We start from the raw sequence: 54,028 nt of genomic DNA on the forward strand, positions 1-54,028 counted from the left end.
CAACGCGCGCGGAGGCGCCCATCCTGATCCGATGCGCGCCGCTGAAATTGCGGCGGCTGCGGGCGCGGACGGCATCACCATCCACCTGCGCGAAGACCGCCGCCACATCCGCGACGGAGACCTCGACGCCATTCGCGCGGCGACCCATTTGCCGATCAATCTGGAAATGGCGGCAACCGATGAGATGACGGAAATCGCCGTCCGCTTCCGCCCCCATGCCGCCTGTATCGTGCCCGAGCGGCGCGAGGAACGCACCACCGAGGGCGGCCTGAATGTCGCCGGGCTGCATAACCAGATCGCCCCGATCGTCAGCCGTCTGAATCAGGCGGGCGCGCGCGTCTCGCTCTTCATTGAGCCCGATCCTGTGCAGATCGCTGTTGCGGAAGTGCTTGGGGCGCCGGTGGTGGAGCTGCACACCGGCCGCTATGCAGAGCTCTGGATCGAAGGCGGGGCAGAGGCCGCCGCGCCGGAGCTGGAGCGTCTGAAGCTCGCCGCCGCCGATGCCCGCCGCCGGGGCATCGAGCCCCATGCCGGCCATGGGCTCACATTTGAAAATGTCGGCCCCGTTGCCGCCATTCCGGAAGTCGCGGAGCTCAATATCGGCCACTTCCTGATTGGCGAGGCGATCTTCATCGGTCTTGATGCGGCCATCCGCGAAATGCGCCGCCTGATGGACGAGGCACGGCGATGATCATCGGCATCGGCAACGATCTCTGCAATATCGAGCGTATCCAGCGCTCGCTCGACCGGTTCGGCGAGCGCTTCGAGCAGCGCGTATTCACGCCCCACGAAATCGCGAAAGCGCGTGGCCGCCGCCGCGTGGCCGAAACCTACGCCAAACGCTTTGCCGCCAAGGAGGCAATGGCCAAGGCGCTGGGCACAGGTGTGCCGCGCGCGGGCGTCCACTGGAAGCATCTCGGCGTCATCAATCTCCCCTCCGGCAAGCCGGGCTTTGAACTGACCGGCGGCGCTGCGGCGCGCCTCGCAAAGCTCACCCCGCCAGGCCACCGCGCCGTCGTGCATCTGACGCTTACGGACGATCATCCCTGGGCCGAAGCGCAGGTGATCATCGAGGCCATCCCGGTCGCGGAGCCGTCATGAAGCCCGCCCGCCCCAAACGCACACGCCAGCGCGCCGCCGTAAAGGCGGTGAAACCGTCTCTGCCGCCCGAAGCGCTGAAGGAAGCCCAGGAGATCATCGGCTTCAAATTCAAGGATGCCGCCATTCTTGAACGGGCGCTGACCCATCCCAGCGCCATCCCGCCGTCCGGCGATACGGTGAAGCTTTCCAACCAGCGCCTCGAATTCCTGGGCGACCGGGTGCTGAACCTGATCATCGCCGAACGCCTGATCGAGCGGCGTCAGTCTGACAGCGAGGGCGATCTTGCCCCGCGCCTCAACCGGCTCGTCAAGAAAGGCGCCTGCGCCGAAGCGATGCGCTTTCTCGGGCTTCAACGGTTCATTCTGCTGTCGGAAAGCGAAGTCGCCGCCGGCGGCCATGACCGCGAGTCGACACTGGGCGACGCCTGCGAAGCAGTCATCGCCGCGATCTATCAGGAAGGCGGGCTCGCCGCTGCGCGCAAGTTCATAGAGCGCGCATGGGCGCCGCAATTTGAAAATGTGCCCGCCGAAACCAAAGACCCCAAGACGCTGCTTCAGGAATGGGCGCAGGGGCAGGGACATCCGCTCCCGGATTATGTGGTTACTGGCCGCTCTGGCCCCGACCATGCCCCCCAATATGAGGTGGAAGTCCGCCTTGCCGTCGGCAAGGCAACGGCCACCGGCCCTTCAAAACGAGAGGCGGAGCGTCATGCGGCCGCCCTGATGCTCAGAACACTGACAGGAACAGAATGACCGAAACAGAAATCCGCCGGGCAGGTTTTTGCGCCGTTATCGGCGCGCCCAACGCTGGCAAATCCACGCTCACCAACCGCCTCGTCGGGGCCAAGGTCGCCATCGTTACCCATAAGGTGCAGACGACCCGCTTCCCCGTGCGCGGCGTGGCGCAGGTGGGCGACGCGCAGATAGTCATCGTCGACACGCCCGGCATCTTCGCCGCCAAACGCCGGCTCGACCGCGCGATGGTGAAAGCTGCCTGGGGCGGCGCCGATGAGGCCGATTGCGTGGTCCACCTTGTCGATGCCTCCGCCTGGGTTGCCGAACAAACCGGCCGGCCCAGCGGCGCCCAACGCCACTCGCTGGAGGACGATCGCCGCGTGATCGAACAGCTCAAGGAAGCGGGCAAACGCGTCTTCCTCGCGCTCAACAAGATTGATCTCTTCCCGCACGATCAGGTGCTGCCCGTCATCGCCGCGCTCAGCGAGGCAGGCGTTTATGAGGAGACCTTCCTGATCTCGGCGGAAAACGGTGAAGGCGTTGACAGGCTTGAGGCAGCCATTGCCGCGCGCATGCCTGAAGGCCCCGCGCTCTATCCGCCCGATCAGATCGCAGACCTTCCCATGCGCCTCTTGGCGGCGGAAGTGACGCGCGAGAAGCTGATGCTCCGTCTCCATCAGGAATTGCCCTACCAGCTGATGGTCGATACCGAATCCTGGGAAGAGCGCGGCGATGGTTCGGTGCGTATTCAGCAGGTCATCATCGTTGGCCGCGACGGCCACAAGGCGATGGTGCTCGGCAAGGGCGGCAGCCTGATCAAGGAAATCGGCCGCCTCGCTCGCCTGGACCTTACGCAGATGCTGGAACGCCCGGTACATCTGTTCCTGTTCGTGAAGGTGGATGAGCGCTGGCAGGAAAAGCGGGAGCGCTATCAGGGCATCGGCCTGGAGTTTGATGTCTGAGGGTGCATGAACTGGTCCGATGACGGAATAGTACTGGGAGGGCGCCGCTTCGGGGAAGGCGGCCTGATCCTCGATGTGCTGACCCGTGAGAAGGGCCGCCGTTCCGGCCTCGTCTATGGCGGCGCCTCCCGCCGCAAGCGGGCCCAGTTTGAAGCGGGCAATACCATCGCGCTCAGCTGGACCGGCCGCCTTGATGACCAGCTCGGCCGCTTCGATGTTGCCGAAGCCAGGAAAGACCGCGCCTCCCGCCTGCTGGATGATCCCGCCGCGCTCGCCGCGCTCTCGGCCATCACATCGCTCCTGCGCGGCGGCCTCAATGAAGGCGATGCTGCCGGCTCCAGCCTCTACGAGGCCACCACCCTGCTGCTCGATCAGCTGACCGAGCCGAACGTCTGGCCCGCGCTTTATGTGCGCTGGGAACTCGGCCTCCTCTCGGCGCTGGGCTTCGGGCTGGATCTCGACGAATGCGCTGTCAGCGGCGCCAATGACGGCCTCACCCATGTGTCCCCGCGCACGGGCCGCGCGGTGCGCGGTTCCGAAGCCGAGCCCTATGTCGACCGGCTGTTCGCCCTGCCAAGCTTCCTGATCGATCCGCGCGCAGACGTTCTGCCAGGTGACATTGCCGCGGGCCTGCGTCTGACGGGGTATTTCATCGAAGGTCGCCTCTTTGGCTCCGTCCATCGCGGCCTGCCGCCGGAGCGGGAACGTCTGCTGAAGCGGATCACCCCGCCTGCCTGAACGGCCTCACCGGCAGATCATCCCCTGGCCCATATCCATGTGAAAATGGTCCGCATGCGCCGCGTTGTATTCGGGGCCCAGTGTCACCGAGAACAGCCCGCACGCCCCGTCATGCACCCGGCGCAGGAACTTCTCTTCCTTGCCGCCTGCATCCCAATGGGCCTCCACATCAATCACCCGCCCATCCTCCAGCCGGAAACCGGAGACATCAATCGCGTTGCCAAAAGCATGCTGCGAAAGGCGCCGCGAGCCGGCAATGTTGCGGCAGGAAAAGCTGCCATACGTCTCAATCCGCGCGACCGGCGAGTCAAAGATTTCCACAGCCGCCGGGCGCACCACATGACGCTCCCACATATAGACGGCCGCGCTCTGGGCGCAGGTCATTTGCAGCGTCCCCGAATAGGGCGTCAGGCTCTGGTCCAGCGTCAGGGCGTCAAACAGGCCACATCCCCGCTCGCCCTGCGGCGCATCTTCCAGCGGCGTATACGCCACGCCCGCCTCGTCCAGCGCGATGAAGCACGCCTCCCGGTTGCCCTTCAGGCGCAGCAGCTGCGCATAGGTGGCGATCCCCGGCTTGTAGGAGAGGTCAATCGGCGCAAACGGGTTGTGCCGCTGGGGCAGCGCATACAGAAGCACGCCCGCAATTGCGGAAATCATGATCGCATAGGCCAGGAAGATACTGATTCCACGCATTTATGCAGCAGATGCCTTCTAGGTTTCTTAACCAAACGCCGGTTTCTGTTAACCTGCGCGCAATTGCGAGTCGGGCTATACCCTGACCCGTAAACCCGCACCAGAATGTGGCGAGACCTGCAACGAGGCCAGAATGTCCAAATCTACCGCCGAGCCCCCTGCGGACCGGATCATAAACGAGCCGATGAGCGAAGCGCTGTCAAAGCGCTATCTCGCCTATGCGCTCTCCACGATCACGTCCCGCGCGCTGCCCGATGTCCGCGATGGCCTCAAGCCCGTCCAGCGCCGCATCCTCTATGGCATGCGCGTCCTGCGCCTTGATCCGGAAGGCGGCTACCGCAAATGCGCCAAGATCGTCGGCGATGTCATGGGTAACTACCACCCCCATGGCGACAGCTCGATCTATGACACGCTCGTCCGCCTCGCCCAGGATTTCAACGTTCGCTATCCCCTCGTCGATGGCCAGGGCAACTTCGGTAATATCGACGGGGACAGCGCCGCCGCCTACCGCTACACCGAAGCGCGCATGACGCGCGGCGCCGAGCTGCTGATGGAAGGCCTCGACGAAAACGCCGTCGATTTCCGCCCCAACTATGCCGAGAATGACGAGGAACCCGTCGTCCTCCCCGCCGGCTTCCCGAACCTTCTGGCCAATGGCGCCACCGGCATCGCAGTCGGCATGGCCACCTCCATTCCGCCCCACAACGTTGCCGAGATCATCGACGCGGCCCGCCACCTGATCGAAAAGCCCAAAGCGACCACAGAAGAACTCATGGAGTTTGTTCAGGGCCCGGACTTTCCAACCGGCGGCGTGATCGTGGAAGACCGCGCCTCGATGCTGGAGGCTTACGAGACGGGGCGGGGCGCCTTCCGTATGCGCGCCCGCTGGCATGTCGAAGATACCGGCCGGGGTACCTACCAGATCATCGTTACCGAGATCCCCTATCAGGTTCAGAAATCACGCCTGCTGGAAAAGCTCTCAGAGCTGCTCGAAGCCAAGAAGGTCCCGCTGCTGGAAGACGTGCGCGACGAGTCCGCCGAGGATGTCCGCCTCGTGCTCGTCCCGCGCGCCAAGACGGTTGAGCCCGACGTGCTGATGGAAAGCCTCTTCCGGACCTGCGATCTGGAAACGCGCTTCAGCTTGAACATGAACGTGCTGCACAAGGGCGCGCCCCAGGTCATGGGCCTGCGCGATGTGCTCCAGGCTTATCTCGACCACCGCCGCGAAGTCGTCGTGCGCCGGGCCGAATTCCGCCTCGACAAGATCGAGAAGCGCCTGCACATCCTGGAAGGCTTCCTGAAAGCCTACCTCAATATTGATGAAGTGATCCGCATCATCCGGACAGAGGACGAGCCCAAGCCCGTCCTGATGAAGCGGTTCAAGATTTCCGACATCCAGGCCGAAGCGATCCTGAACCTCCGCCTGCGCGCCCTGCGCAAGCTGGAAGAGATGGAAATCCAGGGCGAGCATACCAAACTGACTGAGGAGCGCGACGAACTCGTCTTGCTGATCGGCTCGGTCCGCCGCCAATGGACGCGCGTTTCGAAAGAGCTCAAAGCGGCCCGTGACGAATTTGATCCGTCCACCGCGCTCGGCCGCCGCCGCGCCACCTTTGAGCAGGCCCCTACGGTTGACCTTGCCGCCGCACTGGAAGCCACCCGTCCGAAAGAGCCCGTAACGGTCGTCCTCTCGGCGCAGGGCTGGATTCGCGGCATGAAGGGCCACGGCCTTGATCCCGATACGATCAAGTTCAAGGAAGGCGACGGGCCGAGCTTCACCGAAGAAGTGATGAGCACCGACAAGCTCGTCTTCATGTCTTCCGATGGGCGCGCCTTCATGCTGCCCGCCGACAAGCTCCCCGGCGGGCGCGGCCATGGCGAGCCGATCCGCATTTCGATCGAGCTTGAAGACAATGTCGCCATCGTGGGCATGTTCAAGTTTGAGCCTGAGCGCAAACGCGTGATGGCTTCCTCTACGGGGTATGGCTTCGTTGTTCCGGAGGCGGAGCTTGAGTCAAACCGCAAGGCGGGCAAACAGATCGTCAACACCGGCGGGGGCCATCTCAATGTCTGCGTGCCGGTGCTCGGCGACATGATCGCGGTCGTCGGCACCAACCGCAAGATGCTGATCTTCCCGCTGAAGGATCTGCCCGAAATGCCCCGCGGCAAGGGCAACAAGCTCCAGTCCTACAGCGGCGGGGCAGAACTCGCTGACCTCATTACCTTCGACAAACGTGACGGCCTGATCGTCGTCACAGGGGGCCGCTTCCGCGCCTTCGAAGAATGGAAAGAGTGGAAGGGCCAGCGCGCCCAGGCTGGCAAGGTTGTGCCTAAAGGCTTTCCGCGCACAGGCACGTTCAGCGGGTAATCCCGAACACGGGACGTCTGCTGTGAGCAACCCAGCCTCCATCCTCTCCATACCCATGGGGAGGATGGAGGCGGGGCACGGTGAAAGGTGAATGCAACGCATCAGAACATCCCCCGACGCCCGCTCCGTCATCCCGGTTTCGGCGCAGGCGAAGACCGGCCCCCAGAAAGTCCGGCTCCCGGATAACCGCTTCGCTCTTTCCGGGAATCTGGCCGGGAATCTGGCCGGGCATCTGGCCGGGCATCTGGAAAATTCAGAAACGCGGCCCCGCCTAAAGCCGCCCCATGACCGCGCTCATCAACGGCCCGATGTCCGTATTCAGCACAAGATCGGCATAAGGATCCTGCTCCGTCGCCTCGCGATTGATGATGGCGAGATTTGATCCGGCCTTCTTGGCCACAAGGGGCAGGCTGGCGGCCGGATACACGACCAGCGATGAGCCGAGCACCAGAAACAGGTCAGCCAGCAGCGCCTCTTCGGTCGCCCGCGCCATCTCGTCTTCGGGCATCGCCTGGCCAAAGGAAATCGTCGCGGTCTTGATCAGACCGGTGCAGAACATGCAGGTGATGTCTTCGTCCGCTTCCCAGTGATGGCGCAGCGCTTCCAGCTCATACCGCTTCCCGCAGGTCAGGCATTTGGCATAGCTCGCATTGCCGTGCACCTCGATCACCTTGCTGTCGGGCACGCCGGAATCCTGGTGCAGGTTGTCGACATTCTGCGTAATCACGCTGGTCACCTTACCCGCCTCGACCAGCTGCGCCACGGCATAATGCCCGGCGTTCGGAGAGGCCCCGGTCCAGCCGGCGGTGCGGTTGAACACGCGCGTCCAGGCTTCCCGCCTTGCATCGCGCGAGGCGACGAAGTCCTGGAACATGATCGGCTTCATCTTGCTCCACACGCCGCCGGGCGAGCGGAAATCGGGAATGCCGCTTTCGGTCGAAATGCCCGCGCCGGTGAACACCACCACGCGGTGGGCATTGCGGATCAGGTGGGCGAGGTCGTCTGCATCAGTCTCGGTCATGGGGCTGAGGCTACACAGATTTCGCGCGGCCTTCTAGCGGAACATGCCTTCGCGCAGATTAATGCCATGCTCCAGAAACGCCTTCAGGCAGCACAGCATCTGCATCCAGCCGCCCTTGTTGCTGAGCGTGGATTTCAGCCCTTCGGGTGTCTGCCGCCAGCCTTCTTCGGCAATCGAAACCAGAGTGCGCCCGTCCTCCAGTGCTTCAAACCGCATCGTCACCTGCGTCTGGTAATGGCCCGCTTCGCCGCCGCGTTCTGCGGCCGTGTCGCTCGCGTCCCAGTGCAGGATGATGCGCTTGTTCTTTTCCACTTCGGCCACATATACCGGAAAGGCGCCGGGGAAATCCGCGAAGTCCCAGGTCACCGTCGCCCCGGTTTCCAGCCGCCCCCTGGCGCCCCCGGTCGTGAAATAGCCCGACAGCTTTTCCGGGTTCACCACCGCCTCGAACACCTCGTCGATGGGCCGCGCTATTCGCCCGCTCACTTCAAATTTCAAATCCACGATCCTTGCCTCCGGGTCTTGATCTTCGCCCAATCATGTTATAAAAATATAACATGTCAAGCGTGATCACCGAAACCAGCGAAGACCGCGTCTTCAAGGCGCTCGCCGCCCCGGTGCGACGGGCGATCCTCGATGCTTTGAAAGATAACCCTCAGACCACGACCGAGCTGTGCGCCCGCTTCCCGCAGATTGATCGCACCACGGTGATGCAGCATCTCAAAGTGCTGGAGGGCGCAGACCTCGTCATCGCCCACAAGGTCGGCCGGGTCCGCTGGAACCATCTCAACGCCCTGCCGATCAAGGCGATCCATGATCGCTGGATCGGTCCTCACGCGGCAGGCGCGGTGGACAAGCTGGCAAAGCTGAAAGCCGGCCTCGAGCGGGGCTAGACCACTGTCCCGAATGCCGCGCCGATCAGGCCGGTCACGATCATGGCTGCGGCGCCCCAGAACACGATCCGCATCACCGCCCGCCTCTTGCCCGCGCCGCCCGCGCTTGCCGACAGCCAGCCCAGGACTGCCAGGCTGATGAGCGAAACCACCGCCACAACCGGTGTCACGATGTCGTGCGGGGCCAGTGTCGCGGCCATCAGCGGCAGGATGGCCCCGGCTGAGAAACTTGCCGCTGAACTCCACGCCGCCTGAACCGGATTGGCGCTGGCGATTTCCGTCAGCCCGATCTCGTCGCGTGCATGGGCGCTCAGCGCATCATGCTCGGTCAGCTGGGCGGCCACCGCACGCGCCGTTACCGGCGTCACGCCGCGCTCGATATAGATCTGGGTCAGCTCCTCCAGTTCCTCTTCAGGAAACTTCTGCAGCGCCCTGCGTTCGATCTCCAGATCAGCCTTCTCCGTGTCGGCCTGAGAGCTGACTGAGACAAACTCGCCTGCCGCCATCGACATGGCACCCGCCACGAGGCCTGCCATGCCCGCTACAAGTACAGCGGACGCCTCAGCGGATGCCGAGGCGACGCCGATCACCAGGCTGGCAGTCGAAACGATGCCATCATTGGCGCCCAGAACAGCCGCGCGCAGCCATCCCGTGCGATGGCTGAAATGGTGCTCTTTGGGCAGGTATGGGTCGGGCATCGGGCACTCCCACCGGAACAGGGGATGTTGGGGACAGAAAATCAGTGCAAAAACGGGCAGATAGAGTCAAGTCAGCCTGCCCTTGCGCCACGGCGCACACACCGTTACGCCTTGACCGCTGATTCATAGCAATAAGGGGACACCCTATGAATACTGTTCTGATCGTGATTGCCGCCATTGTCGCGGTAATTGGCGCCATCATCCTGATCTATAACGGCCTCGTCATGAAGCGCCAGCGGGTCAATCAGGCCTTCGCGGACGTGGATGTGCAGCTCAAGCAGCGCCAGAACCTGATTCCGAACCTCGTGGAAACCGTGAAAGGCTATGCCGCGCACGAGCAGGCGACCTTCCAGCAGGTCATCGCTGCCCGCAATGCGGCCCAGGCTGCCAACACGGCGGGCGAGATGGCCAGGGCCGAAGGCGTTCTCAGCCAGGCCCTGGGAAAGCTTTTCGCTCTCGCCGAGGCCTATCCGGATCTCAAGGCCAACACCAACTTCCTGCAGCTCCAGCAGCAGCTCTCCTCGATCGAGGACAAGCTCGCCGCCGCCCGCCGGTTCTACAACTCGGCTGTGCAGGATTATAACACCGCCCGCGAACAGTTCCCCGGCTCCATCATCGCCGGCAGCTTCAATTTCGAGGCACGCGAGTTCTTCGATGTCGGCGTCGAAGGCCGCTCCGCGATGGACGAGCCCCCGAAGGTCGCCTTCTAAGCCGCTCGCGCAGCCAGCCGGGCTGCGCTATCCTGGCAGGGTCGCCAAGGGAGGTGCCCCATGTCCATCATCCGTTATCTTCCAGCAGCGGCGGGCCTTGTGCTCGCCGCCTGCGCATCGGGCACAACCTCGCCCACAATGCGCTGGAGCGCTTCGGCCTGGAATGGCCTTGCCGCCCAGACCATCGGCACAGACAATTACAGCTTCTTCGCCGCGCCGCTCGATGGTGAAGGCTTCAAGCTCAAGCTGACCCTTGCCACCGATGGCGCTTTCCGTATCCAGGAGGGCGAGGACACCTTTCCGGAAGAATTGCAGGCTGCCGCCGAGCAGGCCGCGCCTGAAGGCTGCCGTCTCGACACGCTCACGCTCGCCGCAGATGGCAGCGCCGAAGCGGCCTATGATTGCCAAACTTAAATGTTAGCGGGCATGGACACCGGCGCGCAGGATAGATCAGAATGCGGAAGGTCTGTTAGAGGGTGAGGCCCATCATGCGCTATCTGGTCATTGCCGCGTCAGCGCTCCTGGCGGCCTGTTCACCGTCGCCGCCCGCTGAGGAAGGCGAAACGCTGCAGGCAGAACTCACCTCACCGGTCGAGACAGCGGAAGACGCCGCTGAAGGCGCGTCGCCTACGGTCGATCCCACAGCGCTCGACTTTTCACGCATCGCGCTTGCCATGCGCATTCCCGCCGCGTTCGAAGCGGGTGAAGACGGCGCCTATCTCCAGATCAATGTGACCAATCCGCGGCTGTCTGTCGACATCTCCGAAGAGTTCCCCCTGGTCCAGACGCGCGAGGTGACGAGCCCTTTTTTGGAAGCCGAAGCGCGGGAAGGATTCCGGATATGGACCTATGGAACGCACAGCGAGGATGGTCCCCGGTTACAGGCAATCAGCGGCGAACTTGCCCGCCTGAAGCGCGAAGCGCCTGGTGAGAACGAGTTGAGCTTCGGCGCCATCGCGCCCGGCTGCTGGAATGAAGCCTCCCAAACGCCCACCAGCCTCAAGCGCACGCTCTATATCCGCGTCAGCCCCGAGGCAGATTTTGAACTCTTCGTACCGGAGCAGGAAATTGCCCAGGGCGATATACCGGGCACGGAAAGCTTCTGGGCGGCCTGCGGATCGTAGCCGCTTTCAGCGCCGTGGCTGTGCCTTGAACCAGGGCTCCAGACGCGCCAGCGCTTCCTCGATTTCCGGCGTCGACAGCGCAAACGAAAAGCGCATGAAGCGGCCGCCCTCCACGGGGTCAAAGTCCACGCCCGGCGCGGTCGCGACGCCCGTTTCTTCCAGCAGCTTCAGGCAGAAGCCGAGACTGTCATCGGTGAAGCGCGAAACATCCGCATAGATATAAAACGCCCCGTCCGGCGGCGCGATCTTTTCGAGGCCAAGGCCGGGCAGGGCGCCGAGCAGCAATTCCCGGTTACGCCGGTAGACATCCAGATGTCCCTCCAGCTCCTCGCGGCTGTCCATCGCCACGAGGCCCGCATGCTGAGCCAGCGACGGCGCCGTGAGAAAGAGGTTGCCGATATAGGCACCCGTGCGCGCCACGCCGGCTTCGGGCGACACCAGCCAGCCGAGCCGCCAGCCCGCCATCGAGAAGTATTTGGAGAAGCTGTTGACGATGTAGGCGCTGGGCGCAAACTCCAGCATCGAATGGATCTTCGGGCCATAAGTGAGGCCATGATAGATCTCGTCGGAGATGATCTGTATACCCCGCCGCGCGCAAACCTCGGCAATCGCGGCGAGTTCCTCTTTCGGAATGATCGTGCCGGTGGGGTTGGCCGGGCTGGCAATGATCACGCCCATGGGCGCAGGCTCCAGCGCCTCGAGCGCGGCGGCCGACAACTGGAAGCGTACCTCCGCCCCGCAGGCAATCTCCACCGGCTCCATGTTCAGCGCACGCAGAGTATTGCGATAAGCCACATAGCCCGGCCGCGCGATGGCAATGCGGTCGCCCGGACTGAACGCCGTCGCCAGCGCCAGCACGAGGGCAGGGGACGCCCCGCACGTAATCACCAGCCGCCGGGGCGAAAGGGAAACGCCATAGCTGTCCTGATAATGCTGGCAGATACGCTCTTTCAGCGGCAGGCTTTCCCAATAGCCCATCGCCTCGCTGTCGAGCACGCCATGCGCCGCAGCAATTGCGGCCTTGGGCGCGCCCGTCGAGGGCTGGCCAAACTCCATATGCAGAATGCGCTGGCCAGCGGCTTTGAGCTCATGCGCGCGGCGGCTGATCGAGATCGCCTGAAACGGCGCAATATCCTGTCCCATCTGGAACCCTGTTCTTGATTATTTCGCGGCCAGTGCCGGCAACCAAGTTGCCAGCCCCGGAATCGCCGCGATCATTGCCAGCAGAATCAGCTGCAGTCCAATAAACGGCACAGCCCCCCGCCAGATCTGCATCGTGGAAACTTCCGGCGGCGCCGCGCCGCGCAGATAGAATAGCGCAAAGCCAAAGGGCGGCGTCAGGAAGCTCGTCTGCAGGTTGATCGCCATCAGAATGCCGAGCCACACCGGATCAAACCCCAGCATGATCAGCGGCGGGGCCACCAGCGGCACCACCACAAACACGATCTCGATAAAGTCGAGGAAGAAGCCGAGCACGAACATCACGAGCATCGCCATGCCCAGCGCGCCCCATTTTCCGCCGGGTACGGAATGGAGCAGCTCAGCCACCAGATCGTCCCCGTCAAAGCCCCGGAAGACGAGGCTGAAGAGAGACGCGCCGATCAGGATCAGGAACACCATGGAGGTGATATGCGCGGAGCTTTTCAGCGCTGGCGTCAACTCCCTCACGCGGCGCAGCACCAGCAGCCCGGAGATCAGGGCGGCAAAGAAGGCAAAGGCGCCAAGTCCCGTGATCGCCATGCCGATGAAGTCTGCTCCGCTATGGCCGCTGGACGCGGTGCGCAGGTCCAGCGTGTTGCGCAGCACGATGATGAGGATCAGCCCGGCAAGGCCCGCCAGCATCACCGGCATGAGCCGGCTCTGCGCCTCGCGCGCCAGCCGCATCCCCGCCAGCAGGATCGCCCCGCCTGCGCCGATGGCGGCGGCTTCGGTCGGCGGGGCAATGCCGCCCAGGATCGAGCCCAGCACCGCCACGATCAGCGCCAGCGGCGCGCCGAGGCCCAGCGCCACATCGCGCATGGTCAGCGGCGCTGTGCCTTCGATGACCGTCGCCGGCGGGCAGGACGAAGGCCGGAAGATCGCCATCGCAGCGATCCACAGCATGTAGAGCGCCACGAGGATCAGCCCCGGAATCAAGGCTCCGGCAAAGAGGTCGCCGACCGAAACGACCGCCGAGCCCCCGCCCGTGCGCAGCGAAGCCTGGCTCGCCGCATTGGAAATCGCGTCGGCCAGAAGGATGAGCACAATGGAGGGCGGAATGATCTGGCCCAGCGTTCCTGAGGCGGCAATTGTGCCCGTGGCGAGGCGTGGGTCGTATCCCTGGCGGATCATTGAGGGCAGGGCGATCAGCGTCATCGTGATCACCGTCGCACCGACAATCCCGGTCGAGGCCGCCAGCAGCGTGCCCACCAGCACCACCGCAAAGCCGAGCCCGCCGCGCACCTTGCCCAAGAGGCGGCTGGCAATATTGAGAAGGTCTTCAGCCACCCGCGAGCGCTCGAGGATCACCCCCATGATGACAAATAGCGGCACGGCCAGCAGCGTCTGGCTCTGCATGATCGAGCTGCCTTCGATGCGGCTTGGAAACGCTTTCAGGAAGCTCTCGGGAAACACGCCCGTCGCAATGCCGATCAGGGCAAAGATCAGCGCCACCCCGCCCAGGGTCAGCGCAACGGGATAGCCTGCCAGCAGCGCGCCGATGGCAAAAATGAACATCGAGATGGCAAGGATCGCCTCAAGCTCCATGGCCGCCTCCCTCCGCTGCCAGCTGCTGTGGCGTCTCCGGCGGTAGTGCGCCGGTGATGCGCAGGGCGGCCTTGATCGCTTCGGAAAGCCCCTGCGCCATCAGCAGCGCGGCAAACACCGGCACCAGCGTCTTGAAGAGGAAGAAGATCGGCAGGCCATCGGATTCCCGCGAGCCTTCCAGCAGCAGCCAGGCGCGCGCCAGCCCCGCCTCGCTTGTCATCAGGATGCGTACGCAGATCGGGAAAAGGAAGAGGTATATGCCCGTCAGCTCCACCCAGTTTCGCCCCGTCTCGCCAAAGCGCGGGCGCAGGATGTCAACGCGCACATGCGCCCCGTCTCTCAGGGCGGCGGCGGCGCCCAGCATGAACATCGCGGCAAAGCTGTAAGTCGTGATCTCGTTCAGCCAGCTGAAGGAAAGCGAAAACGTGTAGCGCAGGATCACGATGGCCAGCATCGAGAAGACAAGGATCAGGGAGCTCGCAATCGCCGCGCCCAGCGCAATGCCCGTCACCTTGTCAATCAGCCAGCTGAGCTTCAGCGCAAACCCGTCAACAAGGCGCGGCGCGCTCAGCGCAATCAGTGGCACGAGAAACAGCGGCAGGCTGAGAAGGCCCAGCCATTTCAGCCCCGTTCCAATATCAAGAAAAACAGAAGTGTCCATTGCCCGCCCCGGCGCCGCTTACTTGCCGAGCGCGCGGGCGGTGTAATACACCCCGTCCGAAACCCCGGCCCAGCCCCGCATCAGTTTCAGGGATTTCTCGAAGCTCTCATAGATGCGCTTCTCGATGCCGCTGCTGCCTGCGGCAGCGCGCACATCATAGGCGGCTTCCGACATCCGCTTCACCACATCTTCGGGGAAGGACCGCATCTGAACATTATGCTCGTTCACCAGGAGGTCGAGGTGGACCGAATTCTGATAGGTGAACTCGCCCAGCGTTTCATGGTTCACCGCTTCGCAGGACGCCTTGAAGATCGCCTGCTCGCTCACCGTCAGGCTGTCCCACACGCCGCGATTGATGCCCACGGCAAGGCTGGCGCCCGGCTCATGGAAGCCAGGCCCATAATAGAAAGGCGCCTCGCGGTGAAAGCCGAGGGAATAGTCGTTCCACGGGCCCACCCATTCGGCCGCGTCAATCGCGCCGGTCTGGAGAGCCTGATATATCTCGCCGCCCGCCAGCGCGATGGAGGCCCCGCCCAGCGCCCGCAGAACTTCGCCGCCCTGGCCGGGAATGCGCATCCGCAGGCCCGCCATGTCCTGAAGGGAGAGGATTTCCTTGCGGAACCATCCGCCCATCTGGTGGCCGGTATTGGCGCCCTGAATGCATTTGATGCCGAACTGGCCTGAGAGTTCGTCCCAGAGTTCCTGGCCGCCGCCAAAGTCGATCCAGCCCATGATCTCCTGCGCCGTCATGCCAAAGGGCACGGCCGTGAAGAAGGGAAAGCCGGTAGACTTCGCCGTCCAGTAATACTCCGCCCCGTGATACATATCGGCTGAGCCATTGGCGACGGCATCAAACGACTCAAATGGCGGCACCAGCTCACCGGCGGCAAACACCTTCACCTCGATCAGCCCGTCGGTCATGTCGCTGATGCGCTGGGCCACGCGCTCGGCTGCCGTGCCAAGGCCCGGCAGGCCCTTGGGCCAGGTGGTGACCATGTTGAAACGCCGCCGGTTGCGGCTGATCGCCGGGGTCGCCAGCACGGCGCCCGCTTGCGGGGTCGAAAAGGTGGCTGCCGCGCCGGCCACACCCAGTGCGCCCGCGCCGATCAGGTTACGGCGGTTGATCATCCATGCCCTCCCCACACGGCACGGTATCTGCTGGCCAGAATGGCCATCGCTCCGTTTTGCCGGCGAAAAACTACTCGTCGTCTCTCAAGGGCCGCCAGCGGTCGCCGTCAAGCACTTCCAGCGGCTTGTAGCGCCGTTTGTAGTCCATCTTCGGGCTGCCCTTGACCCAATAGCCCAGATAGAGATGCGGCAAGCCCAGATCATGCGCATGCCGGATGTGGTCGAGGATCAGGTAATGGCCGAGGCTCTGACTGGTCTTCGCCGGGTCGAAGAAGGTGTAGACCATCGACAATCCATCGCGCAGCACGTCGGTAATCGCCGCTGCCACCAGCGGCGCGTCCGGTTCCGGCCCGTCACGATACTCGAAAATCAGGCTCTGCACGGGGCTGCCGCCCACCATCGCCACATAATCGCGATAGGTCATGTCAGACATGCCGCCATTGTCATGGCGCGTCACCACATAGGATTTGAGCAGGCGGAACTGCTCGCGCGTTGCCTGCGCTGCCACCGGGCGGCGCACCAGATGGGCGTTCCGGGCGATCACCCGCCGGTCATTCCGGCTGATGTCATACTCCCGCGTCGCCACGCGCACGCTCTTGCACGCATTGCAGCGGGTGCAGGCCGGGCGGTAGGCAATCGACTGGCTGCGGCGGAAACCGGACTGGCTGAGCACATTGTGCAGCGCGTCGGCTTCGGGAATGGCGAGGTTTGTAAACGCCTTCCGCTCTTTCCGGTCAGGCAGATACGGGCAGGGGCTGGGGTTCGTCACGTAGAACCTCAGCGACCGCTCAAGGCCCGCCGGCAGAAGATGGGGATCGGAAAACTTCATTGCTGTAAACGATACACCGCGCGGGAAATCCGCCAAGTGGCCATTTAAGGGCAGGGGCAGCTGCGCGGCAAGAATGGCCCGCTTCTGTGCCCCGGCGGTAACAAATCAGTCGGCCAGATGAACCTGAAGGCTGATCCGGCGGTTGGCAGCCAGGTGGGGCTGTCCGGCATTGAGGGGCCGCGTATCGGCATATCCTGTCACCGCCTTGACCCGATCTGTCCCGAAACCGGCCATCTCGAGCGCCCTGCGGGCCTCATTTGCCCGCTGCGAAGACAGCTCCCAGTTCGAGGACGCCGCGCCTGTCATTGAGAAAGCATCCGTATGGCCTTCAATCGAGAGGGCATAAGGCAGGCCTGAAAGGCTCATCGCTGCCGCCTGGATCAGCGCCGCGCCGTCTGCCGTCAGCGCCCCGCTTCCCGTCTCAAACAGCGGCCGGCCGGCGGTATCCACAAGTTCAATCCGCACGCCGGTTGCATCAGATGAGAGCTGTACACTCTCGCCTGCCGCTTTCAGGCCTTCGGACTGCCGCAGCAAAGCGAGCAGCTCAGCAGCGCCCGAAACGGCCTGATCACTGTGGAAAGCGGTGGAAACCGGCTTGCCGGTAAATTCAGAGGCGATCACCGCGCGGTCTTCTTTCGAGACCCCGCTGACCAGCCACATAAGCATGAAGAACGCGACCAGGGCGGTCAGGAAGTCGGCATAAGCCAGCTTCCAGGTACCCGTTTTCCGGGTAGGCATAACGGGCCTTCTGCCCGTCTGCCGCCGAGAGGTCGTGGCATATGCCATTGCTCTTTTGCGTCCGATCCTTCTGATGGATGACGCAGGGTGTATCAGGTCGTGGTGAAAGCCACGCTTCGGCCAGGGGTGGGATTTCGATGAAATTCGCTCTAATTGGCCTTGAATTCATAAGGAGACTGGCATGGCGCGCACGGCATTTCTCGGCCTTGGGGTAATGGGCTTCCATATGGCGGGCCATCTTGCGCGGGCGGGCCATCAGGTCGCCGTCTGGAACCGCTCCCCGGCCAAATCGGCGGCCTGGACCGGCGTTCACCGCGGCGAAGCGGCCAAAGACCCCGCGTCTGCCGTCTTCGGCGCCGAATATGTTTTGCTGTGCCTCGGCGATGATCCCGATGTCCGCGCCGTGTTCGACGCCTTCGAGCCGAGCCTCGGCGCGGGCATGACCGTCATCGACCACACCACCGCCTCTGCCGCGCTTGCCCGCGAACTGGCCGAGCGCTGCCGCGCCAAGGGCGCCCATTTCATCGACGCGCCGGTTTCGGGCGGCGAGGCCGGCGCCATCAATGGCAAGCTCACCATCATGTGCGGCGGGGAGGAAGCCCCCTTCGCCAAGGCCGAGCCCGTCATGAACGCCTTTGCCCGCGCGATCACCCTGATCGGCCCCAGCGGCGCGGGCCAGCTTGCCAAATCAGTCAACCAGATCTGCATCGCCGGCATCGTCCAGGGCCTCGCCGAAGGGCTCCACTTTGCCGAGAAGGCGGGTCTCGACGCGGAGAAAGTCATCGCCGCCATTTCCGGCGGCGCCGCCCAGAGCTGGCAGATGGAAAACCGCTGGAAGACGATGACCGACGGAAAATTCGATTTCGGCTTCGCGGTTGACTGGATGCGCAAAGATCTCCGCATCACGCTGGATGCCGCCCGCGAAAACGGCGCAAGCCTTCCCCTCACGGCCCAGGTCGATCAATACTATGCCGACGTCCAGGCCATGGGCGGCAACCGCTGGGACACGTCCAGCCTCATCGCCCGCCTGGGCAGAAAGCCGGACTGATGGGTATTTGCCGCGTCGACATCCACATTCCCGCTGATGGCGAGGTGTATGATACTGTAATGAGGATCGTCAAAGCGGCAGACCCGATCGACTACCGGGTGCTTCCGCTGGAGCAGCAGGATCGCCGCCTGATCCACGTGGTGATGCGCGATGGCCCGGTTCAGGCATTGCTCGACAATCTCCAGTCCCTGCTGGAAGACCGTTCCGGCTGGCGCGTCACCGTCGAAGAGCTGGACCTGACGCTTCCCAAACTGCCCGAGCCGAAAAACGAGAAAAAGAGGGCAAGCTCCCAGCATACCCGCGAGGAGCTTTACGTTCAGGTGTCCAGCAATGCGAAGCTGAACTGGGACTATGTCGTCATGGTCATCCTGTCGACCATTGTGGCGGCCGTTGGTCTTGTCTCGGACGGTGTTGCCGCCGTTATCGGCGCCATGGTGATTGCCCCGCTCCTGGGGCCGATCATGGGCTTTGCCATGGGCGCCGCCCTTGGCGAGCTGGCGCTCCTGCGCAAAGGCATCCTCACACTTCTGGCGGGGATTGGTGTCGCGCTGGTGGTCTCCTTCACCCTCGCGCTCATCATGCCGCCCAACTGGGAGAGCCGGGAGCTGATGTCCCGCGCCGAAGTGCGCCTGGATGGGCTCGCCCTCGCTATGGCGGCGGGCGGGGCAGCGGCTCTGTCGGTGACACGGGGAACGGCGTCGGCCCTCGTCGGCGTCATGGTGGCCGCCGCGCTGCTTCCCCCCGGCGCGGCCTTCGGGCTTTTCCTGGGGTATGGCGAATGGGCGCTGGCGCTCCGCGCAGCCCTGCTGCTCTGCCTCAACGTCGCCGCCCTCATCCTTTCCGCGCTGATCGTATTCCGCCTGCGCAAGATCCGTCCACGGACATGGATTGAGCAGAAGCACGCACAGCGGGCCGTCTGGTTGAATGCGGGCATTTCCGCCGTCTTTCTCCTCGTCGCCGTGGCGCTGATCGTGATGCTTGATCTCGGCCAGACGGTGGACCTCGGCGACTGACGCAGAGCCGCGCGCTGGCCAGACTGCCACACATCGGGTTTACATCTCGGTTTGAGCCCCTACCTTGTGGCCGAGCCCTATCCTTTAGGCGACGAGAGCCCCTTGGCGCGCGCGTGATGTGCGTGCCGTTCGATTCCCCAACCTCCGAAATGATTGGAATTCCCATGACCCAGGTCAAACAAGGCGACACCGTACACATCCACTATACCGGCACCCTGAAAGACGGCACGACATTCGACAGCTCGCAGGGCCGCGACCCGCTGGCGTTTGAAGTCGGCACCGGCCAGATCATTCCCGGCCTGGACGCCGCCATTCCCGGCATGGCCGTCGGCGACAAGAAAACCGTCACCGTCCCCTGCGAAGAAGCTTACGGCCCGATGAACCCCGACATGCGCCAGGATGTTCCACGCGCCGATATTCCCGCTGAAGTTCCTGTCGAGGTCGGCACCCGCCTTCAGATGCAGACGCAGTCCGGCCAGCCCGTCCCGGTCGTCGTCGTCGCCTCCGACGACAAGACCGTCACCCTGGACGCCAATCACCCGCTCGCCGGTCAGGACCTGACGTTCGACATTGAACTGGTGGCGATCAAAGAAGCGGCGTAACGAGACCGAATGAAAGCTGGGCTGATTTTCAGCCCAGCTTCTCCGCCGCGCGTTCCGCAAAATACGTGATTACGCCAGCTGCGCCCGCGCGCTTGAAGCTCATCAGCGTTTCCATCATCACGCGGTCGCCGTCGATCCAGCCATTCTGGGCCGCCGCCATGATCTGCGCGTACTCACCGGAAACCTGATAGGCCAGCGTCGGCACGCCGAACGTCGTCGAAACCCGGTGAACAATGTCCAGATACGGAAGACCCGGTTTCACCATCACCATGTCCGCGCCGTCGGCGAGATCGAGCGCGACCTCGCGCAGCGCCTCGTCCGAATTGGCCGGGTCCTGCTGATAGGTTTTCTTGTCGCCTTTGAGCGCGGCGGCCGAGCCAATGGCCTCGCGATACGGCCCATAAAACCCGCTCGCATACTTCGCCGCATAGGCCAGGATCATCGCATTCGTGAAGCCTTCTTCCTCGAAGGCATAGCGGATGGCGCCAATGCGCCCGTCCATCATGTCAGACGGCGCCACGACATCCGCGCCCGCGCCCACATGCACCAGCGCCTGTTCGACAAGCCGCTCAACGGTTGCGTCGTTCGGGATGGTGCCATCCTCGTCCAGCAGCCCGTCATGCCCATGCGACGTATACGCATCAAGTGCCACATCGGTGATCAGGCCCACTTCCGGCGCAGCGTCCTTCATGGCTTTCAGCGCGCGCGGCACGAGGCCATCGGGGGAAAGCGCGCCGCTGCCTTCGTCGTCCTTGCCCTCGGGCCCGATATAGGGAAACAGCGCAATCGCCGGAATGCCGAGCGCCCTGGCGCGCTTGGCGGCCAGCGCGGCCTCTGCCACGCTGAGCCGGTCCACGCCGGGCAGGGAGGCGACCGGAATGCGCCCCTCGCCATCATGCACGAAGACCGCCCAGACAAGGTCTGCCGGGGTCAGAACATGCTCTGCCACAAGGCTGCGCGCCCACGGGGCCTGGCGCAGGCGGCGCATACGGGTTCCGGGAAAGGACTGTGGAAACTGGGTCATACCTTAACTCCTACCGCCAAATCCGGCGCCGTCACAACCAGCCCAATCGCCGCGCCATGAAGCAGCGCTGACGCACATCCAGACCGTTCTCGTCCTGGGCGGCTTCAATCTCGATCATCCACTTTTCCATCTTCTTCCGGGGCAGCTCCCGAAAGCCATGCTTTTTGTAGAACGGCCCGTTCCAGGGCAGGTCGCGGAAAGTCGACAGCACCACGCGTTTCAGCCCCCGGTCCTTTGCCTCGGCCATCACGCGCGCAATCAGCGCCCCGCCCAGCCCCATACGCCCCTGGCCGGGGTCCACGCTGATCTGGTCGAGATAGAGCACGCCGCCCCGCTCGGAGGTCAGCACAAACCCCACCGGAACACCTTTCCGGTCCCGCGCCACATGCAGATGGCCCGTCGGAATGGCCGCGCGAAACACCGTCTCTGGCACATGATCCACAAGCTGCGCTTCGCTGAGCAGGCCCGTGCCCGCAAACAGCTGGCTGGCCGCCAGATCAATCGCGATCAGCGCCGGAATCTCTTCCGTTGCAGCGCCGGTAATCACATACCCGGCAGGAGGGCGTCGGATTGACATGGTGTAAGCCTCAAACGACAAGCGGCCCAAAGACTTAAGCCAATCCGGGAGCCCCGCCAATGAGCCTCATCTTCACGCAAGAACAAGAGATGATCGCCGACATGGCGGCCAAATTCGCCGCCGACAAGCTCGCCCCCCATTCGGAGGCCTGGGACCGTGACAGCCATTTCCCCGTTGATGTCATCCGCTCCACCGCCGAACTCGGCTTTGCCGGCATCTATGTCAAAGAGGACGTTGGCGGCTCGGGCCTCACGCGCACAGACGCGGCCCTGATCTTTGAACAGCTCTCCTATGGCGACGTCTCCACCGCCGCCTTCATCTCCATCCACAATATGGCGAGCTGGATGATCGATACCTTTGGGTCAGAGGAGCAGCGCGCTGCCTGGGTGCCCCGGCTCACCTCGATGGAGCTGATCGCCTCCTACTGCCTGACGGAGCCGGGCTCCGGGTCTGATGCCGCCAGCCTGAAAACCAAAGCCGTGAAAGAGGGCGACGATTACGTCATCACCGGCACCAAACAGTTCATCTCCGGCGCGGGCACATCGGACGTCTACGTCCTCATGGCGCGCACGTCCGATGATGGCGCCAAAGGCGTCTCCGCCTTCATCATCGAGAAAGATACGCCGGGTCTGTCGTTTGGCGCCAATGAGCGCAAGATGGGCTGGAAATCCCAGCCCACCCGGCAGGTCATCCTCGACGGCGTCCGCGTGCCTGCCGCAAACCGCATCGGCGAAGAAGGCCACGGCTTCCGCTTCGCCATGGCGGGTCTTGATGGCGGCCGCCTCAACATCGCCGCCTGCGCCCTGGGCGGCGCGCAGCTCGCCCTCGACAAGGCCGTCGTCTACGCCAAAGAGCGCCGGCAATTCGGCAAGGCCCTCGCCGAGTTCCAGAACACCCAGTTCAAGCTTGCCGATATGGAAACCGAACTGCAGGCGGCCCGCGTCATGCTCTACGAAGCCGCTGGCCGGCTCGACCGCAAAGCCCCCGACGCCACCCGCTGGTGCGCCATGGCCAAACGCTTCGTCACCGACACCGCCTTCAAGGTCGCCAACGACGCCCTGCAGATCCATGGCGGCTACGGCTACCTCGCCGACTACCATGTCGAACGCATCGTCCGTGACTTGAGGGTCCACCAGATCCTCGAAGGCACCAACGAAGTGATGCGGGTGATTATCTCGCGCGATATGCTGAAGGGGTAGGGAGAGGGACTCAGTACCGGGGCACCCGGTCCCGTATCCGGTCAAACCCCTCCTTGATCGCCGCAAACCTCGCCTCAATGTGCGGCTCAAACTGCATGTCGGTGAAAATATGCGGCCAGTCATTCTCGATCGCCTCGCGCACCAGCTCGCCCACATAGAGCGGATCAATCCCGCTCGCGATCGCCTCGGTCACGGCTTTGAGAATTTCCGTCCCCGGTCCTTCGGTCGGAACCGTCTGGATCTGTCCGGCAAAGCGGCTCGGGATATTGCGCCCTGAGTCCACGATATTCGTGCGGATCACGCCGGGGCAGAGCACCGAGACGCCAATCCCGCGCGCGGCCAGCTTCGGTCGCAGATCTTCCGACAGCGCCACCACGCCAAACTTCGTCACATCATAGGCAGGGTTGGTCAGTGCCACCATACCGGCAATCGACGCGGTGGACACAATCTGTCCGCCCTCGCCATGTGCTTCGATCAGCGGCCCGAAAATCTCGATGCCCCAAACCACAGACATCAGATTGACGCCCACCACCCAGTTCCAGCCCGCATCATTCCAGGTGCCATAATCGCCCCCGCCGCCCACGCCGGCATTGTTGACGAGGATATGCACCTTGCCAAACCGCGCGATGGTCTCGTCGGCCGCGCGTTGCAGATTGTCCTTCAGCGACACGTCCGCCACCACGCCGTCCACATCGGCATTGGTCTCGCGCAAGGTGGCAACGGCCTTGTCCAGCGCCGCCTTCTCGATGTCGCACAGCATCACCTTCACGCCCGCCTGCGCCAGCGCCGTGGCAATGCCCAGGCCAATGCCAGACGCCGCGCCGGTCACGAACGCGGTCTTTCCTTCCAGATGTTTCATTGATTTCCTCCCGATTTTTGCGGCCACCCTGCGCCACGAAAATCACCCGCGCAATCGCGGCGGGGGCCTCACCCTGCGTCATCGCCAAAGGCGGCTGCTCGCCGGAAACAATCCAAAACCTGCCCTTATCCCGCCGTCTTCTCCCGCGAAACCGGCGCTCATGGAAACGCGAGGGGCGCGCACATGCTGAAGAAAATCCTGATTGTCCTGGCGGTTCTCGTCGCAGCTCTCTGGCTGCGCAATACCAGCCTCTTCACGCCTCCCAGCTCGGACGGCCCGCCCCAGTTCATCTCCCATCGCGGGGTCCACCAGACCTACCACCGCGAAGACCTTGAGCGGGATACCTGCACCGCCACCCGTATCTATCCGCCTACGCACGATCTCATCGAAAACACGCTACCCTCCATGCAGGTCGCCTTCGACGCCGGGGCAGACGTCGTCGAGATTGACGTCCACCTCACGCCCGACGGCGAGTTCGCCGTCTTTCATGACTGGACACTGGACTGCCGGACTGAGATCGAAGGCGTCACCAACAAGACCCCCATGAGCGTCCTGCGCACCCTCGACGCCGGCTATGGCTACACCGCCGATGGCGGAGAAACTTTCCCCCTGCGCGGCCAGGGCGTCGGCATGATCAAGTCACTTCCCGAAGTTCTGGACGCCTTTCCCGAGGGCCGTTTCCTGATCAACTTCAAGAGCCGCCGCGCGGTCGAGGGCCGGGTGCTCGCAGAAATGCTGGACGCAAATCCGCGCTGGCGCGCGCAGGTTTGGGGTGTTTATGGCGGGCCCATTCCGGTGGACGCATTGGTCGAACGTATTCCGGACATGAAACATTTCACCAAGGGCAGCGCGAAAGACTGCCCGATAGACTATCTGCTGATGGGGTGGTCGGGTTTTGTGCCCGATAGCTGCAAGGACACACTCGTGCTCATGCCTGTCGACTATGCCCCGCTGCTCTGGGGCTGGCCGCGCGCCTTCGAGGCCCGGATGAACGCGGCCGGCAGTCAGGTGATCCTCTTCGGAACGCCCGGCGGGACAGGCAATGACGGCGCGCCCGGCATCGACACACCGGCTCATCTGCGCAAGGTTCCCAAAGGATTCGGCGGCTATGTCTGGACCGACCGGATCGAAGCCCTCGGTGATGTCAATTAGGGGTGCCCCCTATTGTGGCGGTCCCTTAGTCTGGCTTCTGTCGCGTTGATAAAAGCCGGAGAAGACAAACGCATGCCCGACGCCGACATCATCCTCTCGACCTTCGAGCGCGCCGCGCAGGCCTGCGCCGATCCTGCGCCTCTGATCTATGCACGCCTCTTTGAACTGCGGCCGGATTTCAAGCCCCTGTTCGACATGGACACTGATGGCGGCGTGCGCGGTTCCATGCTGGAAACTTGCTTTGAAGCCATTCTCGGCGTGATCGAGGGGGCGAGCAGCCAGCGCGTCATCATCTCCGCGGCGCGCTTTTCCCATGGCGGCTATGGCGTCGTGGACGAGGAATTCGACATCATGTTCGCCAGCATCCGGGATGTGTTCCGCGATCTGCTCGGTGCCCGCTGGACGGGCACGGAGGAAGCCCAATGGGCCATTCTCCTCAAAGAGATTGCAGCCATCTCCTGATGGGCTAGTCTGACCCCTCAATCAGGGGAAATCAGACGATGACGGACCAGACCCGCGCCAGCTATGGCGCTCTCTCACGCCTCAATCACTGGCTCACATTCCTGCTCTTTTCCGGCATGCTGATCGTCGGTTTCACCCTCGCCTATGGCGGGCTGGAGCGGGAAACGCGCGGCCCGCTGATGAACCTGCACAAGGCCACCGGCACGCTGCTGCTCCTCTTCGCGGCCTGGCGCATCAGCTGGCGCCTCACGCAAGGCTTTCCGCCGCCGATGCCCGGCGTGCCCGCCTGGCAGATCACGGCGTCTCGCATCGTCCATTGGGGGCTGCTCGCCGCGATCCTTATCATGCCGCTGTCGGGCGTAGTCATGTCGCTGCTCGGCGGGCGCCCCATCGGCATCTACGGCCTCTTCCTCATTCCGCCGGTTGCCGAGATCGAAGCCGTCGGCAAAGCCGCCCGCCAGGTCCACGGCTACGCTGCGTTCACCTTCGTCGGCCTCATCACGCTTCACATCCTCGCCGCCCTGAAACACGCTCTCATCGACAAGGACGGAACCCTCTCCCGCATGCTCAGCGGAAAAGGCGCGGCAGTTTAGGCAGACCAATTGCCAATACCCGCCCGCCGGGTTTAAGCTCTCCTCAGCAGCCCGCCACAGGAGAGCGGGCAGGGAGGAAGCCATGCAGATCACACCCCTCACAGGCGCCGGCGCTGAAATCACCGGTGTCGACATCCGCGCGCTCACCGCGCCGCAGTTTGACGCCGTCCGCCAGGCCTATGCCGATCACGGCGTCATCTTCTTTCGTGATCAGTCGCTCAGCGAAGAGGATCACATCGCCTTCGCCCGGCGCTTTGGCCCCATCAACATCAACCGCTTCTTTCTCGCGCATGAGCGCTATCCGGAAATCGCGCTGGTGCTGAAGGAAAAGGAACAGAAAACCAATATCGGCGGTGGGTGGCATACGGATCATTCCTATGACGCCGAGCCCGCAATGGGCTCTGTCCTCGTCGCGCGCCAGCTGCCCGATGAAGGCGGCGACACCTGGTTTGCCTCCATGTATACCGCTTATGACACGCTCGACGCCGACACCCGCAATGAGATTGACAGCCTGCGCGCGGTCCATTCGGCCAAACACATCTTCGGCTCACAGACGGATAATTTCTATAAGGCCAACGAAGACACCGGCGGTCGCATCGGTAACACCGCCGCCGCGGACGTTCTGGAAGATGTGGCCCATCCCGTCGTCATCACCCACCCGCTCAGCGGCAAGAAGGCGCTCTATGTGAACCCCGCCTTCACCACGCGCATCGCGGGCTATTCGGATGAAGCCTCAAGCGCGTTGCTTATGCGCCTCTACGCCCACGCCATGAATCCAGATCATGCTCACCGCTTCAAATGGCAGCCGGGCTCGGTTGCCTTCTGGGACAACCGCGCCACCTGGCACTGGGCTATGAATGATTATCACGGGGAGCGCCGCCTGATGCACCGCATCACGATCGAAGGCTGCGCGCTGAATTAGGAAGCGGGCGGAATAGGCCGCCCCGCCATCAGTCCATCCGGAACTCGACACCTACATCGCGCCCGCTTTCCCACCGCTTCATACATGTGCGCGGATATTTGAACTGGGGCAGCGTCATCACGAACTGGTCGGGCAGTTCCACGCCTTCGGGCACGCAAATGCGCGCGCCGCCAGGTGAAATGTCCCGCAGCTCACACTCCAGCCGCTTGAACAGGCCAAGGCGCACATAGGCCTTGCCCTCCACACGGATGCGCTGGCCCCGCCTGTTATATTGCAGGAAGGGCTGATGGTTGATCTCAGGGCGCTGTTGGGTCATGGGGAATGGCCGGGCGTCACGGGTGAATGTTGGGCCATTTAGGGAATGGCATATCCTTATAATGACATACCCAAGTAAAGCCCTGTCCAAAGCCATTGATTTAATTGAACAGATTCCAGTCATCTGGAATTGAGACCTGAGGAACACAGCATGAGTGCAGATGTAAGCATCAAGGTTACTGGCAATATCGGCCGGATCACGCTCACTCGTCCTGCCGCTTTGCATGCCCTCAACACCCCGATGTGCGCTGAAATCCTCGCCGCCCTCCAGGCCTGGAAAGCAGACTCCGCCATCCATCTTGTCTGGATAGATCATCAGGAAGGTACCCGCGGCTTCTGCTCGGGCGGCGACATTCGCATGCTTGCCGAAAGCGGCGCCGGCGATGCCTCGGAGGCGCGCGACTTCTTCCGCACCGAATACCGCATGAACGCCGCCCTGAAGGCGTTCCCCAAGCCTGTCCTCGCCATCCTCGATGGCGTCACCATGGGCGGCGGCGTCGGCCTCTCTGTCCACGGCTCCCACCGCGTGGCCACCGAGCGCACCCTGTTCGCCATGCCCGAAACCGGTATCGGCCTGTTCCCGGATGTCGGCGGGGGCTGGTTCCTGCCGCGCCTGGAAGGCCAGCTCGGCACATGGCTCGCCCTCACCGGCGCCCGCCTCAAGGGCGCCGATGTCGCTGCTGCGGGCGTCGCCACGCATTATCTGCCCTCAGAGCTTGTCCCGGCGCTGGCCAAGCAGCTTGAAGCGGCAGACTTCTCGGCAGGCGCGGCGGACATGCTGGACGAAATCCTCCGCCGTCTGACGCATCCGGTTCCGGCTCCGTCCTATGGCGCCCATAGCGAGACCATCCATCGCTGCTTTGCAAAACAGACCGCTGAAGACATCGTCGCCGCCCTGGAAGGTGACGCCAGCGACTGGGCCAAGGCCGAGGCGGCCACCATCCGCGCCAAATCTCCCGAGACAGTCAAGGTTGCCCTGCGCCAGCTGCGCGAAGGCGCCCGCTGTGAGACCTTTGAAGACAATATGCGCATGGAATTCCGCATCGGCTGGCGCAAGGTTCAAAGCCATGATTTCCAGGAAGGTGTGCGCGCCGTCATTATAGATAAGGACAATGCGCCCGCCTGGTCGCCCGCGCGACTCGAAGAGGTCACCGAGGCAGATGTCGCGCGATACTTTGAAGCGCTGGGTGCGGACGAACTTACCTTCGCCTGATCTTAGGCGTTCAAGTATCAAGAGGAGACCGCCGCATGAACCCGGCCCTGATTACCTATGGCGCGCTCGGCATCGCTATCATGTTCGAGATCATCGGCACAACGCTGCTTCAGCAAAGCCAGCAGTTCACCCGCTGGCTGCCCACGCTCGGCATGGCGCTCTGCTATGGCGCGGCCTTTTACTTCCTCTCCATCGCGCTGAAGACGATTCCCGTGGGCGTCGCTTATGCCATCTGGAGCGGCATGGGCATCGTTCTCATCGCGCTCATTGGCCTGATGCTGTTCGGCCAGAAACTGGACCTTCCAGCGATCATTGGTATGGCAATGATTATCGGCGGCGTCGTGGTAATGAATCTATTCTCTAAAACCGTGTCTCACTGAGCTTAGCCTCAATATTTACATTTGGTTCATCAGTAGAAAGCCGCCCGGATACTTTCCTGGCGGCTTTTTTGTGCGTGTTGTTTCAGAATGAAACGCATTTTGCCGCCAAAACACGTTACGGGGCAGTAACGGTTAATGAATTCTCTGATTTGTTTACCAACATCACTTGAAACCGTGTTGTGCTTATCAATTTATTAGGTTCACCCCAGTAAATATACTCAAACTACAACAAAAGTTGAGTGAAAGTTGAGTGGTGGTGAATATGATGATGATCGACATGCAGGACACTGCAACAGGCACAATCGGCGAATCTTTCCTTAAGTCGCTGTCTCTTCTCGAACAGGCGCATCGCCGTCTGCACGATGTTGTGAAGGATGATCTGGAACGCGCCGGCGAACGTTCGCTGACCGGCGTTCAGGCTCTGCTCCTTTACGAGATTGGTGAGGGTGAAGCCCCCGCTTCGGTGCTCCGCGCTCGCGGCGCCTTTGCCGGCACCAGCCTTTCCTACAATGTGAAGAAGCTTCAGGAAGGCGGCTATCTGATCCAGACGCGTTCGGAAGACGACAAGCGCACGGTTACCCTGCGCCTCACCGATCGCGGCAAGAAAGTCCGTACACGGGTTGAGAAGCTGTTCGAGAAACAGGCAACAGCCCTTGAGCCGACCGCCAGCGTCCGCGCTGACGATCTCTCCCAGCTCAACAAGACCATCTCGCGCCTTGAGCGCTTCTGGTCCGACCAGATCCGCTACCGCCTCTAGGCGCGCGGCAGTTCTCCAAGAGAAGACAAGAAACCCCGGCGCGCGCCCCAAGCGCTCCGGGGTTCTTTTATGTCCGCTGGCTGCAAACCTGGAAGGGGGCCAGAAGGGGGCTGATAGGGAGGGCTTGCTGGCGCCGGCCCAGCGCGTAAGCTTTCCCGATGAAACTCTACGCCGTCTTCACCGGGGGCCATCACCCCCGCGCCAATACCGAAGTCCACGATCTGCGCTTCGTGGTGGGCGAGAGCCTTGAGGCCACCGTGCCCGCCCTGCGCGCCGGCTGGTGGGGGAAACCCTCTTCGCTGCATATCGATGGCTATGCCGAGCTGACCGAGATTGACGGCTGGCAGGTCGAGCTCGTCCCCGGCCGCGCAACGTCTCCGCCCGCCCGCCGCCTCTGGTTCGTAAACCTCGGTGGCTACACACCCGGCCTCTTTGGCGAACAGCACAACTACCTCTTCCTCGCGGGCGATGACAAAGCCGAAGTCTGGACCCGCGCCCGCGCGCTCTCCCCGGAATGGACGGGCCGCCACAAGGACAACTTCGTCTCCATCGACGAGGTGATCGACATAAACGGCCTGCTGGACGCCGACGGCTGGCACATCCGCCTCGACCGCCCCGCAACCGGCGCCGCGCCCGCTCGCATCGTGTCGGATTATATCAAGCTTTGACGGGACCCGTCCCGATCTGTCCTGATCGCACCTCACAGGGGCTCAGCTCAGCCCTTCAAAAAACTCAATTCCCTCAAAATCAACGCTTCACCCTGTGGAAATCTCATCCTAAGGTAGCCCGCAATGCGGGGGCTTATTTCATTCTTTCTTGCGGGCGCAAGTGTGTCCGGCGTCGCCGAAGCGGCTCCTTGGGTGCGCGAGGACGGCGGCTGGTATGGGCGCGCGCTCGGGGCCCATGATAGCCTCAACGGCGTCGATGGCTGGCGGCTCGATCTCTACGGCGAATACGGCGTCACGGAGAAAATCACCGTTACTCTGAAAAACGAAGCCGTGATCTATCCCGATGCCCCCGCCTTTGACCGCGACCTCTGGCGCCTCACCGCCCGGCGCACCCTTGCCACCTACAAGGGCTGGACCGCCGGCGCAGAGCTTGGCGCCTTCCACGGCAGCACCCTCAACGCCAGCTCTGACGACGGCCTTTTCTTCTGCGACGGCACAGGGTTTGAAGCCCGCCTCGGCGGGGGCTGGTCAGGCGTCTACAAGCAACGCCCGCTATACGCCTTCGCCGATGTCGCCCATCTCGCCCAGGGCAGCGGCTGTGGACGTACACGGATAGAGTTTGGCTATGGCCAGGACCTGACGAAACACATCTTCCTCGGCCAGCAGCTCTGGTTCGAGGAAGGCGAATTCAGCGGCCGCTCGGTCAAAACCGAATCCCAGCTTGGCGTCCATCTCGGCCGCGTCGATGTCTCGGTCGGCTACCGCGAAGAAATCGGCGGCACCTTCAATGAAAATGCCGTCCTGATTGCGATCGTCGCCAAGCGCTAGGCGATTTATTCCGCCGGGGCTTCCTCTGCCGGGGCGGCCTCGCCTTCATACCCCGTCTCGACCATCAGATAGGCAATCACGCCCAGCCGGTCGGCTTCCCTGCGCACGCCGGAAAAGCTCATCCGGTTGCCCGGCACAAAGGTGCGGGGATTTTCCAGCCAGTGATCCAGCTGCTCAGGCGTCCACATGAACGTCTCTGCCGACAGCGCGGGCGAATAGGCAAAGCCTTCCACCGTCGCCACCTGGCGGCTGAAAATGCCGTGCAGGTTGGGGCCAACGAGGTTGCCCGCCCCTTCTGCGGTAAGGTGGCAGGACTGGCAGAGCTTCCAGGTCCGCGCGCCCACGGCATAGTTGGCGGTGTTGTAAGGCGCGGGCAGGTTCGCAAATTCCGGGCTCGGCTCGCCGGGCGCCACGGCAGGTGTGGCGGGCACGGGTGCAGGGGTGGCCGGGGCCTCCTGAGCGCTGGGTTCAGCCGGCGCGGCGGGCGCCGGGTCAGCGCCGCCACAGCCCGCCAGGGCGAGCGCAGCAATCAGGGCGAGCGGAGCAGCAGCGGAAAAGCGCATGGGGTATCAACACCTTGTATGGGTCAGGAACTGTCGGCCACCATCTTTGCGCTCCTGCCCGCCAAACTCAACTGCCAGCCTGCCGCAGAGGCAAAATTTATCAAAACCCGCAGAAACAAGGCGCTGGCGCCAGTATCCGCCGGGCCGCAGCGCGCCAGACGACATCCCGCCCCGGATCGGCTAATCTTTGCCCCTCATGGCTGATTCTGCTCCCCCCCGTCCGACGATCCGCAAACTGCCCGCTGATGTGGTCAACCGCATCGCGGCGGGCGAGGTCGTCGAGCGGCCCGCAGCCGCGGTGAAGGAGCTTGTGGAAAACGCCCTCGATGCCGGCGCGCGCAGCATTGCCATCGCCATCGAGGAAGGCGGCCTCAAGCGCATCACCATCGAAGATGATGGCTGCGGCCTCTCCGCCGATGACCTGCTGATCGCGCTGGAGCGTCACGCCACCTCCAAACTCGTGCCGGACACCGAAGGCCGCGTAGACCTCCTCAACATCTACACGATGGGGTTCCGCGGCGAGGCCTTGCCCTCCATTGCCTCGGTCAGCCGCATGCGCATCGTTTCCCGCGCCAGCGGGGAAGACGCCGCCGAAATCTTCTCCGATGCCGGCCGCCTCGACGGTCCCCGTCCCGCCGCCTTTACCGGCCGCAGCGAAACCGGCACCCGCATCGACGTGAACGACCTTTTCCACGCCACGCCCGCCCGCCTCAAATTCATGCGCGGCGAACGCGCCGAAGCGATGGCCGTCACCGACGCGGTCAAGCGCCTCGCCATGGCCAATCCGGAAGTCGCCTTCAGCCTCGAAAGCAATGGCCGCAGCCTCTTCCGCTATCCCGCTGAAGGTCCGGGCGATGCCGGGCGCCTCAAACGCCTCGGCGCGATCATGGGCCGGGACTTTTCAGACAATGCCGTCGCCGTCGACGCCACGCGCGAAGGCGTGCGCCTGTCAGGCTTTGCGGGCCTGCCAACACTCAATCGCGGCAACGCGCAGATGCAGTTCCTGTTCGTCAATGGCCGCCCGGTGAAAGACCGTATGCTGACAGGCGTGGTACGCGCCGCCTATCAGGATTTCCTGGCGCGGGACCGCCACCCGATGGCCGCGCTGTTTGTGGACCTTGATCCCGAAGGCGTGGACGTCAACGTCCACCCCGCCAAAACCGAAGTGCGTTTCCGCGATGCAGGCGGCGTGCGCGGCCTGATGATCTCGGCGCTGCGCCACGCGCTCGCCGCCGCCGGCCACCGCGCCTCCACCACCGTCGCCGGCTTCGCCCTCGGCAAGGCCCGCGCCGAGCCCGCCCCGCAGGCCGGCTTCCTCTGGCAGGCGCCCCAGCCGGGTGGCTATGTCCAGCGCCCCGCCATGCCCCCGCAAGGCTACGCCGCCCGCCAGGTGGAAGAAGACGGCGCCAGCGCCCCCTTCGCCCCACGCGGCTATGTGCCAGACTATGTCCCCGATCAGGGCGCTCCGGGCGCAAAGGTCGAAACCGGCCCCATGCCCGCGCCGGGCATGCTCGGGGAATACCCCCTCGGCGCCGCCCGTGCCCAGGTCCACGAAACCTATATCATCGCTCAGACGGCGGACGGCATCGTCATCGTCGACCAGCATGCCGCCCATGAGCGCCTCGTCTACGAAGCCATGAAACGCCAGATGGCCGAAGGCGGCGTCCGGCGTCAGGCGCTGCTCATCCCGGATATTGTCGAACTCTCCGAAGACGAAGCCCACCGCGTCTGCGCCCGCGCTGAGGAACTCGCCGCCCTTGGCCTCGAAATCGAGCCTTTCGGCCCCGGCGCCATCGCCGTACGCGCCACGCCCGCCCTCTTCGGAGAGATGGACGCCGCCGGCCTCATCCGCGATCTCGCCGATGATTTTGCCGAATATGAAGCGGGCCTCACCCTGTCGGAACGCTTCGAAGAAGTGATGGGCAACATGGCCTGCCGCTCCTCCATCCGCGCCGGGCGCCGTCTGAATGCGGATGAAATGAACGCGCTCCTGCGCCAGATGGAAGCCACACCCCATTCGGGCCAGTGCAATCACGGCCGCCCCACCTATGTCGAGCTGAAACTCGCCGACATCGAACGCCTCTTCGGCCGCCGGGGATGACCGGGATGCGGCTCAGCCGGCGCAGCCTGATGGCAGGGGTCGCAGGCGCGGCCCTCACTGCCTGCGCTCACCGGGCAGACCCCATGCGTATCCCCGCCGCCGCCGCGCGCCGCCGCATCGAAGACCTCGTCTATTCCGCCATGGTCCCCGCCGCCGGCCTGGTCGTGCGTCAGCGCGGCGAGGTCATCTTCGCGCAGGCGCAAGGCCTCGCCCAGGGCGCCGCGGGGGAAGCAGACCCCGCCCCCTTCACGCCAGACGCGCCGATGCGCATCGCTTCGGTTTCAAAGATGGCCGTCGCAATGACCGCCCACCGCCTCGCGGCCAAAGGCGCTTTGGATATCGACGCCGACATCCGCGCCGCCTTCAGCCCGCCCTTGATCAATCCCCATTTCCCCGACGCCCCGATCACCCTGCGCCAGCTCCTCAGCCACACCGCCGGCCTCGAAGACCCGGAGGTCTATTGGCAGCCCCTCCCGGGCCGCACCGAAACCCTCTTTACCCAAACCATGTGGCGCACGCCGGACTGGGGCCCGCCCGGCGCGGGCTTCCGCTATGCCAATTTCGGCTACGGCCTCGCCGGCGCTATCCTTGAGCAGGCAACCGGCGACCGTCTCGACCGCCTCACCGCCCGCGAAGTGCTCGCCCCCTTGGGCCTCGACATAGGCTTCAACTGGTCCGGCGTCTCCAGCAGGAAGCGCCGCCACGGCGCCACACTCTACAGCCGCGAAGCAGAGGGTAGCTGGCAGGTGCAGGCCGATGGCCCCACCAATCTCACCGGCTCAGATCCCGCCATCCTCACCGAAGACGGCGCCCGCCTCGCCGACTATGTTCCGGGCACGAACGGCACCCTCTTCAGCCCCCAGGGCGGCCTGCGCGCGAGCCTCCACGATATGGCCATCCTCGCCCGCGCCGCTGCGCAAGACCCCGCGATGACCCGCCCCGTCTGGCGCTTCGATCCCGCCGGCCCCAATGGCGACGACGAACAGCTCTATTTTGAAACCTTCACCCCCGGCGCCCAGATTCACGAAGCGAATGCCTCACCCATCCCCGGCGTCAAACTGATCGGCCATCACGGCGAAGCGTACGGGCTCTATTCCGGCGCCTTCCACGCCCCGACGCTCGACGCCGAGATCGCCTTCGCCGTTACCGGAACCTCCGTGCCCGGTATGGAGCGCTCGCCCCATCATCCGGTCATCGTCAAGGCAACCGAGCCCCTCTGGGCCGCGGCGGAAACCCTGCTCGCCGCGCTCTAGCCTTTTGTTTTCTTGGCCTTGCGCGGCTTTGCGGCCTTCTTGCCTGCCTCCTTCGCCTTGCGCATCCGGTCGCCGCCACCCATCGCCACCCACCAGAATATCCGCCAGCCTTCAGCAAAGCTCATCTTCCGTGTCGGCGCCAGCGTGCCCTGCTTCTCGGGCGCGGCCACCTTCGGCGCCTTGCGCTTCTTCTTCAGAGGACGGACGGGCTCTGCCGGCTCCGGCGGGCTTTCCACCGGCGCTTCCTCTTCGGTAAACTCCACCTGCGCGGGCACATCGCCGCGCTCAAACTCGCCCTTCACATTGTGCAGCAGATGCGCATCGGAAAAGTCGATCGCCAGCTCCACCCACAGCGGCAAATGGTCAGACATCTGCCAGGTCAGCCAGCGTTTGGAATAGTATTCCTTGTCCTTTCCGGTATCGCGGGGCCGCCCATCAGGCTTCAGGTCGCGGTGTCGCGCGGGCAGCACAGGGGCGTAATGCTCGTAATGATCGGCATGAAACACCGTCTGGCTCCAGTCGAACACACCGGAGGACAGGAATGTCAGCTCATCCTTCAGGGTGCGGAAGGCGATCTGATCGTAATAATGCGTCCCCAACAGGTTTGACGGATACTGCTCCGGCGGCAACTGAAACCCCGCCTTGGTCAGCGCGCTCATTGTCTCGTCGACGGGGTTCTTGATGTTGAAATCGCCCAGCAGAATGTAGTTCTCATTCTCCCGCTCGGCCCGGTCGGCCATCTCGCGCGCGATATAGTCGATCTCCGACACCCGCCGCGCATACCCGTCGCTTCCCTTCGAGGTCTCCCCGAAATAGATATGCACCGTACACAGCGAAAACTTGAACCACCCCGCCTGAAAGCTCACCATAAAGGGCGTGCGCGCAAACTGCTGCTCGCCTGGCAACAGGGCATGCTTGGGCAAAACAATCTCGCCCACAATATTCCGGAAGCGGACTTTCCGGCTGTCATACACAAAGCACATCCGCTCCCGGTTGCCACTCGCCCCGGTCGTCACATCCGTCGCAATAAAATCCCAGCCCGGCCCCATCAGGCGGATCACATCCTTGAGCGGCCCGAGGTCCTCGTTCACCTCCTGCAACGCGCAGACGTCAAACGCAGACAGCACCTCAGCAATATAATGCAGGCTCTCTCGGCGGCGCGGCCCATGGCGGAATTTGTTATTGTCGAAATCCCGGATGTTCCAGGTGCCGATGATGATGCTGGAATCTTTCGTCCGGCGCGGCACGCCCTTGGGCGGGGGCGAGGCGAGCTGCGCGCGCAGCTCCAGCAGGCGGCGAGAGGTCCAGTCGGCCTCCGATTCAGAAAAAAACTTGCGGTTCCGAAGGTCGGTATACCAGACCATGGCTGTCCCCCATCGCATTCTGCGGCTGGTTAGGGTCTCTTAAAGTTTGGTTAGCGAGGGGTTAACAAACTGGAAACTTTTCCCAGCAGGGGAGGGGGCTCACACCGAAACAACGCGTCCGGGGTTCATGATGCCCTGCGGGTCCAGCGCGCGTTTGATCGCCCGCATCGCCTGGGTCGCGGCGGGCGGACGCAGGCGCGCCAGCTCATCGCGTTTCAGCCGCCCCACGCCATGTTCGGCAGAGATCGACCCGCCATGCGCCATCACCGTGTCATAGATCACCCGCGTGATTGCGCCCTCATGGTCCTTCAGCTGCGGCGCCGCCGCCCCCTGCGCTTCAACCACGGAATAGTGTAGATTCCCGTCTCCCACATGCCCGAAGATCACAAAATCCGCCGTAGGCAGAACAGTGCGAACGGCGGCATTGCAGGCTTCAATAAACACCGGAATCCGGCTCACCGGCACGGAAATATCCTGGTTCAGCGCCGCCCCATAGGCGCGCTTGGAAAGGGGGATCGTCTCGCGGATATGCCAGAAGGCCTTGGCCTGCGCCTCGCTCGTCGCAATCGCGGCGTCCTGCACCAGGCCTTCCTCCATCGCCGCCGCCAGCGCGCTTTCCAGCAGGGTACGCGCATACGCCCCGTCCGTCTGCGACACTTCCATGAGCACCCGCCACGGCGCATTCGAGGGCATTGGGTCCCGCGCGGTGGGAATATCCGCCACCACCATGTCCACGGCATTGGCCGGGATAATTTCGAAACTCGTCACCGAATCCCCAACCCGGCCGCGCACCAGGGAAAGCAGCTTCACCACATCATCCGCCGACGCACAGATCACCCAGGCTGTCGCGCTCGACACCTGCGGGAAGAGTTTCAGCGTCGCCGCCGTAATCAGCCCCAGCGTCCCCTCCGCCCCGGCAAACAGATGCTTCAGGTCATATCCGGTATTGTTCTTGCGCAGCCCCGACAGCCCGTCCCACACTTCGCCAGACGGCAACACCACCTCCAGCCCCAGGATCAGGTCCCGCATCATCCCATAGCGCAGCACCGCGACGCCCCCGGCATTGGTCGAGATAAGGCCCCCGATGGTCGCGGTCCCTTCCGAGCCGAGCGAGAGCGGAAAGAGCCGCCCCGCCGCCTCGGCCGCCTGCTGCGCCGCCACCAGCGTCGCGCCTGCCTCGATGGTCAGGGAGTTATTGAACGTGTCGGTCTCGCGCAGAGCGTTCATCCGCGTCATCGACACACACACTTCGCCATGCGGCGTGCCCCCGTCGATCAGCCCGGTATTGCCCCCCTGCGGCGTCATCGCCACGCCATACTGCCCGCACAGCTTCACCAGCGCCGCTGCCTCAGTGGTAGAGGCCGGCCGCACGATCAGCGGCGTGTTCCCCTGATACGTCCCCCGCCACGGCGTCGACGCGGCCAGCAATGTCTCCGGCGCCTCACTCCAGCCCTTGGGCCCGAGCAGGTCTTTGACAGCGGCGAGAAAAGCGGAGGGAAGCATCTGGGTCATGCCCCTCTCTAACCCGCCTCCAACCCCCGTGTCATCCCGGATGCGGCAAAGCGGCGATCCGGGACCTTGCCGCCATTCGAGCATTTTGCGGAGAGCCACCCCAACCCTCCCCACATCCATGGGGTGGGGGCGCTCTCAGTGGAAGCAAGCCCTATCCAACAAACCCCACCCCCGCCGCCCCAAAAATTCCCAATCCTCCCAACCCCTTGCAAAAAACTTCCGCAAACCTTCCCCACGCCCTCCGCCCGCGGACATATACTCGCCCCCATGCCGAGCTTCACGCGCCTCCGCAGACATCCAGACTTCGCCGGGTTCTTTGACCTGGTGCACCCCTCTTCTGGCCGGTGCTGTTCTGGCAACTCATCCGCGCGTCGAAATACATCGCCGCGCTCGGCTGCCGCGAGGCCCTTGTGGATGTAAACGGGTGGGGCTTTGTCACCATCGCCTTCCTCGGCGACCGCGACCCCAGCCCCTCCGCCTACAGACCACTTGAGCCCACACGGGCGCACTGGAGCGATCCTGTCTGGTCGTCATCCACGCCTGATGAATTCGCCAGCGATGCCACGCGCCTTATCTTCCCCTGTGCCAACGGGGGAAGTGGCAGGGCGCAAAGCGCCCTGACGACGGGGGCCTACGCCCTCACGGCCCACGCCGACACCTCCTAGTTTTCAACGCACCCCGAATTCAGCCCCACACACCGGCCAGCCCCCGCTGCGTCCGGCTAAAACCGCTGCCTGAAATCCGAATACCCGCTTATCCCCGGTCCAGTCCCCGCATCGCGCCCGCAATCCCGGCCCCGCCGGGCAACGCGTCCAGCCCATCAATCACGCCCGCCCGCATCTCCGGCGTCTTGTTCTGCCCCAGCTTCGTGATCCCCTCAAACCGGCGCGGTCGCATCTCGAAAGCGCGGATGCCGCCCAGCATCGCTTCGAAGGCGGCCGGCTTCATCTTCGCCCGCGTCCAGGGCGGCTTGGGCAGGAGGGCGGTTTCGAACACGGCAGAGAGGTCATCGAGAAACGCGGCGGCGCCCTCGCGGCCGGTCTCGGTGACCGTGCCCTCTGCCTCCACCGACAGGTAATTCCAGGTCGGCACCTGATCGGGCACCTCGCCATACCAGTCCGGAGAGATGTAAGCCTCCGGCCCCGTAAACACGAGGGTCGCCTCCGCCCCGGCCAGCAGCCGCGCCGTCACGCGATTGGCCGCCGACAGATGAAACCGCAGCACGGCCCCATCCCCCTCGGCCCGCGCAATCACCGGCGTATGCACCGCCAGCGGCGCTGCCTCGCCATTCACCGCCACCAGCGCAAGCGGGTGCGCCGCCATCCGCGCCAGCAGGACAGTCAGATCCGTCTCGCGGAAGCGGGGGGCTGGATGCATGTCAGGGCCTGGGGATCGGATCAGGCGACTATCCTGAACCGATCCCCGGCCCCTGTCACGCCGCCTATTGGCAAACCTTGGCGCTGGTATTGCTGCCGCTCATGGTGCAGTGGGCCCAGCGATACCGGTCGCGTGTTGCGGCCTTGATGTCCGCCACGCTTTTCATCGGCGGCGCCGATGAGGCCGGCGAAGCCGAAGTATAGCTCGGTGGGCTGGAGCCATAGGCGGCCTGATAGCGCGCCGCTGCGGTGCCTGGTGTGTTCGTACCTTCGCCGAAGGTGCCTTCGAGGCCTGTGCCGCGTGAGGCCAGTTCCCGATCGGCCGCCGCGCCGGTGGCCTGCCCGGCGAACCAGTAGGAGACGACATAGAGATTGTTGGTGGAAAAGCCTGAAAGACTGCCCGCCTGACCGGTCACAAATTCGGCAAGTTCCGCAGAGCGATAATCATTCAGCGCTGCGCTCAGGGCCGCGTCATGGCCGCTTGAGGCAATCAGCGCGTTGATCGCGGCCTTCTGCTCGGCCAGCCGGGCGAGGTAGGCTTCGTATTCGGCAACCTCGGTGCGCCATTGTTTCAGGATTTTCGAGCTTTCGCACGCCTCCGGATATTCCATGGTGCAGGCCTTGTCGAAATTCTCTGCAGCCAGATCATATTCTTCGATCTGGGTGTAGACGATCCCAAGATTGACGCAGCTTTCCTTGGAACCGTCCGCGCAATTGGCGAGGGCATATTCCAGGCCCGCCTTGGGCTCGAAGGTCGTATAGTCCGGCAGCATATAAGCTGCCTCCACCACGCGGCAGGAATCGGGCTGACCCAGCGCGCAGCCTTTCTTGCCATAGATCACCGCTTGCTCGGCATTGATCGCTGTGCCCTGGTCCCCATCCAGATATTCCGTGGCCAGAGTGGCGCAGGCCAGCGCGTCTTCCAGGTCGCAGGCCTTGGCATAGACCGGCAGGGCCAGTTCCACATTCTTGGGCACGCCATCACCGGTGAACAGGCGCAGCGCGGCATCGCTGCACGGCGTCGTCAGGCCCTGGTCGCAGGCAACCGCGCCGACTGTCACCATCCGGGCGGTATCGCCGGCATAATCAGGATGCGCGCCGCTATAGAGTTCCCAGGCAATCTGGCAGTCATCGGGCGAGCCAAGCTGGCAGGCCTTCGAGGCAAACCGCGCCGCGCCTGGAAGGTCCACCGGCGTCTCGATGCCCTGCAGCAGGCGGATGCCCTGATTGATGCAGGCGTCAATGTCGCCCGCCTCACACGCTGCCGGCCAGTTTTCCGCGCCCGGCGGCAAACCGCCTTGCGCCTCTGCAGACTGGAAGGGGGCAAGCAAGGCTATGGCCAGGCCGGCCCCTGCCAGTGCCAAATGGCGAATTTGTTGAAAGCGGAAGGGCATCGGCGGCCTCCTTGTTGCTGAACCATGTCGGGAATCCGGTCGAAGCCGGATGCATCGATGATCCTAGGCAAGGAAAGCGGGTCCGTAATGCCCCCGAAGAGGGGTATCAGAACAGGTTGCCCTGCTCCCCTTTCCGGCGGGGGGCGGGCTTGGGTTTGGGGGCCGGCGGGGGCGTTTCGCCTTCAAAGGGGGCGGCCGTAATATCGCCGTCAGCAAAGGTCACGCGCAGCGTGTCGAGGGTCTGCGCCTGCGCGGCGTTGCGCACCAATTGCCCGCCAGTGTCGCGCACGATCACATAGCCGCGTTTCAGCGTGGCCTGATAGGACAGGGTTTCGAGCAGTTTGCCTTCGGAGGTCAGCGCTGCCTTCTTCTGGTCGATCAGGCGCATCAGGGCCGGCCGCGCGCGCACGGCGGTGTCGCGCAGACGCTGGCGCTGGCCGCGGATTTCCGCCTTCAGCGTGGCCGGTGACAACTGCAGGCGGGAGAGTTTGAGGCGCGCCCGCTGGGTCAGCGCCAGGGCCGCGCGGGGCAGGCTGGCGGAGGCGAAGTCCAGCCGCTGGCGCTTTGATTGCAAAAGGCTTTCTGGCCGGGGCAGGCGCGCGGCGGCCAGCTTGTCGCGGGACCGGGAAAGGGCGCGGGTGAGGGCGCGTTTCAGGCGCTGGCCGGATTCCTCAATGCCGAGCATCAGCTCGGTGCGCACCGGCACGGCGATCTCGGCTGCGCCTGTGGGCGTCGGCGCCCGCCGGTCGGAAACGTAATCGATCAGCGTGGTATCGGTCTCGTGCCCAACCGCTGAAATCAAAGGGATTTCACTCTCGAAAGCGGCCCGCACGACCACCTCCTCATTGAACGGCCAAAGGTCTTCAATCGACCCGCCGCCCCGCGCCACGATCAGCACATCGGGCCGATCCGCCCCCGTCATCGCGTTGAACCCCCGGATGCCGGCAGTCACTTGGCTTGCCGCCTGCTCGCCCTGAACCAGAGCCGGCCAGACGATGACGCGGACGGGAAACCGCTCGCGAATCCGGTGCAGAATGTCCCGGATCACCGCGCCAGTGGGGGAAGTGATCACCCCGATGGTGCGCGGCATATAGGGGATCGGCTTCTTGTGGGCCTGATCGAACAGGCCCTCCGCCGCGAGCTTTTTCTTGCGCTCTTCTAGCAGCTGCATCAGCGCGCCCGCCCCGGCGGGCCGCATCGTGCTGGCGATCATCTGATAGGCGGAGCGGCCCTCATAGGTGGAGAGGCGCCCTGTGGCGACCACTTCCAGGCCTTCCTCAGGCCGGAAGGTCAGCCGGTCGACCTGCCCGCGCCACATGATGGTGTTGAGCACCGCCTTGTCGTCCTTTAGGTCGGCATACATGTGGCCGGATTTGGCAATCGTCACCCGGCCAAGTTCGCCGCGCACGGTCACCTGATCGTAATTGGTCTCAATCGTCCGCTTCAGGCTCGCGGCGAGTTCCGAAACGGTGAGCTCAGGGTGATTGGTCGTGGGCGAGTCAGGCATGGGCTGGTTCTGGACCGGCTGGCCCATGAGGGCAAGATGGCGCCTCCGCCAAGGCCAGCCTTGCGCGTTGATCTGCCAAGGCGTACGCCTGTCAGCAGAACTGTTTTCAATACATATCGCACGCGGGCGGATCAGACCGTCATCGCCATTGCCCTGTTTTTTCGTCCATTTTTCCAGACGGTGTCTGGAGGTTGAGTAGGCCGGCGCGCATCCCGCGCGCCCGCAGGCAATGATGAAAGCATGGGCGATGACCAATCAGACCGGCGGCGCGGCCGTTCCTCCCGCCAACCCGAACCAGGCCCTCTGGGAAAAGGGAGACTTCACCCGGATCGCCCAGACCATGCGCGCCAGCGGCGAAGCGCTGGTCCAATCCCTCGGCATCCAGAAGGGCCATAAGGTGCTCGACCTTGGCTGCGGAGACGGCACTACGGCGCTCCCGGCGGCGCGCCTGGGCGCAGAGGTTCTGGGCGTTGATATTGCCAGCAACCTTGTGGCCGCGGGCAACCGCCGCGCGGCAGAGGAAGGCCTAAAGACGTGCCGCTTCCAGCAGGGTGATGCCAGCCATCTCAGCGGTATAGAAGATGCCACGTTTGACCAAGTCGTCAGCATCTTCGGCGCCATGTTCGCCCCCCGCCCTCAGGATGTTGCCAAGGAAATGGTGCGCGTCACCCGGCCCGGCGGGCAGATCGTGATGGGCAACTGGATACCGGGCGATCCCACGCTCGTGGCGCAGATTCTCAGGATCAGCGCGGCCTATTCGCCCCTGCCGCCGGAAGGCTCTGTCAGCCCGGTTCTCTGGGGCGTCGCCGCCGAGGCCACAAACCGCTTTGTTACGGCAGGCGCCCCGCCTGACCAGATAAGCTGTGAGCCTCAGACCTACACGTTTGATTTTGCAGGCACCCCGACCGAATTCGTCGGCGTCTTCCGCGACTTCTACGGCCCAACCATGAACGCGTTTGCGGCTGCGGCGGCTGCCGGAAAGGCCGATGGCCTCCAACAGGAGCTGGAGGCGCTTTTCCTTCAGCAGAACTCCAGCAAGGCGCCTGATCGGACGGTCATCCCGGCGACATTTCTTAAAGTTACGGTGAAGGTGTGAGGCCATAACGGCGCAGATCGGCGAGTTGCTCTTGATCTTGGCGGCGCTCCCGCGCAACAAGCCGCCCCATGAACATACTCCTGATCGGATCGGGCGGCCGTGAACACGCCCTGGCCTGGAAGATGGCGCAATCGCCGCTGGTAGACGTGGTGCATTGCGCGCCCGGCAATCCCGGCATGGACGAGATTGGCCCCTGTTTTGACGTGGCCGCCGATGATGTGGACGGCCTCGTAAAGCTCGCCCTCCAGATCGAGCCGGACCTGATCGTGATTGGCCCCGAGGCCCCCCTCGCGCTCGGCCTGTCAGACATCCTGCGCGCCCGTGGCTTTGACGTCTTCGGCCCCTCCAGAGAGGCCGCCCAGCTGGAAGCCTCTAAGGCCTTCTCCAAGGCGCGGATGACGAAATACGGCGTCCCAACAGCGGCCTATGATGAGTTTACCGCTGCCGCCCCCGCCAAGGCCTTCCTGCGCAAGATGCGCGCGCCTTATGTGCTGAAAGCCGATGGCCTCGCTGCCGGCAAAGGCGTGGTGATCGCGCAGACGCTGGAAGAGGCAGACGCCGAAATCGACGAGATGCTGTCGGGCAAGTTCGGCTCGGCCTCTGCCACTCTGGTGATCGAAGAGTTCATGGAGGGCGAGGAAGCCAGCGTGTTCGTCATCACCGATGGCGAAGGCGCGATCTATCTGCCCGCCGCGCAGGACCATAAGCGCGTCGGCGGTGGCGACACCGGCCCCAACACCGGCGGCATGGGCGCCTATGCCCCCGCCCCGGTCGTCAGTGAAGAGATCATGGCGCGCGTAAAGTGCGAGATTGCCGCGCCGATGCTGAAGGGCATGGCGAAAGACGGCATGCCCTATCAGGGCGTGCTCTATATCGGCGTCATGGTCACGCCCGAAGGCCCCAAGGTTGTCGAGTTCAATGCGCGCTTCGGAGACCCTGAATGCCAGGTGCTGATGAAGGGCCTGACGGGCGACATTGTTCCGGCGATCCTCGTGGCGGCAACCGGCGGCCTGAAGGGCGCCGAAGAGGCGTTTGAAGCGCTGCTGGACCTGGACAACTTCCAGCCGGCCGCCACCGTCGTGCTCGCCGCTAACGGCTATCCGGGCAGCTATGAAAAAGGCAGCGTCATTGAGGGCGTCAAGGAGGCAAGCGCGCTCGAAGGCGTCACCGTTTTTCATGCGGGCACGGATGTTACCGAAGGCGGAAAGCTCGTCGCCAAAGGCGGGCGCGTGTTGAACGTCACTGCCAGCGGGTCCACCTTGCGCGAAGCGATCGACCGTGCCTATGCGGGCGTGGACGCCATTGACTGGCCGGGCGGTTTCTGCCGCCGGGACATTGGCTGGCGGGCGCTGAAGCCTTAAGCGTTCGGATCAATCAGTATCTTGATTTCGCTGGGGCTGCTGGCGAGGCTGTCGAAGGCGGCTTCGGTGTTCGCCAGCGGTTGACGGCTGGTGATGAGGCGGGCGGCTTTATCCGGGTGGGCCTCGATCATGGCGAGGGCGGCGGCGAACTCTTCAGGGCGGTAGGCAAAGCTGAATTCGAGCGTCAGTTCGCGCAGGATACCGTCGAGCGGGGTCAGCTTTTCCTCATGCGGGCAGACCCCGGCGACGATGATGTGGCTGTGCGGCGGGGCGCCTTTGATGACCTGATCGATCAGGCCTTGCGCGCCCGTGCATTCGAAGATGTTCGCGCCCGGCGGCAGGCCGCGGAAATCCCGTTCCAGCAGGGGCGACATTGGAAATGGCTGGAGCCCGAGATCGCCCCAATGCGTGAAGGCGGAGTCTGCACGCGGATCTATGACAATATCCGCCCCCAGAAGACTTGCGGCGTGGCGGCGCTCAGCAGAAAAGTCCGCCGCCAGGATCGGCCCGCGCCCCTGCAGGCTGAGGGAGAGGATCACGGCAAGACCCACCGGCCCGCAGCCGATGACAACATTGGGCGCCCGGTTGCGGCTTGCCAGATTGGCAGCATGAAGGCCCACGGCGAGCGGCTCGGTGAGGGCGGCAAGGTCGTGGGGCACGCCGTCTGGAATACGGAAGCTGCGGGAAGCGTCGATACATGAGAGTTCCGCCAGGCCGCCGCCATGGGCGGGGGAAAGCCCGATGGTCTGGGGGCCTTCATGCGTGTGCGTGAAGGGAAGGCCTGTAATGATGTCCCCTGCCTTCAATCTGGTATCGGTTCCCGGCGCGATACCGATGATTTCGGCGGAAAATTCGTGGCCGGGAATGATGGCGGGCATCTGGCCTTGCGCCTCGGGCGGCAGGGTATCGGCCATCGCGGCCATCTGCTTGCGGGCGCTGAGGTCGCTGCCGCAGATGCCGGTGAAGATCGGGCGGACGAGGAGCTGTCCCGCCAGCGGTGACGGGTCCGGCATCTGGCGGATGCGGATGGAATTGCCCTGAAGCACAGCGGCGCGCATGATCTCTAATCCTGATTTCCTGGAAGTTTCAGTTCTCGGGCGGCAGGGCGAACTGGGCGACTTCCGGCTGGCCGGTATGGGCGGTGCGTCCGCCATCGGCGACCATGATGGTGCCGGTGACATAGGAGGCATCATCCGAGGCGAGGAAGGCCACGACACTGGCCATCTCTTCAGGCTGAGCCGCCCGCTCCATGGGGATGCGTTTGAGCCAGTCTTCCCGAAGGCCGGGCATTTGCTGCACGCCCGCCGTGATCGGCGTTTCGACAAGGCCGGGGCAGAGCGCGTTGACACGGATACCGTCCCGGCCATGATCGACGGCGAGGGCGCGGGTGTAATTCACTACGGCGCCCTTGGCGGCGTTATAGGCGGCGAAGCGATAGTCTCCGCCCAGGCCGGAGATGGAGGCGGTGTTCACGATGGCGCTCCCGCGCGGCATGTGGGGAATGGCGAAGTGGCAGGCATAATAGACACTGTGCAGATCAATCGCGATGACGCGTTCCCATTCCGCGGGCTGAATTTCCACGCTGGTGCCAAAGCTGCCGATGCCGGCATTGTTGAAGAGGATGTCGATGCGCCCATGGCGCTCCACAGCCGCCTTGACGAGGGCTTCAACCTCGGCAGCGCTGGACACATCGCACTTGACCGCCATGGCCGTGGGGCCAAGGTCTGCGGCGATGGATTTGCCGCCATTGTCGTTTACGTCTGCGAGGACAACATGAGCGCCTTCGCGGGCTAGAAGGCGGGCGGTCGCCGCGCCGATGCCGGAGGCGGCGCCGGTGATGACGGCGACTTTGTTTTCAAATCTCTTGCGGGTCATGGGAAAGCTCGCTTCAGCGCGCGGCGCTGGGCGGGGTTTCGGTGGCCCAGGCCGGGCGGCGTTCCTTGATCACATCGGTGATCTTGGCCCAGGCGGGCAGGGTTTTTGCCATGAATTTGATGTCGAAGGATTCCTCGCCGCGGAACTCCAGCACCTCGACGCCCTCGGGGCCGGGCGTGTAGCGATAGGCCTTGCCTGCGCCGATGAAGAAACCATCGCCTGCCCCGAGTGTTTCGGTGCCAAGCTGGAGCGTGCCGGCGACGATGTAGTAAAGGCAGTCCGCATTGTGCGTATGCAGAGGGAGCGGAAAGCCACTCTTGAACCAGGCATGGGTGAGGCTGAAACCGGGGCGGGAGAAGAGCGTCTTGACGGCATTGCCTTCGGCAAAGCCAGCCTCCAGCGCGCCGCTGATGCCGGCCTGCATATCCTCGTTGAGATCAGCGACTTCCATATGCCCGGTCTCGTCGAGCGTAGGCGAAGAGGCAAAACGGAAGATTTCCATGCCGGGGCCGGCGCTGGCGGACGGGTCTCTGGTGGCAGCGTTTGTCATGATCGGGTTCCTCCCAGCCGGTTTTCCTGTACTGGGGCGCTTTGCGCGCCTCCGGCGCTGCGCCCGGCGGAGCAGCGATTTGATCAAGGCGTACCATGCGTCAACGAATAGTCAATGTTGACTATTTGGCGAGTCCGGTTGACGTTCCGCTTTTGTAGGGGCCTTATTTTGTCTGTTATGCAGAATCGAACAGAAACCATTGGCCGCGATGTCTCTGCGCGGCGCCGGACAACCCGGCGCGGCGAGGAAACGCGGCGGCAACTGATCCAGGCAGCGGTCGAGTGTCTGTGCGAGCGCGGCTATGCGGCAACCTCAATTGAGGCTGTGATGGAGCGCGCCGGTGTCAGTCGTGGCTCGGTGCTGCATCAGTTCCCGACCCGGACGGCGCTGATCGCTGGCGCGATCGAGGCGGCGATGGAAATCATGATGGCCCATACGCGCGAGCGCATGCGCGATCTGCCCGACGCGGAAGCCCGCTATCGCGCGATGTGTGATGTCTTTTGGGAAACGCAGAAAATTCCCGAAGGCGCCGCCGTGACGGAGGCCCTGTTGGCCTCGCGCTGGGACGAAGCGCTCGCCGAGGCCATGCGCCCGGTTGCCATGCGGGTTGAGGCGGAGATTGACGATGACATGCGCGCGACTGCGCTGGCGGCGGGCGTGAAGGATGTGGAGGCCTGCGCCGTGCATGCACGCGTGCTGATCCTGACGCTGCGGGGCATCACGCTGGAACTGATGTATGACAAGGGCCGGGCAATGATCCACCGCGCGCTGGATCAGGTGCGCGCCCAGCATGTGGTGCATTGCGAAGAGATGCTGGGGCCGGCCAAAAACCCAAGCTGAGGCTCAGGCCGCCGGGTCTTCCTTGTACCAGACCTCTACGGGGCCTTTCAGCGTGAGCTGAAGCGGGCGGCCTTTGCGGTCTACGGCCTTGCCGGCTGAGACCTTTATCCAGCCCTCGGAGATGCAATACTCCTCGACGGTCGTTTTCTCTTCGCCGCGAAAGCGCACGCCGATGCCGCGCGCGAGCACGTCATAGTCGTAGAACGGGCTATCGGGATAGATGGACAGGCGGTCGGGCGGTGTATCGGTCATGGGCGGCGGTTTAGCCTTCCCGCGCGGGAATAATCAAGAGGAATAGGCGGCGTCATTTGCCAATGAACAGGAAGGTTCCTTCCGGGACATCCTCCAGAAACGTGGCCAGATCGGCCTCTGAAAAGACGATACAGCCATTGGAGCGCCCAAGCTTGCCATAGCGCGCGAGGTGGTCAGGCTCGGCATAGCTGGCCGCATGGATGACGATAGCCCGGCTGCGCGCGGTCTGGTTGGTGTCATCCAGCCCATCGAGGCGCACGGATCGGCCGTGCTTGCCGTGATATGCCTCGGCAATACGAAAGGCGCCCTGCGGGCTGGCCTGAGATTCCGGTACGCTGGAAAAACTGTCCAGATAGCCGTCATGATCGGGGTCTGAGCCAAGGCCGTGGGCTGCGCGGTAAGCAGTCACGGTCCCGGTTTCGAGGTTGACCACATAGAGGCGTTCTTCCCTCGAATGGCGGGAATAATCCACAATGACGACCCGGCCGGTCTCGCCCGCCTCCCCGCCCTCATCTTGAAGGGCATTCAACGCCTGGGTCAGCAATTCTGGCCGGATCACCTGTTCCGGATCGAGGACCACAGCGAGAGAGGCAGGCGCCCATGAGAGAAAGAGCAGAAGAAACAGGGTGAACGCGCGTTTCACAGTCGGCCTCTCTCAACAAGGCGCACGCCCCTGTACCTCGCGGCAGGTCTTGGCGCAGCGTCTTCAATCGGTATGGTAACAGCTAAAATCCGGCAGAATTGAGAGAGACCTAAAATGGCAGAGGCGGCAAACGCACAGGATCTTTATTCGGGCACCAAGGAAGTGGCCGAATCCCATCAGTTCGATGAGACAAAGCTTGCCGCCTGGATGGAGGCGAATGTTGAGGGCTATGAGGGCCCGCTGGTCGTCCGCCAGTTCAAGGGCGGCCAATCCAACCCGACCTACCAGCTCGTCACGCCCAAGAAGAAATACGTGATGCGCCGCAAGCCGCCGGGCACCCTGCTGCCCAGCGCGCATGCGGTTGACCGTGAATTCCGCATCATCAATGCGCTTTACCCCCTCGGCTATCCGGTGGCGCGGCCTTACGGGCTCTGCATGGATGAAGAGGTCGTGGGCACTATATTCTACGTGATGGATATGGTGGAAGGCCGGATTCTCTGGGACGGCACGCTGCCCGATTCAACACCTGCCGAACGCCGCGCGATCTACGAAGCGAAGGTCAAGACGTTTGCAGACCTGCACAATGTCGACTGGAAGAAAGCGGGCCTTGAGGGCTTCGGCAAGGAGGGCGATTATATCGCCCGCCAGATCCACCGCTGGACGAAGCAGTATAAAGCCTCCGAGACGATGCATATTCCGGAGATGGAGCAGCTGATCGAATGGCTGCCCAAGAATATCCCGCCAGGCGAGACCACGACCATTGTGCATGGCGACTATCGCCTCGACAATATGGTCCTGCATCCCACCGAGTCCAAAGTCATTGCGGTGCTGGACTGGGAACTCTCGACACTGGGTGATCCGATTGCGGACTTTTCCTACCACCTGATGAACTGGGTGATGCCGCCGGGCGATAGCGCGCGCGGATCGATCATGGCGATTGACGACCTGAAAGCCTGGGGCATTCCCACGATGGAAGAGTATGTGGCGATGTATTGCGCGCATACCGGCCGCAAGGGCCTTCCGGAACTGGACTACTACTTCGCGTACAACGCCTTCCGCCTCGCGGGTATTCTGCAGGGCATTATCGGCCGCGTGCGCGCCGGCACCGCCAACAGCGCGAACGCCGAATCCAACGCCGCGCGCGTTGTGCCGCTGGCCAAATTCGCCGCTGAATACGCGCGCCGCGCCGGCATGCCGGGGTGAGCGTTGCTCCCACCAGTCCGCCGGCGCCGGAGAGCGGCCGGCGGCTGTTGACGCGCCGGGACCTGTTGCTGCTGACGCTTGCGGGCGCGGTGGTTACGGCCAACGCATATTATATCCATCCGATCATCGCCCTTGTGGCGAAGGATTTTGGCGTGTCGGCGTCTGCCATCGGCCTGGTGCCTGCGCTGAACCAGATTGCGCTGGCGCTCGGCATTTTCTTTCTTCTTCCGCTGGGTGACCGGTTCAGTAACCGGCAGCTTGCCATCGTGTTTGCCGCCGGCCAGTTCGTCGGCCTGCTGATGATGGCGTTCGGAGGCAGTTTCTGGCTGTTCGTTGCAGGCTCCACCTTCCTCGGCTTTTCAACGATCACGCCTTACCTTCTGCCTGCCTATGCCTCCAAAAGGGTGGCGCCGGGGGATCTGGGCCGCGTCACGGCGACCCTGACGACGGGCGTGATTGCGGGCATCCTGCTGGCGCGCGTGGGTGCGGGATGGGTGGGCGAGCATCTTGGCTGGCGCACGGTTTACTACATTGCGGCGGGCGTCATGCTCGTGATCACATTGCTCCTGCCCCGGATCATGGACGGGCGAGAAAAATCTGAAGACCAGGCGCCCGCGGGCAGCTATTTCGGCCTTGTGCTTTCGATGTTCCCGATTGTGCGGCGTCACCCCGAAGTGCTGATCTCCGGCACGATCCAGGGCATCGGCTTTGGGGTGTTTCTCTCGGTCTGGCTGACCCTTGGTCTGCATCTGACCAGCCCCGAGATGGGGTATGGCGCCGATACAGTTGGCTATCTCGCCGGGCTGGCTTTGTTAAACCTTCTGACGACGGCGCCGCTCGGGGCCTGGGCAGACCGGACGGGTCCGAGAAAGGCACGTCTTATCATTTCCATTGTCCAGTTTTCCGGCGTCTGCCTGCTGGGGGTGTTCGGCCACAGCCTATGGCTGTTGATGATCCCGCTGACGATGATGAATGTGGTTGGTCCGCTGATCGATGTGACAGGCCGGATGACCTTTCTCAGCCAGCCGCCCGGCGTGCGCACGCGCCTGATGACGGCTTATATCGTGCTGATGTTCATTGGCGGGGGTGTTGCCAGCTGGGCGGCAACCTTTGTGTATGAGCAGGGCGGCTGGGCAGCCACAACCAAGCTGACGCTTGTGCTCTCGGCCTTGCTGGTGATGCTGTCATTCCTGAGCCTTGTGATTTTCGGGAAGGATGCCGGGCGCAGCAAGACGTGACGCGCCGTCCTGAACATGGCAGGATCATGTGAAACGGAGGAACCATGACCGACATTCTCAAAGGCCCGCTGCGCAGCCCCGTCAACATGCTCACCGAGCAGAAATATGGTGGCCACAAATCCCTGCACGATGACGCTGAAGCCGCGCGCCTCGGCATCAAGGCCGGGCCAATCGAAGGGCCAACGCATTTCCAGCAATTCGTGCCGCTGCTGGCCGAGGTCTGGGGCAATGCGTGGTACGAGCGGGGCTGCTTCTCCTGCCATTTCCTGAACATGGTGTTTGATGGAGAGAAGGTTCACGCCGAAATCGACCGGCCAGCTCCCGGCGCTACCCACACGCTGTGCCGTGCCTTCAAGGAAGATGGCACACCTGTTCTCGAAGCCAGCGCAACGCTGGGGCCCGATCATGGCGAGACCCTGCTCGAAGCGCGTATGAAATCGCTGCGCCCGGCGAATGACCTGGTTATTCTGGCGGATTTGAAGGTCGGGATGCAGGGCGCTTCAGAGGAGCGCGTGCGCATGGGCGCGGACCAGAATATGGGCGATCTCTACCCATTCTCCTTGGAAGAAAAGCTCGGCAAGATCACCGAGAACCATCCGATGTATTCCGATGCCTCGGCCTCGCCCTGGGGCCGGGCCGTGGTGCCGCTTGAGATGGTCAGTGTACTTGCAAACTATTCCAGCCATGGCGCGCGCTTCCCCGTGAAGCATCCCAGCATTGGCCTGTTTGCCGATCTTGAAATCCGGATGATCGAAGGCCCGCTTTTCGTCGGCGAGGAATATGTGCTGCGCCGTGAAGTGGTGGCGCTGTCTGAATCCCGCCGGGCGGAGAACTACTGGATACGAACGCGCATCTTTGATGCCTCCGGCCAGAAGCAGGTCGCTGAAATGCTGCTCAATCACGGCGTGATGAAGGCCAGCTATCCGGCCTATCCGAAAGAAAAGCTGGCATGACGCCCGCCCGGCTGCGCAAGCATTGTCTGTCTCTTCCGGGGGCAGACTGCGTTGTGCAGTGGGGGGACGACCAGATCTACAAGATCGCTGGCAAGATGTTCGCCGCCACTGACAGCGCCTGCACCCGTGTTTCGTTCAAATGCAGCGATGAGGCGTTTCATGTGCTGGTGGAGTCGGGCGTTGGAGAGCCTGCCCCTTATCTGGCGCGGGCCAAATGGGTGCAGGTGAGCCCCGCGGCCATGCCCCCCGAGGAGCTGCAGATGCGCCTCACCCAGGCCTATGCCATCGTGCGTTCGAAACTTACGAAAAAGCTTCAATCTGCCCTGCCGCCATTTGATGGCGGTTCCTTGCTCTAAATTGTTGAACAGATGGCAGGAAACGCTACCGTACTGGCTTGTTCCGGGGAGGTTATACCTATGAAAAAACTCACTGCCGCTGCCATTTGCGCGATGCTGCTTTCCGCGCCCGCCATGGCTGAAGATGCAATCATCCATGCTGGCTATGTTCTGGCCAAGCCGGGCGAAGGCTATCTCACCCGTCAGACAATCCTCGTGGAGGATGGCCGGGTTGTTTCAGTCACGTCTGGCTACTCAACGCCGAAAGACTATGCGGTGATCAATCTGCGTGACGCATATGTTCTGCCCGGCCTGATCGACAGCCATGTGCACATTACCGGCGAGAATGGCCCGGAAGGCCGTATCAAGGAATTTGAGAACTCGGATGTCGATACAGCGTTTGATGGCGCTGCGTTTGCGTTGACCACGCTGGAGGCAGGCTTCACGACCGTTCAGGATGTCGGGGCGCCCAATGATTCCATCTTCGGGCTGCGGGATGCCATCGCGCGGGGGGCTGTGCCGGGCCCGCGTCTGCGCGCATCGGGCGGTAGTGTGGCCGTTACGGGCGGGCATGGTGATATAAACGGCTATTCGGCCCGCGTGATGGCAGAATTCACGGGCGCCAATATCTGCAACGGGGCGGACGATTGCCGCCGGGCTGTGCGTCAACAGATCAAGGAAGGCGCCGATCTGATCAAGATCACGGCAACAGGCGGCGTACTTTCCAATACGTCCGCGGGCCTGGAACAACAGTTCACGGAAGAAGAACTCGAAGCTATCGTAGATGCCGCGCACTCGATGGGCAGGAAGGTTACTGCCCACGCGCATGGCAAGAGCGGTGTGGACGCCGCCCTTCGCGCCGGTATCGACTCGATCGAGCACGGCACCTATCTCGACGGGGAGTCGATTGCCCTGTTCAAGGAAAATGGTGCAACGCTGGTGCCGACGGTTCTCGCCGGCGCGACTGTAACCGGATGGACCAATGAACCCTGGCTGCCGGCTGCCTCGCGAGCGAAGGCTGCGCAGGTTGGCCCGCTGATGCTTGAAATGCTTCGCCGGGCGCATGAGGGCGGGGTCACTGTAGCGTTCGGGACCGACACCGGCGTCTCCCGCCATGGTGACAATGCCAAGGAATTTGCCTTGATGGTCGAGGCCGGATTCACGCCGGAAGAAGCAATCCGTTCGGCCACGGTGGTGGCGTCAGAACATCTGGAAATGTCGCAGGATATAGGCACTCTGGAGGCTGGCAAATATGCCGACCTTATCGCGGTGACGGCCGATCCTCTCAAGGACATCCGGGCGCTTGAGGCAGTCAGCTTTGTCATGAAGGGCGGAGAGGTCTACAAGTCCGGCAAGTAATTTGCAGGGGCAGGGGAGGCGCGGCCTGTCGCTTTGACGGCGGAGGCTGCGCCGCTTATGCAATTCAAGTTGGTAAATCCCGCCCGCCGGGCCGCGCCACCGTGAGCCCCTATGAGGAAAGTCATGGCTATCCGTTCCTGCCTGTCCCTATCTGTCGCCGTTCTGGCCCTTGCCGCCTGTGGCGGAGAGGCGCCGCCGGAGGTCCGGCCCTCCGTCCAGGCGCAGACCGTAAGCAGTGAAGAATGTGTGCCGATTGCGGACGGCATGTATGAAATGCGGGACGGCCGCCTGCTGGCGACATCCCTGCCGCCGGAACTTGCCGCCAGCAATCCCGCCCTCTGGGCACAAGAAATCAAGGCAGGCCTTCAGGGCGCCGGGATCGGCTGGCTGGGTGTGGTGATCCGGGATCAGGTAGCCGTCGTGACGGGAACCGCGCCGGACGCTGAGGCGAAAGCGCAGGGTTTCTCCACGGGCCGGGCCGCCATTGAAGGCCACCCG

General features: G+C 63.5%; 60 protein-coding genes (2 of these 60 only partly in view). 35 read left to right on the forward strand and 25 right to left on the reverse strand.

What is annotated here, in order from left to right:
* The 5 genes in view from HNE_RS04355 to recO are tightly spaced (at most 6 nt apart) and all read left to right on the forward strand, a layout consistent with a single transcriptional unit that may run on beyond the window.
* Positions 1-691, forward strand: the 3' portion of a protein-coding gene (locus tag HNE_RS04355; protein ID WP_011645902.1) for a pyridoxine 5'-phosphate synthase. 53 nt of this gene lie to the left of the window's left edge; the window shows 691 of its 744 coding nt (coding positions 54-744); its start codon lies off the left edge, out of view; it ends in the stop codon at positions 689-691.
* The gene (gene acpS, locus HNE_RS04360) at positions 688-1,101 is read left to right on the forward strand and encodes a holo-ACP synthase (protein WP_011645903.1); all 414 of its coding nucleotides are present in this window, start codon (positions 688-690) and stop codon (positions 1,099-1,101) included. The genes HNE_RS04355 and acpS overlap by 4 nt, the downstream gene beginning before the upstream one ends.
* Positions 1,098-1,853 (forward strand): ribonuclease III, encoded by a 756-nt coding sequence (rnc, locus tag HNE_RS04365; protein WP_049755026.1) that lies wholly within the window; start codon positions 1,098-1,100, stop codon positions 1,851-1,853. The genes acpS and rnc overlap by 4 nt, the downstream gene beginning before the upstream one ends.
* The gene (gene era, locus HNE_RS04370) at positions 1,850-2,797 is read left to right on the forward strand and encodes a GTPase Era (protein ID WP_011645905.1); all 948 of its coding nucleotides are present in this window, start codon (positions 1,850-1,852) and stop codon (positions 2,795-2,797) included. Before rnc ends, era begins: the two co-directional genes overlap by 4 nt.
* Positions 2,798-2,803: 6 nt before the next feature.
* Entirely contained in the window at positions 2,804-3,535 is a 732-nt protein-coding gene (recO, locus tag HNE_RS04375) for a DNA repair protein RecO (RefSeq protein WP_011645906.1), read from the forward strand.
* 6 nt (positions 3,536-3,541) lie between these two features.
* On the opposite strand, the gene HNE_RS04380 is transcribed toward recO, so the two are convergent.
* Positions 3,542-4,228, reverse strand: a complete 687-nt coding sequence (locus tag HNE_RS04380; protein ID WP_011645907.1) for an extensin-like domain-containing protein — start codon at positions 4,226-4,228, stop codon at positions 3,542-3,544.
* A gap of 133 nt (positions 4,229-4,361) precedes the next feature.
* On the opposite strand from HNE_RS04380, the gene parC reads away from it, so the two are divergent.
* Positions 4,362-6,596, forward strand: coding sequence for a DNA topoisomerase IV subunit A (gene parC / locus HNE_RS04385; RefSeq protein ID WP_011645908.1), 2,235 nt, complete (start codon positions 4,362-4,364; stop codon positions 6,594-6,596).
* 271 nt (positions 6,597-6,867) lie between these two features.
* Here the strand turns inward: parC and HNE_RS04390 are convergent, their stop codons facing one another.
* Together HNE_RS04390 and HNE_RS04395 are read right to left on the reverse strand one after the other, a co-directional pair.
* Positions 6,868-7,617 (reverse strand): SIR2 family NAD-dependent protein deacylase, encoded by a 750-nt coding sequence (locus HNE_RS04390; protein ID WP_011645909.1) that lies wholly within the window; start codon positions 7,615-7,617, stop codon positions 6,868-6,870.
* A 33-nt stretch (positions 7,618-7,650) separates the two neighbouring features.
* Complete coding sequence (locus HNE_RS04395; RefSeq protein WP_011645910.1) at positions 7,651-8,121, reverse strand: SRPBCC family protein; 471 nt, start codon at positions 8,119-8,121, stop codon at positions 7,651-7,653.
* 53 nt (positions 8,122-8,174) lie between these two features.
* On the opposite strand from HNE_RS04395, the gene HNE_RS04400 reads away from it, so the two are divergent.
* Positions 8,175-8,510, forward strand: a complete 336-nt coding sequence (locus tag HNE_RS04400; protein ID WP_011645911.1) for an ArsR/SmtB family transcription factor — start codon at positions 8,175-8,177, stop codon at positions 8,508-8,510.
* Here the strand turns inward: HNE_RS04400 and HNE_RS04405 are convergent.
* A complete protein-coding gene (locus HNE_RS04405; protein WP_011645912.1) occupies positions 8,507-9,208 on the reverse strand; it encodes a VIT1/CCC1 transporter family protein in 702 nt (233 codons plus the stop codon). The two genes, HNE_RS04400 and HNE_RS04405, sit on opposite strands and share 4 nt — an antisense overlap.
* Before the next feature lie 146 nt (positions 9,209-9,354).
* Between HNE_RS04405 and HNE_RS04410 the strand changes: the two genes are divergently transcribed.
* The 3 genes from HNE_RS04410 to HNE_RS04420 all read left to right on the forward strand — a co-directional run bounded on the left by HNE_RS04410 (position 9,355) and on the right by HNE_RS04420 (position 11,042).
* Positions 9,355-9,918, forward strand: a complete 564-nt coding sequence (locus tag HNE_RS04410) for a LemA family protein (RefSeq protein ID WP_011645913.1) — start codon at positions 9,355-9,357, stop codon at positions 9,916-9,918.
* Positions 9,919-9,978: 60 nt separating this feature from the next.
* Positions 9,979-10,332: a hypothetical protein gene (locus tag HNE_RS04415; protein WP_011645914.1), complete on the forward strand. Its 354-nt coding sequence runs from the start codon at positions 9,979-9,981 to the stop codon at positions 10,330-10,332.
* A gap of 74 nt (positions 10,333-10,406) precedes the next feature.
* Positions 10,407-11,042, forward strand: a complete 636-nt coding sequence (locus HNE_RS04420; RefSeq protein ID WP_011645915.1) for a hypothetical protein — start codon at positions 10,407-10,409, stop codon at positions 11,040-11,042.
* A gap of 6 nt (positions 11,043-11,048) precedes the next feature.
* Here HNE_RS04420 and HNE_RS04425 read toward each other — a convergent pair whose 3' ends face one another.
* The 6 genes from HNE_RS04425 to HNE_RS04450 form a co-directional block, all read right to left on the reverse strand.
* The gene (locus HNE_RS04425; protein WP_011645916.1) at positions 11,049-12,185 is read right to left on the reverse strand and encodes an aminotransferase class I/II-fold pyridoxal phosphate-dependent enzyme; all 1,137 of its coding nucleotides are present in this window, start codon (positions 12,183-12,185) and stop codon (positions 11,049-11,051) included.
* 18 nt (positions 12,186-12,203) lie between these two features.
* Complete coding sequence (locus tag HNE_RS04430; RefSeq protein ID WP_011645917.1) at positions 12,204-13,787, reverse strand: TRAP transporter large permease; 1,584 nt, start codon at positions 13,785-13,787, stop codon at positions 12,204-12,206.
* Entirely contained in the window at positions 13,777-14,448 is a 672-nt protein-coding gene (locus HNE_RS04435) for a TRAP transporter small permease subunit (RefSeq protein ID WP_011645918.1), read from the reverse strand. The genes HNE_RS04430 and HNE_RS04435 overlap by 11 nt, the downstream gene beginning before the upstream one ends.
* 18 nt (positions 14,449-14,466) lie before the next feature.
* Positions 14,467-15,576 carry a TRAP transporter substrate-binding protein gene (locus tag HNE_RS04440; RefSeq protein ID WP_011645919.1) on the reverse strand — a complete coding sequence of 370 codons (1,110 nt, stop codon included), beginning with the start codon at positions 15,574-15,576 and terminating at the stop codon, positions 14,467-14,469.
* 70 nt (positions 15,577-15,646) lie between these two features.
* The gene (locus HNE_RS04445) at positions 15,647-16,405 is read right to left on the reverse strand and encodes an arginyltransferase (RefSeq protein WP_011645920.1); all 759 of its coding nucleotides are present in this window, start codon (positions 16,403-16,405) and stop codon (positions 15,647-15,649) included.
* Between the two features lie 105 nt (positions 16,406-16,510).
* Complete coding sequence (locus tag HNE_RS04450) at positions 16,511-17,143, reverse strand: flagellar motor protein MotB (RefSeq protein WP_035590066.1); 633 nt, start codon at positions 17,141-17,143, stop codon at positions 16,511-16,513.
* Between the two features lie 181 nt (positions 17,144-17,324).
* On the opposite strand from HNE_RS04450, the gene HNE_RS04455 reads away from it, so the two are divergent.
* The 3 genes from HNE_RS04455 to HNE_RS04465 all read left to right on the forward strand — a co-directional run bounded on the left by HNE_RS04455 (position 17,325) and on the right by HNE_RS04465 (position 19,806).
* On the forward strand, positions 17,325-18,191 hold the full coding sequence (locus HNE_RS04455; RefSeq protein WP_011645922.1) for an NAD(P)-dependent oxidoreductase: 867 nt from the start codon (positions 17,325-17,327) through the stop codon (positions 18,189-18,191).
* Positions 18,191-19,204: a TIGR00341 family protein gene (locus tag HNE_RS04460; protein ID WP_011645923.1), complete on the forward strand. Its 1,014-nt coding sequence runs from the start codon at positions 18,191-18,193 to the stop codon at positions 19,202-19,204. Before HNE_RS04455 ends, HNE_RS04460 begins: the two co-directional genes overlap by 1 nt.
* A gap of 164 nt (positions 19,205-19,368) precedes the next feature.
* Positions 19,369-19,806, forward strand: a complete 438-nt coding sequence (locus HNE_RS04465) for an FKBP-type peptidyl-prolyl cis-trans isomerase (protein ID WP_011645924.1) — start codon at positions 19,369-19,371, stop codon at positions 19,804-19,806.
* Between the two features lie 28 nt (positions 19,807-19,834).
* On the opposite strand, the gene hemB is transcribed toward HNE_RS04465, so the two are convergent.
* On the reverse strand, positions 19,835-20,830 hold the full coding sequence (hemB, locus tag HNE_RS04470) for a porphobilinogen synthase (protein ID WP_011645925.1): 996 nt from the start codon (positions 20,828-20,830) through the stop codon (positions 19,835-19,837).
* Between the two features lie 31 nt (positions 20,831-20,861).
* The gene (locus HNE_RS04475; RefSeq protein ID WP_049755027.1) at positions 20,862-21,407 is read right to left on the reverse strand and encodes a GNAT family N-acetyltransferase; all 546 of its coding nucleotides are present in this window, start codon (positions 21,405-21,407) and stop codon (positions 20,862-20,864) included.
* 59 nt (positions 21,408-21,466) lie between these two features.
* Here HNE_RS04475 and HNE_RS04480 point away from each other — a divergent pair, with 59 nt between their 5' ends.
* The gene (locus HNE_RS04480; RefSeq protein ID WP_011645927.1) at positions 21,467-22,606 is read left to right on the forward strand and encodes an isobutyryl-CoA dehydrogenase; all 1,140 of its coding nucleotides are present in this window, start codon (positions 21,467-21,469) and stop codon (positions 22,604-22,606) included.
* 10 nt (positions 22,607-22,616) lie between these two features.
* Here the strand turns inward: HNE_RS04480 and HNE_RS04485 are convergent, their stop codons facing one another.
* The gene (locus HNE_RS04485; RefSeq protein WP_011645928.1) at positions 22,617-23,465 is read right to left on the reverse strand and encodes an SDR family NAD(P)-dependent oxidoreductase; all 849 of its coding nucleotides are present in this window, start codon (positions 23,463-23,465) and stop codon (positions 22,617-22,619) included.
* A 186-nt stretch (positions 23,466-23,651) separates the two neighbouring features.
* On the opposite strand from HNE_RS04485, the gene HNE_RS04490 reads away from it, so the two are divergent.
* The 4 genes from HNE_RS04490 to HNE_RS04505 all read left to right on the forward strand — a co-directional run bounded on the left by HNE_RS04490 (position 23,652) and on the right by HNE_RS04505 (position 26,594).
* Positions 23,652-24,617 carry a glycerophosphodiester phosphodiesterase family protein gene (locus tag HNE_RS04490; RefSeq protein ID WP_049755220.1) on the forward strand — a complete coding sequence of 322 codons (966 nt, stop codon included), beginning with the start codon at positions 23,652-23,654 and terminating at the stop codon, positions 24,615-24,617.
* Positions 24,618-24,689: 72 nt separating this feature from the next.
* Positions 24,690-25,079 (forward strand): globin, encoded by a 390-nt coding sequence (locus HNE_RS04495; protein WP_011645930.1) that lies wholly within the window; start codon positions 24,690-24,692, stop codon positions 25,077-25,079.
* A 38-nt stretch (positions 25,080-25,117) separates the two neighbouring features.
* Positions 25,118-25,672, forward strand: coding sequence for a cytochrome b (locus HNE_RS04500; protein WP_011645931.1), 555 nt, complete (start codon positions 25,118-25,120; stop codon positions 25,670-25,672).
* Positions 25,673-25,754: 82 nt separating this feature from the next.
* A complete protein-coding gene (locus HNE_RS04505) occupies positions 25,755-26,594 on the forward strand; it encodes a TauD/TfdA dioxygenase family protein (protein WP_011645932.1) in 840 nt (279 codons plus the stop codon).
* 28 nt (positions 26,595-26,622) lie between these two features.
* Here the strand turns inward: HNE_RS04505 and HNE_RS18700 are convergent, their stop codons facing one another.
* On the reverse strand, positions 26,623-26,910 hold the full coding sequence (locus tag HNE_RS18700; RefSeq protein ID WP_035590063.1) for a PilZ domain-containing protein: 288 nt from the start codon (positions 26,908-26,910) through the stop codon (positions 26,623-26,625).
* A 150-nt stretch (positions 26,911-27,060) separates the two neighbouring features.
* On the opposite strand from HNE_RS18700, the gene HNE_RS04515 reads away from it, so the two are divergent.
* From HNE_RS04515 to HNE_RS04535, 5 genes are all read left to right on the forward strand, one after another.
* Positions 27,061-28,122, forward strand: a complete 1,062-nt coding sequence (locus tag HNE_RS04515) for an enoyl-CoA hydratase/isomerase family protein (protein ID WP_035590061.1) — start codon at positions 27,061-27,063, stop codon at positions 28,120-28,122.
* Positions 28,122-28,502, forward strand: coding sequence for a DMT family transporter (locus HNE_RS04520; protein ID WP_324602992.1), 381 nt, complete (start codon positions 28,122-28,124; stop codon positions 28,500-28,502). The genes HNE_RS04515 and HNE_RS04520 overlap by 1 nt, the downstream gene beginning before the upstream one ends.
* Before the next feature lie 262 nt (positions 28,503-28,764).
* Positions 28,765-29,259: a MarR family winged helix-turn-helix transcriptional regulator gene (locus HNE_RS04525; RefSeq protein WP_049755221.1), complete on the forward strand. Its 495-nt coding sequence runs from the start codon at positions 28,765-28,767 to the stop codon at positions 29,257-29,259.
* 158 nt (positions 29,260-29,417) lie between these two features.
* Positions 29,418-29,927: a DUF1543 domain-containing protein gene (locus HNE_RS04530; RefSeq protein ID WP_011645937.1), complete on the forward strand. Its 510-nt coding sequence runs from the start codon at positions 29,418-29,420 to the stop codon at positions 29,925-29,927.
* Positions 29,928-30,050: 123 nt separating this feature from the next.
* A complete protein-coding gene (locus tag HNE_RS04535) occupies positions 30,051-30,755 on the forward strand; it encodes a hypothetical protein (RefSeq protein WP_035590059.1) in 705 nt (234 codons plus the stop codon).
* 5 nt (positions 30,756-30,760) lie between these two features.
* Here the strand turns inward: HNE_RS04535 and HNE_RS04540 are convergent, their stop codons facing one another.
* Positions 30,761-31,318: a c-type cytochrome gene (locus HNE_RS04540; RefSeq protein WP_011645939.1), complete on the reverse strand. Its 558-nt coding sequence runs from the start codon at positions 31,316-31,318 to the stop codon at positions 30,761-30,763.
* Between the two features lie 196 nt (positions 31,319-31,514).
* Between HNE_RS04540 and mutL the strand changes: the two genes are divergently transcribed.
* Both mutL and HNE_RS17800 read left to right on the forward strand, forming a co-directional pair.
* Entirely contained in the window at positions 31,515-33,419 is a 1,905-nt protein-coding gene (gene mutL / locus HNE_RS04550) for a DNA mismatch repair endonuclease MutL (RefSeq protein WP_011645940.1), read from the forward strand.
* Positions 33,416-34,672, forward strand: coding sequence for a serine hydrolase domain-containing protein (locus HNE_RS17800; RefSeq protein WP_083759011.1), 1,257 nt, complete (start codon positions 33,416-33,418; stop codon positions 34,670-34,672). The genes mutL and HNE_RS17800 overlap by 4 nt, the downstream gene beginning before the upstream one ends.
* Here the strand turns inward: HNE_RS17800 and HNE_RS04560 are convergent.
* A complete protein-coding gene (locus tag HNE_RS04560) occupies positions 34,669-36,036 on the reverse strand; it encodes an endonuclease/exonuclease/phosphatase family protein (protein WP_011645942.1) in 1,368 nt (455 codons plus the stop codon). The two genes, HNE_RS17800 and HNE_RS04560, sit on opposite strands and share 4 nt — an antisense overlap.
* A gap of 99 nt (positions 36,037-36,135) precedes the next feature.
* The gene (locus HNE_RS04565; protein WP_035590057.1) at positions 36,136-37,548 is read right to left on the reverse strand and encodes an FAD-binding oxidoreductase; all 1,413 of its coding nucleotides are present in this window, start codon (positions 37,546-37,548) and stop codon (positions 36,136-36,138) included.
* A 344-nt stretch (positions 37,549-37,892) separates the two neighbouring features.
* On the opposite strand from HNE_RS04565, the gene HNE_RS04570 reads away from it, so the two are divergent.
* Positions 37,893-38,213: a hypothetical protein gene (locus HNE_RS04570; RefSeq protein ID WP_011645944.1), complete on the forward strand. Its 321-nt coding sequence runs from the start codon at positions 37,893-37,895 to the stop codon at positions 38,211-38,213.
* Between the two features lie 88 nt (positions 38,214-38,301).
* Here the strand turns inward: HNE_RS04570 and HNE_RS04575 are convergent, their stop codons facing one another.
* From HNE_RS04575 to xseA, 3 genes are all read right to left on the reverse strand, one after another.
* The gene (locus HNE_RS04575; protein WP_011645945.1) at positions 38,302-38,925 is read right to left on the reverse strand and encodes an FMN-binding negative transcriptional regulator; all 624 of its coding nucleotides are present in this window, start codon (positions 38,923-38,925) and stop codon (positions 38,302-38,304) included.
* Positions 38,926-38,989: 64 nt separating this feature from the next.
* Positions 38,990-40,318 (reverse strand): tetratricopeptide repeat protein, encoded by a 1,329-nt coding sequence (locus HNE_RS04580; protein ID WP_011645946.1) that lies wholly within the window; start codon positions 40,316-40,318, stop codon positions 38,990-38,992.
* A gap of 106 nt (positions 40,319-40,424) precedes the next feature.
* Positions 40,425-41,825 carry an exodeoxyribonuclease VII large subunit gene (gene xseA, locus HNE_RS04585; RefSeq protein WP_035590259.1) on the reverse strand — a complete coding sequence of 467 codons (1,401 nt, stop codon included), beginning with the start codon at positions 41,823-41,825 and terminating at the stop codon, positions 40,425-40,427.
* Between the two features lie 247 nt (positions 41,826-42,072).
* Here xseA and HNE_RS04590 point away from each other — a divergent pair, with 247 nt between their 5' ends.
* Both HNE_RS04590 and purD read left to right on the forward strand, forming a co-directional pair.
* A complete protein-coding gene (locus HNE_RS04590) occupies positions 42,073-42,921 on the forward strand; it encodes a class I SAM-dependent methyltransferase (protein ID WP_011645948.1) in 849 nt (282 codons plus the stop codon).
* A 68-nt stretch (positions 42,922-42,989) separates the two neighbouring features.
* Positions 42,990-44,282, forward strand: coding sequence for a phosphoribosylamine--glycine ligase (gene purD / locus HNE_RS04595; protein WP_011645949.1), 1,293 nt, complete (start codon positions 42,990-42,992; stop codon positions 44,280-44,282).
* On the opposite strand, the gene HNE_RS04600 is transcribed toward purD, so the two are convergent.
* The 3 genes from HNE_RS04600 to HNE_RS04610 are packed head-to-tail and all read right to left on the reverse strand — an operon-like array spanning position 44,279 to position 46,707.
* Complete coding sequence (locus HNE_RS04600) at positions 44,279-45,340, reverse strand: zinc-binding dehydrogenase (RefSeq protein WP_011645950.1); 1,062 nt, start codon at positions 45,338-45,340, stop codon at positions 44,279-44,281. The genes purD and HNE_RS04600 overlap by 4 nt on opposite strands.
* A gap of 28 nt (positions 45,341-45,368) precedes the next feature.
* On the reverse strand, positions 45,369-46,157 hold the full coding sequence (locus HNE_RS04605) for an SDR family NAD(P)-dependent oxidoreductase (protein WP_011645951.1): 789 nt from the start codon (positions 46,155-46,157) through the stop codon (positions 45,369-45,371).
* Between the two features lie 13 nt (positions 46,158-46,170).
* A complete protein-coding gene (locus HNE_RS04610; protein WP_011645953.1) occupies positions 46,171-46,707 on the reverse strand; it encodes a cupin domain-containing protein in 537 nt (178 codons plus the stop codon).
* Positions 46,708-46,884: 177 nt separating this feature from the next.
* Here HNE_RS04610 and HNE_RS17805 point away from each other — a divergent pair, with 177 nt between their 5' ends.
* A complete protein-coding gene (locus HNE_RS17805; RefSeq protein WP_011645954.1) occupies positions 46,885-47,547 on the forward strand; it encodes a TetR/AcrR family transcriptional regulator in 663 nt (220 codons plus the stop codon).
* 3 nt (positions 47,548-47,550) lie between these two features.
* On the opposite strand, the gene HNE_RS04620 is transcribed toward HNE_RS17805, so the two are convergent.
* Both HNE_RS04620 and HNE_RS04625 read right to left on the reverse strand, forming a co-directional pair.
* The gene (locus HNE_RS04620; RefSeq protein ID WP_011645955.1) at positions 47,551-47,799 is read right to left on the reverse strand and encodes a DUF3297 family protein; all 249 of its coding nucleotides are present in this window, start codon (positions 47,797-47,799) and stop codon (positions 47,551-47,553) included.
* A 52-nt stretch (positions 47,800-47,851) separates the two neighbouring features.
* Positions 47,852-48,442, reverse strand: a complete 591-nt coding sequence (locus HNE_RS04625) for a murein L,D-transpeptidase catalytic domain-containing protein (protein ID WP_011645956.1) — start codon at positions 48,440-48,442, stop codon at positions 47,852-47,854.
* 114 nt (positions 48,443-48,556) lie between these two features.
* On the opposite strand from HNE_RS04625, the gene HNE_RS04630 reads away from it, so the two are divergent.
* The 6 genes from HNE_RS04630 to HNE_RS04655 all read left to right on the forward strand — a co-directional run.
* Positions 48,557-49,645 carry a phosphotransferase family protein gene (locus HNE_RS04630; protein WP_011645957.1) on the forward strand — a complete coding sequence of 363 codons (1,089 nt, stop codon included), beginning with the start codon at positions 48,557-48,559 and terminating at the stop codon, positions 49,643-49,645.
* Positions 49,642-50,883 carry an MFS transporter gene (locus HNE_RS04635; protein WP_233351997.1) on the forward strand — a complete coding sequence of 414 codons (1,242 nt, stop codon included), beginning with the start codon at positions 49,642-49,644 and terminating at the stop codon, positions 50,881-50,883. Before HNE_RS04630 ends, HNE_RS04635 begins: the two co-directional genes overlap by 4 nt.
* A 44-nt stretch (positions 50,884-50,927) precedes the next feature.
* On the forward strand, positions 50,928-51,836 hold the full coding sequence (locus HNE_RS04640; RefSeq protein WP_011645959.1) for a hypothetical protein: 909 nt from the start codon (positions 50,928-50,930) through the stop codon (positions 51,834-51,836).
* The gene (locus HNE_RS04645) at positions 51,833-52,192 is read left to right on the forward strand and encodes an MmcQ/YjbR family DNA-binding protein (protein WP_011645960.1); all 360 of its coding nucleotides are present in this window, start codon (positions 51,833-51,835) and stop codon (positions 52,190-52,192) included. Before HNE_RS04640 ends, HNE_RS04645 begins: the two co-directional genes overlap by 4 nt.
* 60 nt (positions 52,193-52,252) lie before the next feature.
* Positions 52,253-53,530 (forward strand): metal-dependent hydrolase family protein, encoded by a 1,278-nt coding sequence (locus HNE_RS04650; RefSeq protein ID WP_011645961.1) that lies wholly within the window; start codon positions 52,253-52,255, stop codon positions 53,528-53,530.
* Between the two features lie 123 nt (positions 53,531-53,653).
* A protein-coding gene (locus tag HNE_RS04655; RefSeq protein ID WP_011645962.1) for an OmpA family protein crosses the window boundary here: on the forward strand, positions 53,654-54,028 show its 5' portion. 474 nt of this gene lie beyond the right edge of the window; 375 of the gene's 849 nt are visible here — the first part of the coding sequence; its start codon is at positions 53,654-53,656; its stop codon lies off the right edge, out of view.

Origin of the sequence: Hyphomonas neptunium ATCC 15444, from assembly GCF_000013025.1 — a bacterium.
GTDB lineage: Bacteria > Pseudomonadota > Alphaproteobacteria > Caulobacterales > Hyphomonadaceae > Hyphomonas > Hyphomonas neptunia.

Bases quoted from the DNA above. Each gene is read 5' to 3' on its own strand.
- HNE_RS04600 (WP_011645950.1), bottom strand. From the start codon at position 45,340: ATGCGCGCCGCTGTGCTTCAGGGCAATTCCATCCGCATCCGCCAGATG.
- HNE_RS04465 (WP_011645924.1), top strand. From the start codon at position 19,369: ATGACCCAGGTCAAACAAGGCGACACCGTACACATCCACTATACCGGC.
- parC (WP_011645908.1), top strand. From the start codon at position 4,362: ATGTCCAAATCTACCGCCGAGCCCCCTGCGGACCGGATCATAAACGAG.
- HNE_RS04430 (WP_011645917.1), bottom strand. From the start codon at position 13,787: ATGGAGCTTGAGGCGATCCTTGCCATCTCGATGTTCATTTTTGCCATC.
- HNE_RS04500 (WP_011645931.1), top strand. From the start codon at position 25,118: ATGACGGACCAGACCCGCGCCAGCTATGGCGCTCTCTCACGCCTCAAT.
- HNE_RS04435 (WP_011645918.1), bottom strand. From the start codon at position 14,448: ATGGACACTTCTGTTTTTCTTGATATTGGAACGGGGCTGAAATGGCTG.
- HNE_RS04415 (WP_011645914.1), top strand. From the start codon at position 9,979: ATGTCCATCATCCGTTATCTTCCAGCAGCGGCGGGCCTTGTGCTCGCC.
- HNE_RS04410 (WP_011645913.1), top strand. From the start codon at position 9,355: ATGAATACTGTTCTGATCGTGATTGCCGCCATTGTCGCGGTAATTGGC.
- HNE_RS04640 (WP_011645959.1), top strand. From the start codon at position 50,928: ATGACCGACATTCTCAAAGGCCCGCTGCGCAGCCCCGTCAACATGCTC.
- HNE_RS17800 (WP_083759011.1), top strand. From the start codon at position 33,416: ATGACCGGGATGCGGCTCAGCCGGCGCAGCCTGATGGCAGGGGTCGCA.
- HNE_RS04645 (WP_011645960.1), top strand. From the start codon at position 51,833: ATGACGCCCGCCCGGCTGCGCAAGCATTGTCTGTCTCTTCCGGGGGCA.
- HNE_RS04565 (WP_035590057.1), bottom strand. From the start codon at position 37,548: ATGACCCAGATGCTTCCCTCCGCTTTTCTCGCCGCTGTCAAAGACCTG.
- HNE_RS04540 (WP_011645939.1), bottom strand. From the start codon at position 31,318: ATGCGCTTTTCCGCTGCTGCTCCGCTCGCCCTGATTGCTGCGCTCGCC.
- xseA (WP_035590259.1), bottom strand. From the start codon at position 41,825: ATGCCTGACTCGCCCACGACCAATCACCCTGAGCTCACCGTTTCGGAA.
- HNE_RS04405 (WP_011645912.1), bottom strand. From the start codon at position 9,208: ATGCCCGACCCATACCTGCCCAAAGAGCACCATTTCAGCCATCGCACG.
- HNE_RS04605 (WP_011645951.1), bottom strand. From the start codon at position 46,157: ATGACCCGCAAGAGATTTGAAAACAAAGTCGCCGTCATCACCGGCGCC.
- mutL (WP_011645940.1), top strand. From the start codon at position 31,515: ATGGCTGATTCTGCTCCCCCCCGTCCGACGATCCGCAAACTGCCCGCT.
- HNE_RS04610 (WP_011645953.1), bottom strand. From the start codon at position 46,707: ATGACAAACGCTGCCACCAGAGACCCGTCCGCCAGCGCCGGCCCCGGC.
- HNE_RS04530 (WP_011645937.1), top strand. From the start codon at position 29,418: ATGAAACTCTACGCCGTCTTCACCGGGGGCCATCACCCCCGCGCCAAT.
- HNE_RS04475 (WP_049755027.1), bottom strand. From the start codon at position 21,407: ATGTCAATCCGACGCCCTCCTGCCGGGTATGTGATTACCGGCGCTGCA.
- HNE_RS04455 (WP_011645922.1), top strand. From the start codon at position 17,325: ATGGCGCGCACGGCATTTCTCGGCCTTGGGGTAATGGGCTTCCATATG.
- HNE_RS04560 (WP_011645942.1), bottom strand. From the start codon at position 36,036: ATGGTCTGGTATACCGACCTTCGGAACCGCAAGTTTTTTTCTGAATCG.
- rnc (WP_049755026.1), top strand. From the start codon at position 1,098: ATGAAGCCCGCCCGCCCCAAACGCACACGCCAGCGCGCCGCCGTAAAG.
- HNE_RS04485 (WP_011645928.1), bottom strand. From the start codon at position 23,465: ATGAAACATCTGGAAGGAAAGACCGCGTTCGTGACCGGCGCGGCGTCT.
- HNE_RS04590 (WP_011645948.1), top strand. From the start codon at position 42,073: ATGACCAATCAGACCGGCGGCGCGGCCGTTCCTCCCGCCAACCCGAAC.
- HNE_RS04445 (WP_011645920.1), bottom strand. From the start codon at position 16,405: ATGAAGTTTTCCGATCCCCATCTTCTGCCGGCGGGCCTTGAGCGGTCG.
- HNE_RS04400 (WP_011645911.1), top strand. From the start codon at position 8,175: ATGTCAAGCGTGATCACCGAAACCAGCGAAGACCGCGTCTTCAAGGCG.
- acpS (WP_011645903.1), top strand. From the start codon at position 688: ATGATCATCGGCATCGGCAACGATCTCTGCAATATCGAGCGTATCCAG.
- HNE_RS17805 (WP_011645954.1), top strand. From the start codon at position 46,885: ATGCAGAATCGAACAGAAACCATTGGCCGCGATGTCTCTGCGCGGCGC.
- HNE_RS04450 (WP_035590066.1), bottom strand. From the start codon at position 17,143: ATGCCTACCCGGAAAACGGGTACCTGGAAGCTGGCTTATGCCGACTTC.
- HNE_RS04580 (WP_011645946.1), bottom strand. From the start codon at position 40,318: ATGCCCTTCCGCTTTCAACAAATTCGCCATTTGGCACTGGCAGGGGCC.
- HNE_RS04650 (WP_011645961.1), top strand. From the start codon at position 52,253: ATGAAAAAACTCACTGCCGCTGCCATTTGCGCGATGCTGCTTTCCGCG.
- hemB (WP_011645925.1), bottom strand. From the start codon at position 20,830: ATGACCCAGTTTCCACAGTCCTTTCCCGGAACCCGTATGCGCCGCCTG.
- HNE_RS04575 (WP_011645945.1), bottom strand. From the start codon at position 38,925: ATGCATCCAGCCCCCCGCTTCCGCGAGACGGATCTGACTGTCCTGCTG.
- HNE_RS04460 (WP_011645923.1), top strand. From the start codon at position 18,191: ATGGGTATTTGCCGCGTCGACATCCACATTCCCGCTGATGGCGAGGTG.
- purD (WP_011645949.1), top strand. From the start codon at position 42,990: ATGAACATACTCCTGATCGGATCGGGCGGCCGTGAACACGCCCTGGCC.
- HNE_RS04525 (WP_049755221.1), top strand. From the start codon at position 28,765: ATGATGATGATCGACATGCAGGACACTGCAACAGGCACAATCGGCGAA.
- HNE_RS04630 (WP_011645957.1), top strand. From the start codon at position 48,557: ATGGCAGAGGCGGCAAACGCACAGGATCTTTATTCGGGCACCAAGGAA.
- HNE_RS04620 (WP_011645955.1), bottom strand. From the start codon at position 47,799: ATGACCGATACACCGCCCGACCGCCTGTCCATCTATCCCGATAGCCCG.
- HNE_RS04495 (WP_011645930.1), top strand. From the start codon at position 24,690: ATGCCCGACGCCGACATCATCCTCTCGACCTTCGAGCGCGCCGCGCAG.
- HNE_RS04380 (WP_011645907.1), bottom strand. From the start codon at position 4,228: ATGCGTGGAATCAGTATCTTCCTGGCCTATGCGATCATGATTTCCGCA.
- HNE_RS04425 (WP_011645916.1), bottom strand. From the start codon at position 12,185: ATGGGACAGGATATTGCGCCGTTTCAGGCGATCTCGATCAGCCGCCGC.
- HNE_RS04390 (WP_011645909.1), bottom strand. From the start codon at position 7,617: ATGACCGAGACTGATGCAGACGACCTCGCCCACCTGATCCGCAATGCC.
- era (WP_011645905.1), top strand. From the start codon at position 1,850: ATGACCGAAACAGAAATCCGCCGGGCAGGTTTTTGCGCCGTTATCGGC.
- recO (WP_011645906.1), top strand. From the start codon at position 2,804: ATGAACTGGTCCGATGACGGAATAGTACTGGGAGGGCGCCGCTTCGGG.
- HNE_RS04535 (WP_035590059.1), top strand. From the start codon at position 30,051: ATGCGGGGGCTTATTTCATTCTTTCTTGCGGGCGCAAGTGTGTCCGGC.
- HNE_RS04505 (WP_011645932.1), top strand. From the start codon at position 25,755: ATGCAGATCACACCCCTCACAGGCGCCGGCGCTGAAATCACCGGTGTC.
- HNE_RS04480 (WP_011645927.1), top strand. From the start codon at position 21,467: ATGAGCCTCATCTTCACGCAAGAACAAGAGATGATCGCCGACATGGCG.
- HNE_RS04420 (WP_011645915.1), top strand. From the start codon at position 10,407: ATGCGCTATCTGGTCATTGCCGCGTCAGCGCTCCTGGCGGCCTGTTCA.
- HNE_RS18700 (WP_035590063.1), bottom strand. From the start codon at position 26,910: ATGACCCAACAGCGCCCTGAGATCAACCATCAGCCCTTCCTGCAATAT.
- HNE_RS04440 (WP_011645919.1), bottom strand. From the start codon at position 15,576: ATGATCAACCGCCGTAACCTGATCGGCGCGGGCGCACTGGGTGTGGCC.
- HNE_RS04515 (WP_035590061.1), top strand. From the start codon at position 27,061: ATGAGTGCAGATGTAAGCATCAAGGTTACTGGCAATATCGGCCGGATC.